General features: G+C 46.2%; 59 protein-coding genes (2 of these 59 only partly in view). 31 read left to right on the top strand and 28 right to left on the bottom strand.

What is annotated here, in order from left to right:
* Positions 1 to 421: the 5' portion of a ComF family protein gene (locus tag Q7A_RS13435; protein WP_014708163.1), read on the bottom strand. Its footprint begins 305 nt before the window's first position; only the first 421 of its 726 coding nucleotides appear in the window; its start codon is at positions 419 to 421; the stop codon falls past the left edge of the window.
* 33 nt (positions 422 to 454) lie between these two features.
* Between Q7A_RS13435 and bioB the strand changes: the two genes are divergently transcribed.
* The 5 genes from bioB to bioD all read left to right on the top strand — a co-directional run bounded on the left by bioB (position 455) and on the right by bioD (position 5046).
* Positions 455 to 1468: a biotin synthase BioB gene (bioB, locus tag Q7A_RS13430; protein WP_014708162.1), complete on the top strand. Its 1014-nt coding sequence runs from the start codon at positions 455 to 457 to the stop codon at positions 1466 to 1468.
* Between the two features lie 109 nt (positions 1469 to 1577).
* The gene (gene bioF / locus Q7A_RS13425; protein WP_014708161.1) at positions 1578 to 2750 is read left to right on the top strand and encodes an 8-amino-7-oxononanoate synthase; all 1173 of its coding nucleotides are present in this window, start codon (positions 1578 to 1580) and stop codon (positions 2748 to 2750) included.
* Positions 2740 to 3498, top strand: coding sequence for a pimeloyl-ACP methyl ester esterase BioH (bioH, locus tag Q7A_RS13420; protein ID WP_014708160.1), 759 nt, complete (start codon positions 2740 to 2742; stop codon positions 3496 to 3498). Before bioF ends, bioH begins: the two co-directional genes overlap by 11 nt.
* Positions 3491 to 4390 (top strand): malonyl-ACP O-methyltransferase BioC, encoded by a 900-nt coding sequence (gene bioC / locus Q7A_RS13415; RefSeq protein ID WP_014708159.1) that lies wholly within the window; start codon positions 3491 to 3493, stop codon positions 4388 to 4390. The genes bioH and bioC overlap by 8 nt, the downstream gene beginning before the upstream one ends.
* The gene (bioD, locus tag Q7A_RS13410; RefSeq protein WP_014708158.1) at positions 4390 to 5046 is read left to right on the top strand and encodes a dethiobiotin synthase; all 657 of its coding nucleotides are present in this window, start codon (positions 4390 to 4392) and stop codon (positions 5044 to 5046) included. Before bioC ends, bioD begins: the two co-directional genes overlap by 1 nt.
* Positions 5047 to 5049: 3 nt before the next feature.
* On the opposite strand, the gene Q7A_RS13405 is transcribed toward bioD, so the two are convergent.
* The 3 genes from Q7A_RS13405 to Q7A_RS13395 all read right to left on the bottom strand — a co-directional run bounded on the left by Q7A_RS13405 (position 5050) and on the right by Q7A_RS13395 (position 7940).
* Entirely contained in the window at positions 5050 to 5709 is a 660-nt protein-coding gene (locus Q7A_RS13405; protein WP_041354722.1) for a glutathione S-transferase, read from the bottom strand.
* 86 nt (positions 5710 to 5795) lie between these two features.
* Positions 5796 to 6395, bottom strand: a complete 600-nt coding sequence (locus tag Q7A_RS13400; RefSeq protein ID WP_041355334.1) for a PilZ domain-containing protein — start codon at positions 6393 to 6395, stop codon at positions 5796 to 5798.
* 135 nt (positions 6396 to 6530) lie between these two features.
* Positions 6531 to 7940 (bottom strand): PhoH family protein, encoded by a 1410-nt coding sequence (locus Q7A_RS13395; RefSeq protein ID WP_014708155.1) that lies wholly within the window; start codon positions 7938 to 7940, stop codon positions 6531 to 6533.
* A gap of 609 nt (positions 7941 to 8549) precedes the next feature.
* On the opposite strand from Q7A_RS13395, the gene Q7A_RS13390 reads away from it, so the two are divergent.
* Complete coding sequence (locus tag Q7A_RS13390; protein WP_014708154.1) at positions 8550 to 9437, top strand: mechanosensitive ion channel domain-containing protein; 888 nt, start codon at positions 8550 to 8552, stop codon at positions 9435 to 9437.
* Positions 9438 to 9471: 34 nt separating this feature from the next.
* Here Q7A_RS13390 and Q7A_RS13385 read toward each other — a convergent pair whose 3' ends face one another.
* On the bottom strand, positions 9472 to 9729 hold the full coding sequence (locus tag Q7A_RS13385) for a hypothetical protein (RefSeq protein WP_014708153.1): 258 nt from the start codon (positions 9727 to 9729) through the stop codon (positions 9472 to 9474).
* A 211-nt stretch (positions 9730 to 9940) separates the two neighbouring features.
* On the opposite strand from Q7A_RS13385, the gene Q7A_RS13380 reads away from it, so the two are divergent.
* Positions 9941 to 10894: an arsenic resistance protein gene (locus Q7A_RS13380; RefSeq protein ID WP_014708152.1), complete on the top strand. Its 954-nt coding sequence runs from the start codon at positions 9941 to 9943 to the stop codon at positions 10892 to 10894.
* 14 nt (positions 10895 to 10908) lie between these two features.
* The gene (locus tag Q7A_RS13375; RefSeq protein ID WP_014708151.1) at positions 10909 to 11508 is read left to right on the top strand and encodes an exopolysaccharide biosynthesis protein; all 600 of its coding nucleotides are present in this window, start codon (positions 10909 to 10911) and stop codon (positions 11506 to 11508) included.
* 80 nt (positions 11509 to 11588) lie between these two features.
* Here Q7A_RS13375 and Q7A_RS13370 read toward each other — a convergent pair whose 3' ends face one another.
* Complete coding sequence (locus Q7A_RS13370) at positions 11589 to 12653, bottom strand: Vgb family protein (RefSeq protein ID WP_104935012.1); 1065 nt, start codon at positions 12651 to 12653, stop codon at positions 11589 to 11591.
* 107 nt (positions 12654 to 12760) lie between these two features.
* Here Q7A_RS13370 and Q7A_RS13365 point away from each other — a divergent pair, with 107 nt between their 5' ends.
* The 5 genes from Q7A_RS13365 (at position 12761) to Q7A_RS13350 (ending at position 17212) form a co-directional block, all read left to right on the top strand.
* Positions 12761 to 13483, top strand: a complete 723-nt coding sequence (locus tag Q7A_RS13365) for a ZIP family metal transporter (protein ID WP_014708149.1) — start codon at positions 12761 to 12763, stop codon at positions 13481 to 13483.
* A gap of 441 nt (positions 13484 to 13924) precedes the next feature.
* Positions 13925 to 15061, top strand: a complete 1137-nt coding sequence (egtB, locus tag Q7A_RS13360) for an ergothioneine biosynthesis protein EgtB (RefSeq protein WP_014708148.1) — start codon at positions 13925 to 13927, stop codon at positions 15059 to 15061.
* A gap of 39 nt (positions 15062 to 15100) precedes the next feature.
* A complete protein-coding gene (locus Q7A_RS15655) occupies positions 15101 to 15235 on the top strand; it encodes a hypothetical protein (protein ID WP_014708147.1) in 135 nt (44 codons plus the stop codon).
* Positions 15235 to 16248 carry an L-histidine N(alpha)-methyltransferase gene (gene egtD, locus Q7A_RS13355; protein ID WP_014708146.1) on the top strand — a complete coding sequence of 338 codons (1014 nt, stop codon included), beginning with the start codon at positions 15235 to 15237 and terminating at the stop codon, positions 16246 to 16248. Before Q7A_RS15655 ends, egtD begins: the two co-directional genes overlap by 1 nt.
* An 88-nt stretch (positions 16249 to 16336) precedes the next feature.
* Positions 16337 to 17212: an ADP-polyphosphate phosphotransferase gene (locus Q7A_RS13350; RefSeq protein ID WP_202971537.1), complete on the top strand. Its 876-nt coding sequence runs from the start codon at positions 16337 to 16339 to the stop codon at positions 17210 to 17212.
* A 23-nt stretch (positions 17213 to 17235) separates the two neighbouring features.
* Here the strand turns inward: Q7A_RS13350 and Q7A_RS13345 are convergent, their stop codons facing one another.
* Positions 17236 to 17706, bottom strand: coding sequence for an Lrp/AsnC family transcriptional regulator (locus Q7A_RS13345; protein ID WP_014708144.1), 471 nt, complete (start codon positions 17704 to 17706; stop codon positions 17236 to 17238).
* 332 nt (positions 17707 to 18038) lie between these two features.
* Here Q7A_RS13345 and leuA point away from each other — a divergent pair, with 332 nt between their 5' ends.
* The 4 genes from leuA (at position 18039) to Q7A_RS13325 (ending at position 23203) form a co-directional block, all read left to right on the top strand.
* The gene (leuA, locus tag Q7A_RS13340) at positions 18039 to 19715 is read left to right on the top strand and encodes a 2-isopropylmalate synthase (RefSeq protein WP_014708143.1); all 1677 of its coding nucleotides are present in this window, start codon (positions 18039 to 18041) and stop codon (positions 19713 to 19715) included.
* Between the two features lie 224 nt (positions 19716 to 19939).
* Positions 19940 to 20206 carry a hypothetical protein gene (locus Q7A_RS13335; protein WP_014708141.1) on the top strand — a complete coding sequence of 89 codons (267 nt, stop codon included), beginning with the start codon at positions 19940 to 19942 and terminating at the stop codon, positions 20204 to 20206.
* A gap of 142 nt (positions 20207 to 20348) precedes the next feature.
* A complete protein-coding gene (locus Q7A_RS13330) occupies positions 20349 to 20819 on the top strand; it encodes an LEA type 2 family protein (protein ID WP_014708140.1) in 471 nt (156 codons plus the stop codon).
* A 275-nt stretch (positions 20820 to 21094) separates the two neighbouring features.
* The gene (locus Q7A_RS13325) at positions 21095 to 23203 is read left to right on the top strand and encodes a methyl-accepting chemotaxis protein (protein WP_014708138.1); all 2109 of its coding nucleotides are present in this window, start codon (positions 21095 to 21097) and stop codon (positions 23201 to 23203) included.
* On the opposite strand, the gene Q7A_RS13320 is transcribed toward Q7A_RS13325, so the two are convergent.
* Positions 23194 to 24090, bottom strand: coding sequence for an SDR family oxidoreductase (locus Q7A_RS13320; RefSeq protein WP_014708137.1), 897 nt, complete (start codon positions 24088 to 24090; stop codon positions 23194 to 23196). The two genes, Q7A_RS13325 and Q7A_RS13320, sit on opposite strands and share 10 nt — an antisense overlap.
* Before the next feature lie 374 nt (positions 24091 to 24464).
* Between Q7A_RS13320 and Q7A_RS13315 the strand changes: the two genes are divergently transcribed.
* The 5 genes from Q7A_RS13315 (at position 24465) to Q7A_RS13295 (ending at position 27066) form a co-directional block, all read left to right on the top strand.
* On the top strand, positions 24465 to 24890 hold the full coding sequence (locus Q7A_RS13315; RefSeq protein ID WP_014708135.1) for a CBS domain-containing protein: 426 nt from the start codon (positions 24465 to 24467) through the stop codon (positions 24888 to 24890).
* A gap of 23 nt (positions 24891 to 24913) precedes the next feature.
* Complete coding sequence (locus Q7A_RS13310) at positions 24914 to 25189, top strand: four-helix bundle copper-binding protein (RefSeq protein WP_014708134.1); 276 nt, start codon at positions 24914 to 24916, stop codon at positions 25187 to 25189.
* Positions 25190 to 25308: 119 nt separating this feature from the next.
* Positions 25309 to 25776, top strand: coding sequence for a DUF2383 domain-containing protein (locus Q7A_RS13305; RefSeq protein WP_169712033.1), 468 nt, complete (start codon positions 25309 to 25311; stop codon positions 25774 to 25776).
* An 84-nt stretch (positions 25777 to 25860) separates the two neighbouring features.
* Positions 25861 to 26265: a hypothetical protein gene (locus tag Q7A_RS13300; RefSeq protein ID WP_041354720.1), complete on the top strand. Its 405-nt coding sequence runs from the start codon at positions 25861 to 25863 to the stop codon at positions 26263 to 26265.
* Between the two features lie 90 nt (positions 26266 to 26355).
* Entirely contained in the window at positions 26356 to 27066 is a 711-nt protein-coding gene (locus Q7A_RS13295) for a hypothetical protein (protein ID WP_048481002.1), read from the top strand.
* Between the two features lie 4 nt (positions 27067 to 27070).
* Here the strand turns inward: Q7A_RS13295 and Q7A_RS13290 are convergent, their stop codons facing one another.
* Positions 27071 to 28078 carry a cytochrome P450 gene (locus Q7A_RS13290; RefSeq protein ID WP_014708130.1) on the bottom strand — a complete coding sequence of 336 codons (1008 nt, stop codon included), beginning with the start codon at positions 28076 to 28078 and terminating at the stop codon, positions 27071 to 27073.
* A 99-nt stretch (positions 28079 to 28177) separates the two neighbouring features.
* Complete coding sequence (locus tag Q7A_RS15400) at positions 28178 to 28393, bottom strand: hypothetical protein (protein WP_202971536.1); 216 nt, start codon at positions 28391 to 28393, stop codon at positions 28178 to 28180.
* Between the two features lie 185 nt (positions 28394 to 28578).
* Between Q7A_RS15400 and Q7A_RS13285 the strand changes: the two genes are divergently transcribed.
* The 5 genes from Q7A_RS13285 to Q7A_RS13265 all read left to right on the top strand — a co-directional run bounded on the left by Q7A_RS13285 (position 28579) and on the right by Q7A_RS13265 (position 36902).
* Positions 28579 to 29919 (top strand): NfeD family protein, encoded by a 1341-nt coding sequence (locus tag Q7A_RS13285; protein WP_014708128.1) that lies wholly within the window; start codon positions 28579 to 28581, stop codon positions 29917 to 29919.
* A 2-nt stretch (positions 29920 to 29921) separates the two neighbouring features.
* Positions 29922 to 30671, top strand: coding sequence for a slipin family protein (locus tag Q7A_RS13280; RefSeq protein WP_014708127.1), 750 nt, complete (start codon positions 29922 to 29924; stop codon positions 30669 to 30671).
* A 210-nt stretch (positions 30672 to 30881) separates the two neighbouring features.
* The gene (metH, locus tag Q7A_RS13275) at positions 30882 to 34580 is read left to right on the top strand and encodes a methionine synthase (RefSeq protein ID WP_014708126.1); all 3699 of its coding nucleotides are present in this window, start codon (positions 30882 to 30884) and stop codon (positions 34578 to 34580) included.
* Positions 34581 to 34652: 72 nt separating this feature from the next.
* Positions 34653 to 34856 carry a SlyX family protein gene (locus Q7A_RS13270; protein ID WP_014708125.1) on the top strand — a complete coding sequence of 68 codons (204 nt, stop codon included), beginning with the start codon at positions 34653 to 34655 and terminating at the stop codon, positions 34854 to 34856.
* A 45-nt stretch (positions 34857 to 34901) separates the two neighbouring features.
* Positions 34902 to 36902, top strand: a complete 2001-nt coding sequence (locus tag Q7A_RS13265; protein WP_014708124.1) for a tRNA(Met) cytidine acetyltransferase TmcA — start codon at positions 34902 to 34904, stop codon at positions 36900 to 36902.
* On the opposite strand, the gene Q7A_RS13260 is transcribed toward Q7A_RS13265, so the two are convergent.
* The 8 genes from Q7A_RS13260 to rluC are packed head-to-tail and all read right to left on the bottom strand — an operon-like array spanning position 36891 to position 42433.
* The gene (locus Q7A_RS13260) at positions 36891 to 37238 is read right to left on the bottom strand and encodes a Rieske (2Fe-2S) protein (protein WP_014708123.1); all 348 of its coding nucleotides are present in this window, start codon (positions 37236 to 37238) and stop codon (positions 36891 to 36893) included. The genes Q7A_RS13265 and Q7A_RS13260 overlap by 12 nt on opposite strands.
* Before the next feature lie 2 nt (positions 37239 to 37240).
* A complete protein-coding gene (locus Q7A_RS13255; protein WP_014708122.1) occupies positions 37241 to 38095 on the bottom strand; it encodes a PfkB family carbohydrate kinase in 855 nt (284 codons plus the stop codon).
* A gap of 12 nt (positions 38096 to 38107) precedes the next feature.
* Positions 38108 to 38755, bottom strand: a complete 648-nt coding sequence (locus Q7A_RS13250; RefSeq protein ID WP_014708121.1) for an adenylate kinase — start codon at positions 38753 to 38755, stop codon at positions 38108 to 38110.
* Between the two features lie 41 nt (positions 38756 to 38796).
* Positions 38797 to 39636, bottom strand: coding sequence for an HDOD domain-containing protein (locus Q7A_RS13245; RefSeq protein ID WP_014708120.1), 840 nt, complete (start codon positions 39634 to 39636; stop codon positions 38797 to 38799).
* On the bottom strand, positions 39627 to 39788 hold the full coding sequence (locus tag Q7A_RS15305; RefSeq protein ID WP_014708119.1) for a hypothetical protein: 162 nt from the start codon (positions 39786 to 39788) through the stop codon (positions 39627 to 39629). The genes Q7A_RS13245 and Q7A_RS15305 overlap by 10 nt, the downstream gene beginning before the upstream one ends.
* Positions 39788 to 40771, bottom strand: a complete 984-nt coding sequence (locus tag Q7A_RS13240; protein WP_014708118.1) for a S49 family peptidase — start codon at positions 40769 to 40771, stop codon at positions 39788 to 39790. Before Q7A_RS13240 ends, Q7A_RS15305 begins: the two co-directional genes overlap by 1 nt.
* 43 nt (positions 40772 to 40814) lie before the next feature.
* Positions 40815 to 41477, bottom strand: coding sequence for an HAD-IA family hydrolase (locus Q7A_RS13235; protein ID WP_014708117.1), 663 nt, complete (start codon positions 41475 to 41477; stop codon positions 40815 to 40817).
* The gene (gene rluC, locus Q7A_RS13230; RefSeq protein ID WP_014708116.1) at positions 41477 to 42433 is read right to left on the bottom strand and encodes a 23S rRNA pseudouridine(955/2504/2580) synthase RluC; all 957 of its coding nucleotides are present in this window, start codon (positions 42431 to 42433) and stop codon (positions 41477 to 41479) included. The genes Q7A_RS13235 and rluC overlap by 1 nt, the downstream gene beginning before the upstream one ends.
* A gap of 543 nt (positions 42434 to 42976) precedes the next feature.
* Between rluC and Q7A_RS13225 the strand changes: the two genes are divergently transcribed.
* On the top strand, positions 42977 to 45394 hold the full coding sequence (locus tag Q7A_RS13225; protein ID WP_014708115.1) for an Rne/Rng family ribonuclease: 2418 nt from the start codon (positions 42977 to 42979) through the stop codon (positions 45392 to 45394).
* A 16-nt stretch (positions 45395 to 45410) separates the two neighbouring features.
* Positions 45411 to 45671: a hypothetical protein gene (locus Q7A_RS13220; RefSeq protein WP_014708114.1), complete on the top strand. Its 261-nt coding sequence runs from the start codon at positions 45411 to 45413 to the stop codon at positions 45669 to 45671.
* Here the strand turns inward: Q7A_RS13220 and kdsB are convergent.
* Genes kdsB through Q7A_RS13185 form a run of 7 tightly spaced genes read right to left on the bottom strand, consistent with a single transcriptional unit; the run spans position 45639 to position 52690 of the window.
* Positions 45639 to 46403, bottom strand: a complete 765-nt coding sequence (kdsB, locus tag Q7A_RS13215) for a 3-deoxy-manno-octulosonate cytidylyltransferase (protein ID WP_014708113.1) — start codon at positions 46401 to 46403, stop codon at positions 45639 to 45641. The two genes, Q7A_RS13220 and kdsB, sit on opposite strands and share 33 nt — an antisense overlap.
* Positions 46403 to 46582, bottom strand: a complete 180-nt coding sequence (locus Q7A_RS13210) for a Trm112 family protein (RefSeq protein WP_014708112.1) — start codon at positions 46580 to 46582, stop codon at positions 46403 to 46405. The genes kdsB and Q7A_RS13210 overlap by 1 nt, the downstream gene beginning before the upstream one ends.
* Positions 46583 to 47563: a tetraacyldisaccharide 4'-kinase gene (gene lpxK, locus Q7A_RS13205; RefSeq protein ID WP_014708111.1), complete on the bottom strand. Its 981-nt coding sequence runs from the start codon at positions 47561 to 47563 to the stop codon at positions 46583 to 46585.
* Positions 47563 to 49317 carry a lipid A export permease/ATP-binding protein MsbA gene (msbA, locus tag Q7A_RS13200; RefSeq protein WP_014708110.1) on the bottom strand — a complete coding sequence of 585 codons (1755 nt, stop codon included), beginning with the start codon at positions 49315 to 49317 and terminating at the stop codon, positions 47563 to 47565. The genes lpxK and msbA overlap by 1 nt, the downstream gene beginning before the upstream one ends.
* On the bottom strand, positions 49314 to 49739 hold the full coding sequence (locus Q7A_RS13195) for an ExbD/TolR family protein (RefSeq protein WP_014708109.1): 426 nt from the start codon (positions 49737 to 49739) through the stop codon (positions 49314 to 49316). Before Q7A_RS13195 ends, msbA begins: the two co-directional genes overlap by 4 nt.
* Positions 49736 to 50371, bottom strand: a complete 636-nt coding sequence (locus Q7A_RS13190) for a MotA/TolQ/ExbB proton channel family protein (RefSeq protein WP_014708108.1) — start codon at positions 50369 to 50371, stop codon at positions 49736 to 49738. Before Q7A_RS13190 ends, Q7A_RS13195 begins: the two co-directional genes overlap by 4 nt.
* A gap of 51 nt (positions 50372 to 50422) precedes the next feature.
* Positions 50423 to 52690 (bottom strand): DNA internalization-related competence protein ComEC/Rec2, encoded by a 2268-nt coding sequence (locus Q7A_RS13185; protein WP_014708107.1) that lies wholly within the window; start codon positions 52688 to 52690, stop codon positions 50423 to 50425.
* A 44-nt stretch (positions 52691 to 52734) separates the two neighbouring features.
* Here Q7A_RS13185 and Q7A_RS13180 point away from each other — a divergent pair, with 44 nt between their 5' ends.
* Positions 52735 to 53271, top strand: coding sequence for a DUF2062 domain-containing protein (locus Q7A_RS13180; protein WP_041354716.1), 537 nt, complete (start codon positions 52735 to 52737; stop codon positions 53269 to 53271).
* A 1-nt stretch (position 53272) separates the two neighbouring features.
* On the opposite strand, the gene lolD is transcribed toward Q7A_RS13180, so the two are convergent.
* Genes lolD through rpiA form a run of 3 tightly spaced genes read right to left on the bottom strand, consistent with a single transcriptional unit; the run spans position 53273 to position 55903 of the window.
* Positions 53273 to 53953 (bottom strand): lipoprotein-releasing ABC transporter ATP-binding protein LolD, encoded by a 681-nt coding sequence (gene lolD, locus Q7A_RS13175; protein WP_014708105.1) that lies wholly within the window; start codon positions 53951 to 53953, stop codon positions 53273 to 53275.
* Complete coding sequence (locus Q7A_RS13170; protein WP_041354714.1) at positions 53946 to 55193, bottom strand: lipoprotein-releasing ABC transporter permease subunit; 1248 nt, start codon at positions 55191 to 55193, stop codon at positions 53946 to 53948. Before Q7A_RS13170 ends, lolD begins: the two co-directional genes overlap by 8 nt.
* Positions 55194 to 55240: 47 nt before the next feature.
* Positions 55241 to 55903 carry a ribose-5-phosphate isomerase RpiA gene (rpiA, locus tag Q7A_RS13165; protein WP_014708103.1) on the bottom strand — a complete coding sequence of 221 codons (663 nt, stop codon included), beginning with the start codon at positions 55901 to 55903 and terminating at the stop codon, positions 55241 to 55243.
* A gap of 116 nt (positions 55904 to 56019) precedes the next feature.
* Here rpiA and ilvA point away from each other — a divergent pair, with 116 nt between their 5' ends.
* Positions 56020 to 57432: the 5' portion of a threonine ammonia-lyase, biosynthetic gene (ilvA, locus tag Q7A_RS13160; RefSeq protein ID WP_014708102.1), read on the top strand. Its footprint extends 102 nt past the window's final position; only the first 1413 of its 1515 coding nucleotides appear in the window; its start codon is at positions 56020 to 56022; its stop codon lies beyond the right edge, outside the window.

The raw sequence follows: 57432 nt of genomic DNA, 5'->3' as shown, positions 1-57432 counted from the left end.
CGCGCCTGCGCAAACGACTTGGATGTAATGGAACAGGAATCAGTACCTCGGGTAACGCATTATCTTGTTGCTGAAGTTTTTCCGCCATTAGCCTGGCAAAGAGTTGGGTAAATACCAATTGCTGATGAAATTTAAAAGCGGCAATACAATGATTGATAGGAGTTTCATAACGAAATAAGGCCAAACTGGCGTGTTGTGGCGGTGGTTGTATCAGACACTGGCCGCAAATTCCGTTTTCATTAAGTGGCAAAGCACACCGCTGACAACATTGTTCAAGCCAGGGCAAGTCCTCAATACACGCTTTGCAAAGAGCTTCCTGCTGACTAAACTCCCCACAGAGGAAGCAGGGAATCGGCAACAGTTTGCTGTATAATTCTGCCAAACGATGCGTCACTACGGCACTAAAGTTTCTGGCCATCATGTTATTAATCCATTAAATCTGATGAAGAAGCCCATGACTGAAAATATAGCAGAAAAGACCGCGCCGCTTCGCCATGACTGGCAGCAGGCGGAAATTGAAGCCTTGTTTGATTTGCCATTTGCGGATCTGATGTACAAAGCTCAAACTATTCACCGGCAGAATTTTGATGCCAATGCGGTGCAAATCAGTACGCTGTTAAGCATCAAAACCGGTGGTTGTGCCGAGGATTGTGGTTACTGTCCACAAAGTGCGCATCACGAATCTGCAGTAAAAGCTGAACCGATATTGCCTCTGGATAAAGTTCTGGAATCCGCTGCACAGGCAAAATCCACCGGCGCCAGTCGTTTTTGTATGGGCGCTGCCTGGCGTAACCTCAAAGACCGTGATGTGGATCGGGTTGTGGCGATGATTGAAGGCGTTAAGGACATGGGGCTGGAAACCTGTGTCACGCTGGGCATGCTGGAAAATCATCAGGCCAAACGTCTGAAAGAAGCCGGTCTGGATTATTACAACCATAACCTCGATACCTCGCCGGAATTTTACGGGGAAATTATTTCCACCCGCACGTATCAGGATCGTCTTGATACTTTAAGCTATGTTCGTGAAGCGGGAATTAATGTCTGTAGTGGCGGGATTGTTGGTATGGGCGAAAGCCGTAAGGACCGGGCCGGTTTGTTAATCAGTCTGGCTAATCTGCCAAGTCATCCTGAGAGTGTACCTATCAATTTACTGGTGCAAGTCGAGGGTACACCCCTTGATGGCATTAACAATCTGGATCCATTTGAATTTGTTCGTACCATTGCGGTTGCACGCATCATGATGCCGCAATCGTTCGTCAGGCTCTCTGCCGGCCGGGAAAATATGACCGATGAATTACAGGCAATGAGCTTCCTGGCCGGTGCCAACTCGATTTTCTATGGTGAAAAACTGCTGACAACAGACAATCCGGATACTGATCACGATCAGCATCTTTTCAATCGTCTGGGTATTACACCGTTACAAGTCGGACAGCAGCAATCGGAAGATAAACACTGTTCAGCGGCCTGAACGTTGAATTAAAGATAATGCTCTGTGTGATGCTATCGCACAGAGCATTTCTGTTCATGAAGTCTGTCGGTTGCATCACTCAAGATAACTGATTTCTCGAGGCGCTTTAGTGTCACAACTTCCCTGGCATTCACAACTCCAACAAACATTAACCGAGCGTAAAGCCGCCGGCTTGTATCGTCGTACGCGGTTGCGTGATGGTGAACAGGGTGTTGAGGTAGTGTTGGATGGTCGTAAAATGCTGTCTTTCAGCAGCAATGATTACCTGGGATTTGCCGCACATCCAGCATTAAAAAAGGCCTTTATCGAGTCGCTGGATCAGGAAGGCGTCGGCAGTGGCGCAGCGCATTTACTAACTGGTCACAGCCGTTATCATCATCAGCTTGAAGAGGCCCTGGCAGAATTTACCGGCCAACAGCGCGTTCTATTGTTTTCCACCGGCTATATGGCCAATATCGGTGTAATTGATGGGCTATTGGGTAAAACTGATGTGGTGGTACAGGATAAATTGAATCACGCCTCATTACTGGATGGCGGCCGCCTCAGCGAAGCGCAGCAATTACGTTATCCTCATGCCGCTATGGCTTTACTGCATCAACGACTGCACACTGCCGCCAACTCCCGAAACAAGCTGATTGTCAGTGATGGTGTGTTCAGCATGGACGGGGATATTGCACCCTTACCTGAAATCATGGACTTGGCTGAACAGCACAAAGCTGGCGTATTGATAGATGATGCCCACGGTCTTGGGGTGCTTGGCCAAAATGGCGGCGGTGTTATTGAGCATTTTGGCCTAACCCAGCAAAAGCCGATATTAGTTGGCACCTTTGGCAAAGCGTTTGGCACGGCAGGGGCTTTTGTTGCTGCTGACGAGGTGGTGATTGAAACTCTGGTGCAACAGGCTCGCAGTTTTATCTACACCACCGCCCAGCCGCCGGCAATTGCAGCAGCAACGCTGGCAAGTTTAAAACTGGTGCAACAGGAAACCTGGCGGCGAGATAAATTACAGCAACTGATCAAACAATTTCGTGATGGGGCGGATCAACTGGGATTACCGCTAATGCCATCGCAAACGGCGATTCAACCGCTGTTGATTGGTGATGATAAAAAAGCCTTTAAATTGGGACAGGATCTGGAGCAGCATGGCATTCTGGTCGGCATTATTCGGCCACCGACTGTGCCGAAAAATACCGCAAGATTACGTATTACGCTTTCTGCAGCTCATGATGCCGAACATATAGATAAATTGCTTGGTGCTCTGGAGGCCAGTTATGGACATTAAACAAATGGGCCATGGACCAGATTTGGTTTTACTGCATGGCTGGAGCATGCATAGTGGTGTCTGGCAGCCGCTGGCTGAATTACTGGCAGAACAATTCACCTTACACCTTGTTGATCTACCCGGACATGGTACTTCTGAATGGCATTCCGAGGCACTGCAGATCGACAATATCCTCGATGAATTAGAGCGCAATGTTCCAGAAACGGCTTTTTGGCTGGGCTGGTCATTGGGCGGCCAATTAAGTCTGGCATTTGCCGCACGGTTTCCCCAGCGGGTCAGCAAACTTATCCTGATGGCGGCAAATCCGAAATTTGTGACGGCGGATGATTGGTCAGAGGCGATGGATGAAGCCGTGTTTTCGGTATTTTCTGGTCAGCTTGATCAAAATCAGCGGGAAACCCTGAAACGCTTTGTGATGTTACAGGCCCGTGGGGCGGAAGGCAGTCGGGAAACTATCCAGCTACTGGCCGAACAGACTGCGGATAATGTGGCACATCCCGAGGCCTTAAAGGCCGGGCTGGAATTACTGGAAAGCCTTGATTTACGTCTGGCGCTCAGTCAATTGAGCCAACCGGTACAGTGCATTCTTGGGGAGCGTGATCAACTGGTCCCCATTTCACTGGCTGAACGTTTGTCAGATTTAAATTCCAATATCGTAATTGAGCGTATTGCCGGTGCAGGTCATGCGCCTTTTATCTCGCAACCACAACTTTGTGCGAACCAGATATACGGATTTCTGCATGACTGACCAGGCATCAGGGCCAGAAAAAATGCGTGTAGCACGCAGCTTTGGTAAAGCCGCTGTCAGTTATGATGATGTGGCGATTTTGCAGCGCGATACCGCAGATGAAATGCTGGATCGTCTGGAGCTGGTCAAAATCAATCCACAGCATATTCTGGACTTGGGAACCGGCACAGGACGCAATCTGCATTTGCTGCAGCAGCGTTATCCGGCTGCCCGGCAACTGGCAGTTGATATTGCTCCGGCGATGCTTAATCAGGCAAAACAGCGCTACCGTACAGATCAAGGTTTACGTCGCTGGTTACCGGGGCAAAAATCACCTTTATTTATTGCCGGTGATGCCGAGCAGTTACCCTTGGCCGATAATAGCGTGGATTTAGTGTATGCCAACCTTGCTTTGCAGTGGTGTGATCTGACAACAGCATTCGCAGAAATACAGCGCATATTGCGCCCCGGTGGTTTACTGATGTTCAGTACGCTGGGACCGGATACCTTACACGAGCTTCGTCAAAGTTGGGCGGCAGTAGATAATTATCCGCATATCAATGTGTTTCTGGATATGCATGATGTGGCGGAAGCCATGTTTGCCGCTGGGCTTGCTGATCCGGTTTTGGATGGTGATCGGCATACATTGCAATATCCGGATCTGGTCAGCATGATGCGCGATCTGCAGCAATTGGGAGCGCGCAATGTCAATCAGGGACGGCGCCGTGGTTTAACGGGTAAAAACACCTTGAAAAAAGTAACCCAGGCCAGTGAACAATTCCGGATCAATGGCCAACTTCCAGCCACTTATGAAGTGATTTACGGACATGCCTGGGCGGGGGAGAACTCTCTACCGATGACTAATGATGGCTGTGTGGCAGTCAGTCTCGACCAGTTGAGAAGCAAGCTCTGATGACTCAGCATATATTTGTTACCGGCACCGATACCGAAGTCGGCAAAACCCGTATCAGTGTCGGACTCATCAAAGTATTGCAACAGCAGGGCCTAAGAGTTGCGGCAATGAAACCGGTGGCCAGCGGCTGTGAGTGGCAGGATGGGCAATTACAAAATGAGGATGCATTGGCCTTAAGCCAGCAGGCAGATATCAAATTACCTTATTCGCAGGTCAATCCTTATGCCTTTGAACCGGCGATTGCGCCACATCTGGCAGCGGAACAGGTAGGCGAAACCATTTCACTGACTGTTATTGAAAGCCACTTTGCTGCGATGCAGTTACAGGCAGATACCGTCGTGGTCGAAGGGGCTGGTGGTTGGCTGGTGCCATTAAATGATCAGCAAACCATTGCCGATTTAGCGAAAGCATTGAATTTAACCGTAGTACTGGTGGTGGCGATAAAGCTGGGCTGCATTAACCATGCTCTGCTAACGGTTCAGGGGATTACCGACTCCGGTCTGACTCTGGTGGGGTGGGTAGCTAATGATTTTCTTGATGATTCACAGTCAACTGCGATTATCCAAAGTCTGAAGCAACGTATTGCGGCGCCCTGTCTGGGTATTGTGCCCAGGCTGGCTGAAGATGAAGATGCCAGCGCATATCTGACTTTATAACGATTATTGTTGCTGTGTTATAGGGAAAACAGTGATTTCATCTCCTGCCTGCCATTGCGGATATTTATGCATCACTTGTTTGAAGAGGTCGGACTGGAGAAAGCCATTCAGCCAATTCTGCAGTTTTGGATAATCTGCATTGCTAAACCACTCCCAGTCCACCAGAGCAAATTGTCTGATAAAAGGCAACAGTGCAAAATCTACTAAAGTAAGAGAATCAGTCATTAAGCCGGTTTGCTGGTGGAGACGATTTTCCAGTTTGGCTAAAAACTGTTCGCCCTGTTCGCGGTAGTAACGCTCGCTATGTTCTGGAAAACGATCGGCGTATTTGTAGCGATCCAGCATCTGTTTGAAACTGACATCATTTTCTTCAATTAAAATTAACGCTTCCTTGCGTTGCTGTTCATCCAAAGATTGCCATATTGCATGATGTGAAGCAGCCCAAAGCATAATGTCGAGACTTTCTTCTATGACATTATTATTGCTGTCCAATAGCACCGGAACCGTGGCTTTTGGTGAGATTTCCAGCAATTCAGCCGGTTTGTCTTTTAATACGACTTCGCGTATTTCTACTTCACAACCGGCAATGGCAATGGCCAGACGAGCACGCATTGCGTAAGGGCAACGGCGAAAACTATAAAGAATTGGACGTTTAACTGACATATCACGCTCTTGCTTAATTGGGCTGCCTGGTTGGCAGGAATCAGGCAGGCGGTGTGTTGGACAAGATATTTGCGTGAACAGTAACGCTAAGCCTGTTTACTGTTCCGCAGTTCTTCTGCCTGACGGTTTAAAGTATGTTTCACCAGAATATTGCGATCGGTTTCACTCATATGGGTAAAGGCTACTCGCAGATAGAAACTTTTCCCTTCAGTACTTTCAATCAGTTGATCACAGCCAATGACTTTGGCAATTGCCCGGATATGCAACCCGCCAGGTAATAGTTGCATTCTGATTTCCAGTGGTGAACGGGCTTGAAATACGGTATCGGTCATCAGAGCAAGTCCGCCTGCACTGAGATTCACTTCATTGGCCGTTTCCGGATTGAGCGGTGTGTGTAATAACTGGACATTCTGAGCCAGCAGATTCACCTTATCATCAAGCATACGCAGGGCTCGCGCAATATCTCTGTCAGTGTGGCCGATTTGATCGGTCAGGTGATTAAAGCTTTTCTGGATGGTCGACATCTGTTGTGCCAGTTGTCCGGCTTCAGGTGTGGCATCAATAATGGCTTGACCAATATTTTCAGCCTCGGTCTCTGTTAACGGATTGAGGGACATGATCAGGCGATCATTGATGCGGAAAAAAGCGCGGCGATCAGCGCCTGTAGCGGTTGTTTCGTTCATCATTTGCTTTCCTGTCAGCCCATGATCCATCAAGTGAATCCATTTCGTTTTCGAGTTAAATGGTTAATCAGTTTAAAACATGAACGGCACAGAGAGAATAATTTCTCTGTGCCGTTCATGTCACTTTTGTTAAACAGATTACAAGTTTTCTGAAGCAAAGTCAGCCAGACGTGAACGTTCACCTCTCAACAGAGTGATATGCCCGCTATGTGGCCAGTTTTTAAAATGATCAACCACATAAGTCAGGCCGGAAGTGGTTTCACTCAGGTATGGCGTATCGATCTGCGAAATATTACCAAGGCAGACAATCTTGGTGCCTGGACCGGCACGGGTAATCAGGGTTTTCATTTGTTTGGAGGTCAGATTTTGCGCTTCATCAATAATAATAAAACGATTAAGAAAGGTACGACCGCGCATAAAGTTTAACGAGCGGATTTTAATCCAGCGTTGTAGCAGATCGTTGGTCGCCTGACGGCCCCAGTCTCCACCATCAGTTTTGTTGAGCACCTCCAGGTTATCCATTAATGCGCCCATCCATGGTGTCATTTTTTCTTCTTCAGTACCGGGCAGAAAGCCGATATCCTCACCCACCGGCACAGTGACCCGGGTCATGATGATTTCACCATAACGTTTGTGTTCAATACATTGGGTTAACGCAGCGGCCAGCGTCAGAAGGGTTTTACCGGTACCGGCCTGACCCAGCAGGGTGACAAAATCAATTTCCGGATCCATTAATAAGTTCAGGGCAAAATTCTGTTCGCGGTTGCGAGCGGTAATGCCCCAGACGGAATGGTTTTCTCGGCGATAATCATGAATTAATTCGATATCGGCGGTGGTTTCATTGTTATTGCGCACCACAGCTTCAATCGCCTGTTCCTCGCCGGGTGAATAAATCAGCTGGTTGGGGTACCAGTCTTTGACGACTTCGCCTTCCACCTGATAGAAAGTACGGCCATCTGCAGTCCATGATTCGAGACGGTTCAGGTCTTCCCAGAAATCGGCTTTGAGTTCGCTGGAGCCGCGATATAACAGATCCACATCGTCCAGCACTTTATCGTTGTAATAATCCTCGGCGCAGATACCTAAGACGGTGGCTTTGATACGCAGATTAATATCTTTGGAAACCAGAATAACGTTGGTATCGACCTGTGCCTGCTGCAGATTGATAGCAACAGCGAGAATGGCATTATCAGCGAGCTGGCCGGGTAACTCTTTGGGTAACTCGCCGGCCATTTGTCGGGTCTGGAAAAATAAACGACCACTGGCCTGAGGCACATCACTATTGGTTACACTGGGTAATGGAATGCCCAGATTTATGGCATCGTTATCCGCGGCCTGTTCCAGTAAATCATCCAGAAAACGACTGACCTGGCGGACATTGCGAGATACCTCGGAGAGACCCTTTTTACCTCTGTCGAGCTCTTCGAGCACCACCATTGGCAGAAAAATGTCATGTTCATCAAAACGGAAGAGAGCAGTGGGGTCGTGCATCAACACATTGGTATCAAGAACAAATAGACGTTTTGCTGCGTCGGGTCGTTTAATCATTCGGAAGAGATCCTCTTGTTATAGTGACGTACCTGCATTTGATTATGATCGAAGAATACGCATCTGCAAAGAGGCTCCAGAGTGTTTTCTACGGTGAAACCAAATAGGTTATTGAAACCACTGTAAATAATGCTTTGCAATAGATGAATTGCGAGTGATTTTGCTATAAGTGATTAAGCTTAAGTAAGGGATGAACAATTTGTCTGGCGACAATACTTGTCGACCACATGTAAACCCATTATCGTGATGGATAGGGCTTGTTTATCTTTCATCTCAGCCTCTGTTGTGAGCTGAAAAAGCGTCAATCAAGGCACGAGGAGCCCCTTCGGGGTGAGATACATCCATGTATCTCACCCCGAAGGGGCTTGCGCTCAAAAACGTTTATCTCCATGGATGGAGTGTATGCAAAAGCAATGTCCGGAACATTGCTTGTCCTGACGTTTTTGTAGTTATTCTAAATAAGTGACGAGCAACGCAGAGTGACGCTTTTTCAGTCACAACCCGAAGGGCTGGGGCTATGAAAGATCAACAAGCCCTAATTTTTATCGTTAATTTTGAGTACAGCATCAACGTTGTAACGCATCCCGCCATCTGAAACAGGCTATTTGAATGAACGAAAAACTTGGAATTTCACAGGAAACCTTTGCGTTTTTTCTGCCCATCATCAGCTTATTTGGCAGCACTTTTATCTTGCTGGTGGTGGTTCTGGTACTGAATTCGTTAGCTTCACGATTTATTCGCCGGACAGTTAATTCATCTGAATTACGCCGCAAATGGCTGGTGCAGACCCGCAATGGCATTATTCTCATCTTCATTCTGGGATTGATCTTAATCTGGGGAGAAGAACTCAGAACCCTGGCGTTATCCGTTGTAGCGATTGCTGTGGCCTTTGTGGTGGCGACCAAAGAATTGATCCTTTGTGTGACGGGATCACTACTGAAAACAGGTGCCGGCTCTTTTGATATCGGTGATAGGATTCAAATCAAAGATTTTCGTGGTGATGTTATCGATCAAACCTTGCTGGCAACGACCATACTGGAAGTTGGCCCCGGTAAATTGACCCATCAACGCACCGGACGTATGGCGGTAATACCGAATGCTTTATTTGTCTCAGAACCCGTTATCAATGAAAGCTATACCCGACAATACGTTTTGCATGTATTCACGGTGCCTTTTAAACGTACGGATAAGTGGCAGGCTGCGCAGCAAGCTTTATTGGTTGCCGCTTCCAAGCATTGTCAGCCATACCTGGAAAATGCTCGCCTCTATATGCAGAGACTCAGTGATGAAAGGGGACTGGATGCAAGTTCAGTGGATCCCCGCGTCACCATTCAAGTGCCTACCGCGGCTGAGATTCATCTGGTGGTACGTTTTCCGGTGAGAGCGTCGCAACGCAGTTATATCGAACAGTTGATTCTTTCAGAGGTATTTACGGAAGATTATTCCGGTAAAGGTAAAAGCACTGACGAAGAGGAAGAAGAGAAAGAGGAAAATTAATTTTCCTCCAGTGTGCAGCTAATAGCTGCCAAACCTACTCTTCATATTTTGGTTTATCCGTGTTGTCTTCTTCGTCGTTTCTTCTCTCGTCATCGACAGGATCATCGGTGATAGCTGACCCCGCCCCGGATTGATCGCCGGTTTGAGATTCTTCAATAGTGACGGATTCTTTACCGTTTTCACTGTCGATGATGACTTGTTTTCCTTCACCATCATCCTCAGCAAATGCCATGGTCATAAAACCTGACGAAAGTACGATGGCAATAATGATTTTGTTAAAAAGGTTTTGCATAACGTTGATCCTTGTTCGATGGAAAAGATCTTATTTGCGAGGGCTTGTTGATCTTTCATAGCCGCCTTGTATGACGAAAAAATAGCCTCCAGCAGTGGTGGCTCTGAAAGATCAACAAGCCCTAGCTTGATATTCTATTATCACTATTAATAAATGATAATGCTTCAGGATACGTTAACTTCAGTTAATCAACTTTGGGAAAATCTCAGCTTTGACTCGTCTACAGTTAGAAAAAAATCAGCTGTTCATTTATCTGGTAGCGATATCCCTGGGTTTAATATCAGGTGTGCTGTATCCCAATATTGGTAGCTATTTGGAAGCTGCTGTCTGGCCATTATTAGGGCTGCTGTTATTTTCCACCTTTACCCAGGTATCGTTAACGCATTTGCGAGAGACTTCCTTTAGCCCCCGGTTTTTGCTAGCAGCCATAGTGGGTAATTTTGTGTTCATACCAATTGTTGTGGCGGGTTTGTTAATGCTGGCTCCAGATGATCCAGCCATACGCATCGGCATATTACTGGTGTTATTAGTGCCCTGTACCGACTGGTTTATTACCTTTACTGAGCTTGCTGGCGGCGATACCCAGCAGGCTATCACTTTCGCGCCGATTAGCCTGTTGTTGCAAGTTATATTATTACCATTTTATCTGTATGTTTTTCTGGGCAATGAATTCACTGTCAGTCTGGCGCACAGTGGAATGCTATGGGCTTTTATCGGCTTAATTGTCGTGCCATTGATATTGGCCTGGGCAACACAGAAATTCGCTGAACAGCATCCCTCAGGCAAAAAGTTCATAAATTATCTGGCATGGTTCCCGGTAATCGTCCTGGCATTGGTTATGTTTATTATCGCCAGCTCACAAGTGGCTATTGTCCTGGATTCGTTAGCGCTGCTGCCCAGTTTGTCGCTGGTGTTTATATTATTTCTGCTGATTGTCGCGTTGATGGCCAAAGTTTTATCGAGGTTATTACATCTGTCATCTGCACAGGGTAGAGTGTTGGCATTCAGTTTTGGAACCCGCAATTCATTTGTCATGCTGCCATTGGCATTGGCTTTACCAGCTAATTACGAGCTAGCAGTGGTGGTGATTGTGTTTCAGTCACTGGTCGAGTTGATTGGCATGATGGTGTTTTTATGGTGGGTACCGAAGCAGCTTTTTCCTTAGACAGGTAAATATCAATGGCTAAGCATCAACAACTAACCAATCTTGAGCAATTGTTTGATTGCATTGGGAAAGCTGCTGAGCAAAAGCGCAATGAAAAGGTCTCGATTGACAGCATTATGGAAATGATTGGTCGCCGTTCATTTGGACCGTTATTGCTGTTGGCAGGTCTTATTATATTGGCACCGGTAATAGGGGATATTCCGGGTGTTCCCACGATTATGGGAGTGTTTATTTTATTAGTTGCTGTTCAGTTACTTATTGGTCAGGAACACTTCTGGTTGCCCAAGTGGTTATTACAACGCGCTGTGCCCAGTGAAAAATTACTTAAGGCGGTTGAGTGGTTACGTAAACCTGCACACTTTATCGATAAACTGATTCGCCCAAGATTACTGATCTTCGTCAATGGAACAGCCAAATATGTCATTGCCATTGTCTGTATTTTCATTGCACTGACGTTACCGTTTATGGAAGTGGTACCTTTCAGTGCCAATGCAGGAGGTCTTGCAATAGTGGCATTTGGTCTGGCGTTAATTGCCAGAGATGGTCTGTTATCATTATTTTCCTTTGTTCTGACGGGACTCACGGCCTGGATGATTATTGCCAATCTGTTTTAATTCAGCAATGAAAAAGCTGGCTTGCAATATTTCAATCGATCACGCTGAGAGGAAAACACAATGCAAGCCAGTACTTGCTTTTAGTCCGGGACTATTGCACGGCCAATCGTGTTTGCATCAGTGCCAAACCAAAGTGCATTGGTGTCTTTATCAAACACCATGTTTCTTACTGACTGTCCACCAGAGGGGACTTCATCAATTGCGATAAATTTTTCGGTTTTGCTATCAAAACCGATAAAACGATTTGGCTGAAACCCCGTTTCGACATACCAGATACGATCCTGACTATCGACCGCCATGGCATATAACCCGGCGGCTTCACCACCTGGCGTCTTCCATTGCTGCATGGATTTATCCTGCGGATTATAAACACCGAGATATCCCATATCTGCATCTACCCACCAGACTCGGTTATCCGATGTCAGTCCGATCCTGCGGATAATGCTTTCTTCGTGTGGAGTAGGGATGATTTTCAATTGCATTGAATCTGGATCAATTTTGCCAATCGCGTTGCTACCCATAAAGGCAATCCAGGGACGATCCTGATTATCAACAATCAGTCCATAAGGCCGCATGTAGTTACCTGGTACCTCAATGATTTGCACTTCACCCGTATCAGTGGCCAATTTTCCAATAAAACCGGCTTTGCCCGAACGCTGTACGGTGAACCAGATATTTCCATCAGATGTCCAGGCCATTGTATGAGGATCATTGACACCCTCGGGCATCTCAAAACGAGTCACCTTGCCAGTTTCAGGATCAAGGCGGCCAATATGTTTGTCCTTATTGCCAGCATACCAGGGATACCCCTTGTCATCGACAATGACGGTGTGTGGGCCGGCTTGTGGAATATCATAACGTTGCATATCGCCTGACTGGGGATCCAGCCTCGCAATATAGTCTCCTATCTGACCTACAAACCAGACCTGACCATCTGGACTGATATAGGGATCACGAGTCCGACTGTTTTGCCATTCGACCTTCCATTCTGTGAAATCCAGAGAGACCATTTTGTCAGGACTCATCATGTTTTCACCTTTCGATTCGTCGGCTTTAGCGTGGCTAATGAACAGCATGCAGCTGAAAACAATTAGGCAACTGGTCTGAATAAAATGTGTAGCAGAGAACGGTTTAAGGCTTGTCATATTTGCCCTCCATGATTGCTTTTGGGAAGCTGTAAGATGTTGACTATAGAGAAACCCAAAAGTGCTGATTAACTAAAATAAACAAGCCCTAGAAGGAAGATAAAAAAATGGATAGTGAATCCGTATTGAAGATTATTTTACTGACAACCGCTGCAGGAATTTGTATTCCGATAGGTGGCTGGGTTGCCTCATTTGAGCAGGTGCATTCTCAGTGGCTGGAAAGAGAATTAAGACATTTCATCATTGCTTTTGGTGGTGGGATTTTATTGGGCGCGGTAACGATAGTGCTGGTCCCGGAAGGTATCAATAATATGCATGACTCGCTCTGGAGTATTCCGGTTATTTTGTCAGGTGGCCTGGTTTTTTTCGGTGTGGAACGGTTAATGGGAAGTCATAATAACGAATCGCCTCAACTTATGGGCATGATATTGGACTACATTCCTGAGGCTATCGCGCTCGGCGGTTTGATGGCGTTAAATCCTGCATCCGGACCTTTGCTGGCATTATTGATCGGGTTACAAAATCTACCTGAAGGGTTTAATGCCTACCGGGAACTAAAACAGCACAACAAACACGATAATGTGTTGCTCAAAATGACAGCATTAGTTGTACTTGGTCCAATTGCTGGCTTGGTAGGATATTGGTTTTTAGCAGATCATCAATCGTTGCTGGGGGCCATCATGTTGTTTGCCTCAGGTGGGATCTTATATCTCATTTTTCAGGATATTGCCCCACAATCCAAATTGGAAAAGCACTGGGCTCCACCGTTAGGAGCAGTATTGGGTTTTTGCCTGGCCTTATTTGGTCATTTACTGATGGCAACTTACTGAGTGATTCATCTAGTCCTCAGGAGTATTAGAAACTATCAAAGTGAATATTTGATTGAACTTTAACCTATGTAATATCAGCCTTAAGATTAGCTTGCTACCTTAAACTCCGTAGTGCCGTTAACACGCTTTTCAACCTTGGCACTACGGTGCTTTTCTACATGTTAATACATGGTTTAGCTTTTTCAGTCATTTCACCTTGGCAGAATGAAGGCGTCACAATGGAAACCCTTGGTTAGTCGACCTAACCATCACACAAATCATGGCAGCAAGTTTAAGAGGCTATATCGCCGGACGATTCCGTTAATACTGCTAAATGAACAAGGTTTTCGCCGATGTAAGCCGCAGGTGTTTGCTATTGAGCATTAAGGCTCTTAAGTTAACCAGCTTATCGCGACTTTAAAAGGTCAGGTGATTGATAAAACCCACTATGGAGTTGAATCAATGACAAGAAAAAATAAAGCAATAGACCCAACAATAATTGGGCAAGCAAACGAAGAACCCAAACCTTCTTTGCAAGAAGCATTTATGGAAGTCCGCCGACAAACTGAACAGATTTGTGCCAATCTAGAAATTGAAGATATGGTCTTACAGCCAGCTACTTATGTTAGTCCTCCAAAATGGCATTTGGCCCATACTTCCTGGTTTTTTGACTGTTTTGTTTTAGCACCACTACAGCTAGCGCAAACCAGCAAATCACCTCAATATCATTTTTTATTCAACTCGTATTACAAAAGTCAGGGTGCCCATTGGCAGCAGTCCAGTCGTGGTCAGCTTTCTCGCCCGACAGTGAAAGAAATCATGCTTTATCGACAGCAGATTACCGAGGCGATTGTTGAGCTTTTTGAATCGAACGCTCTGTCTGAACAACAACTTGAAATAATAGCCACCGGAATACAACACGAACAACAGCATCAGGAATTGTTGTTAATGGATATCAAATTTATTCTGGGCAATCAGCCTTGGCCGGCTGCCTATGAAGAGAGTGCTGAGGGCGAAGATATCTTGTTGCCCGCCAGAGCTCTTGGATGGTTGGAATGGACAGAAAATATCTCTCTGTTTGGTGCACGTTTGGATGCGTTTTCCTATGACAATGAACGACCCCGTCACCGGCGCTGGATAAGTGGTTTTCAACTGGCTGACAGGTTGATTAACAATGGCGAATATATGGATTTTATGACCGATGGTGGCTATCGGCGTCCAGAGCTATGGTTAAGTGATGGCTGGGATTGGGTGCAGCAGAATCAAATGACCCATCCGCTTTACTGGCGTAAACAAAACCATCACTGGGAAGAGTATCACCTTCACGGACTGGAGCCTTTAAACCCGCATTTACCGGTGAGTCATATCAGCTTTTATGAGGCCGATGCCTATGCACGATGGATGGGTGCGCGACTGCCAACCGAGTTTGAACTGGAGTCATATTCTTCCCGAAACAGGGAGTTGTTTGAGTCAGAAAAAGCCTTCTGGGATCCTGAACAATCAGTTTATCCGTCGCCTGACAGAGCATGTGATGAGTTTGATACTGGGCTGCTCTGGCAATGGACCAATAGTGCCTATTCTCCCTATCCTGGGTACTAAACGACCAATACGGCACTCGGCGAATATAACGGTAAGTTCATGGCGAACCAGTATGTTTTGAAAGGTGGCTGTGTGGCAACACCTAAACATCATATGCGTGCCAGTTATCGAAATTTTTACCGGCCATATGATCGCTGGGCTTTTACCGGTATTCGATTGGCAAAGGATTTGTAATGACCTACCTGGTTCTGGATTCAATTCGAAATCAAACGCAGGATGCCCTCAAAGAGCAATTTGCCTTTGATGTGTTAATGGGCTTCTCAGCGCCGTCAAAATATCTGCCCAGTAAATATTTTTATGATGCCAAAGGCAGTAAGTTATTTGAACAGATAACCGGGTTGGAGGAATATTATCCGACTCGCTGCGAATTTGAAATTCTCAGTAAAGTTGGATCTGAACTGGCTGAATTTATCCAGGATAAGCCATTTGAAATTGTCGAGTTGGGCGCAGGGGATGGATGTAAGACCAAAGTTTTGCTTAGCAAACTATTAGAATCCACCGATGCGTTTTCCTACATACCCATCGATATTTCGGAATCGGCGATGGCGGATCTGATCGTTTCTTTAAAGCAATCCCATCCAACGCTGACCACACACGGTATTGTCGGTGATTATTTTGCCAGTATCCGCCATCTAGAAAACACATCTGACAATCGCAAGCTGGTGTTGTTGCTGGGCTCCAATATCGGCAACTTTGACTTTCCAAGTGCCAAACGGTTTTTGCACAGTATCTGGAAGTGTTTGAATCATAACGATTTATTATTAATTGGTTTTGATCTGAAAAAAGATATTGATGTATTAACCCGAGCTTATAACGACAAAAAAGGTGTTACCCGCGCTTTTAACTTGAATGTATTAACCCGCATTAATAATGAGCTGGACGGTGAGTTTGATTTAAACCGATTTTCACATCATGGTATGTATAATCCGCGGCATGGCGCGATGGAGAGTTATTTAGTCTCGCTGGAGCAACAGGAGGTGCATATCGGGGCACTGGAAAAAACCTTTGAATTTAATCCCTATGAAGCCATCCATCTGGAGCTTTCACATAAATACCTGCTATCTGATATGCAAAAAATGGCTAATGAAACCGGCTTTAATGTGTTGAAAAACTGGCAAGATTCGCAAGGTTATTTTGCTGATGGGCTTTGGCAGGTTAATAAGGATTTCCCAGAATCAGCATATTAGCTTCTGTTGTCCTTTAGTGTTTTCAGGCGTTTAATAAGTGTAATTAACGAAAATAACAATAACGCCAAAGCAAACCTTAAAGGCAATAATGATGAAGCTGAATATAAGTGATTTTCGGGCACTGCCAGACAGCAAGATTACTCTGAAGAAATGGCCTACTCTGATTGATCCTTTATATACCTCAAAAAAACACTACCAAAAAATACTGAAACAAAATGTTGAGGCACTAAGTGAGTTGCAGCATAAGCTGTATGCCGATAATCATTATTCAATACTGCTGATTTTCCAGGGCATGGATGCCGCGGGAAAGGATGGGGCTATACGACATGTAATGTCGGGTATTAATCCACAGGGGTTTCAGGTGTTCAGCTTTAAACAGCCCAGTGCAAGCGAATTGGAACATGACTTTCTCTGGCGAACGGCACGTTGCCTGCCGGAACGGGGACGGATCGGTATTTTTAATCGCTCCTATTATGAAGAGGTGCTGATTGTTAAAGTGCATCCGGAGTTTCTGGTGTCACAGCGCTTACCCGATAAATTGCCATCCAATAAAAGCTTCTGGCAGAACCGTTATCGTTCGATTGTGGAGCATGAAGCACATTTGCATCGTAGTGGCACCCGGATTATCAAGTTTTTTTTACATCAATCCAAAGATGAACAGGCCAGACGGTTTATGAAGAGAATTGATGACCCCGATAAAAACTGGAAACTCACTACCGCAGATATTGAACAACGTGAATTCTGGGATGACTATACCAAAGCGTACGAAGAGTGCATCAATGCTTCAACAACTAAAGATGCTCCGTGGTACATCATCCCTGCTGACGATAAAAAGAATGCCCGGTTAATTATTTCGGAAATCTTTTTAAACACATTGAGTGCGTTGCCATTGGCCTATCCTCAGGCAACTGATGCCCATCGACTTGAATTACAGACTATTCGTGAGCATTTAGAAAAATCCTGACGATAAATCACCTGAACGAGGCATTAATCTAATGGTAAAGCCGTCGATTTGATCGGGGATTTCATCACAAATGACGTATGCACACCGGTCACACCTTCAATCCGTGTCAGTTTCTGCAAGAGAAACTGCTGATAGGCGTCCATGTCCTTGACGATCACCTTGAGCAAGTAATCTGCTGATTGACCGGTAATCAAGTGACATTCCAGCACCTCAGGGTAACTGGCGAGCTTTTTCTCCAAGCCACTGAACCGTTCTGGAGTATGTTTATCCATACTGATGCCGATAAAGGCCATCAGCGTCAGCCCCAGTTTACGTGCATTTAATAACGCCACATAACCATCGATCAAACCGTTTTCTTCCATCTGTTTGACACGTCGCAGCGTTGGGGAGGGCGATAGGTTAATCGCTTCGGCCAGTTCCTGATTGGAAATGCGTCCCTGTTTTTGCAGAATATCGAGAATCATATGATCATATCGATCCAGTTTTTCAGTCATGATTTACTCCAATAAATTACATTAAAAGCATTTTATGCTTAAAAATATACTTTATAAGCAATTATATATGTATTGTCGATGTTTTAATGAAACTTTAGCAATTTAATTCTGCCGCTGTCTCTTTATACTATTCCACATGCCTGAACCGGTAGTGTTATGAGCCACAAGCTTTGTTTAACGCAGTTCTCTCAAGTTCATCACAAGTGAATGGCGGAAACTGAAAAAGATTGGTTACCCTCCAATCCTTGTTAAATAAACCTGCCGGAAGCGTCCCTAAAAAAACTACGCTCTCAGGCTCTCTATTTTGCTTATCCAGACTCAGGAGTCAGAAGATGATTGCCAATCCCGCTCAAAAATATCGTCGCTTTGAGCCAATCCAATTGCCGGATCGGCAATGGCCGAATCAGGTGATTGAAAAGCCACCTATCTGGATGAGCACCGATCTGCGTGATGGCAATCAGGCATTGATTGATCCGATGTCGATCGAGACCAAAATGCGTTATTTCAAGGCCCTGGTGGAAATGGGGTTTAAGGAAATTGAAGTGGGATTTCCGTCTGCCTCGGAAACGGACTTTAATCTGGTACGTCGTTTGATCGAAGAGAATGTAATTCCCGAGGATGTCACCATTGAAGTATTAACCCAGGCCCGCCAGGATTTGATTGAACGAACTGTTGAGTCACTTAACGGGGCTCGTCGGGCCATTTTGCATATGTATAATCCGATTGCTCCGGCGTTTCGCAAAATCGTCTACAACACCGATAAAGCCGGCGTGAAAGAGATTGCCGAACGCGGTACGCGCTGGGTCAAGGCGTTCACTGAACAGCATCCGGAAACCGAATGGGTTTACCAGTATTCACCTGAAGTGTTTTCCAGCACGGAGGTGGATTTTGCCAAAGAAGTTTGTGATGCCGTGTCAGCCATCTGGCAGCCAACGCCAGAGAAAAAGATGATATTCAATTTGCCGGCAACTGTTGAAATGTCGACACCCAACACCTATGCCGACCAGATTGAATGGATGCATCGCAATTTAAACAATCGAGACAGCATTATTCTGAGCGTGCACCCACATAATGATCGCGGTACGGCTGTTGCAGCCGCGGAAATGGCAGTGATGGCAGGTGCTGATCGGGTGGAAGGCTGTTTGTTTGGTAATGGTGAACGTACCGGCAATGTCGATTTAGTGACCCTGGCGTTGAATTTATATTCTCAAGGTATTCATCCCGGGTTGGATTTCAGCCAGATTGATCAGATCCGCCAATTGGCAGAAGAATGCACACAGTTACCGGTACATCCGCGTCATCCCTATGCCGGTGAATTGGTGTTTACCGCGTTTTCGGGATCCCATCAGGATGCCATTAAAAAAGGTTTGGCCAAACAGGATCCTGAGGGTTTCTGGGAAGTACCGTATTTGCCGATTGATCCGGCAGATTTGCATCGCAGTTACGATGCGGTGGTCAGGGTGAATAGCCAATCCGGTAAGGGCGGGGTGAGCTTTTTGTTGCAGCAGCATGCCGGGTTTGAGTTACCGCGTCGCTTGCAGATTGAATTCAGTAAAATTGTGCAACAGCAAAGTGACCGTAGCGGCAAGGAAATTAATGCTGCAACGATAGCGCAATTATTTGATGAAGCTTATCTCGCTGTAAATACGCCTTACCGTTTCAGAAGCAGTAGTGTAGTGGATGATTCGCAAGAGATTGCCAGCACTGAGGTTCAATTGGATCACGGGACAACATCCTTTACGCTTCAGGCCAAAGGTACCGGACCAGTCGATGCGGTGGCCAAGGGCTTATCTGCACATATTCAGCAGGATATTTCTGTCGTTGATTACCATGAACACGGCATTGGAAGCGGTTCAGAAGCCATAGCGGTGAGTTATGTTGAAATGAAAGTGGGTAATGCTCAACCGGTATTTGGTGTCGGACAGGATAAAAATATCAGCCGGGCCGCCGTCAAAGCGCTAATCAATGGGGTAAACCGCTTTCTCTCTATTCAGCGTGAAGCGGCTTAACATGTTGAAAAAAAGAAAAAATCTGAAAAGCATAGATAAGGAAGTTTTTCATTTTATGAATGGGAATCATGCCTAAACTTAAAGTTAACTTTTTGATTTAAAAGAGTTATATTATTCTCCCGGTGATTTGATGTGGCTGGAGATATTCGATAGGGTAGGGCAACACTAAATGGTTAACAGCCATTTTATTCAAGCTGTTTTTAACATCAAAGAAGGAGGTCACCATGGTAAAACAATGTTTTTACACAGTAGCCCTAACAATGTTGTTTGCGATTTCTCCGGTGTTTTCTGCCACAGGGGCTGAGCAATATTCATCAAAATCAGAGGGTAACCATCCGGCTCATCAGATGGGCGAATCTGCTGAACGCATTAACAAAAAATCTAAAGAGAATTATCAGGAAAATCGTTTAAAAGCAGAGAAGTCAGGTAATGCAATGCATCCCGCTCATGAAATGGATGAAGTCGAGCCAATTCAAAAACGCGGGCAATAAAAGCTCATTCGTTTCACTTTATTAATTGCGGTAGTTCTGTGGAATAAGCAGCTGAGCTTTATTCCATGTTCTGCCGCTTTTTCTTTGAACCCATTCCAACCGTATGGTTTAAACTAAACCTACAACATTTGGCTGGAATAACATGCGCTTTTTACTATTTTGTCTGATTATTGCAATGGTCTCTGTGTCAGGATGTGCCAGTTGGTCGACTGACTATGAAACACCACAAGTGAATATCACCTCATTTTCACTTGCCCCTGAAACCAAAGGAATCACACCACGATTTATTATTGGTTTACAGGTCATCAACCCTAATCGCACGGCATTGGCCTTACAAGGCATGAGTTATTCCATCGAGGTTGAAAACCATCGAATATTAAGCGGTGCCACAGCCGATTTACCACGAGTGCCGGGATATGGCATGGCGGATTTCACCATTGAAGCCAGCCCTGATTTACTGGGCAGTGTTCGATTAATCAATCGTCTGCTAACCAACCAAACCCAGAGTCTCAATTACACCTTTAAGGCAAAACTGGATGTGGGAAGGCTGTTACCTTATTTGAACATAGAAGAGAATGGCCGTTTCAGTTTGATGAAGCCTGCAAAAAAATAGAATTTAACCGTAGCAATATCACCATTGCGCATCCGCAAGAAATCTGGCAAAGTCATCGCGGTTTTGCCGTTTTGGCAAGTCCTTCAGGCACATCTCAGGCCTGCAGCTAAGCTGCTTAATTGTGATGTTATCACCGGACAGGGGTAAAGCCGGAATCACTTGCCACATAAAGGGCAAATTCGGGCTGTTCAGTGAATACGATTGTTGTAGCCTGAAATCAGACTGCAATCTCAATGGTATGCCGGTAATGCCGGTCCCTGATAACGGAGATAAAGATGCATCTTTCCATTCAACAGCGTTTTAGCGTTTGGGCCGGCCTTAGTCTATTGACTGTGGTCCTGGTCACGGCGCTGATTGGTGTTTGGCAATTCAGTTCGATTAAGCAGACGCTTGCTGAGCATAGTCGGGAAGTCAGCCAGCAACAGGCACAAGAGTATTTACAAATATTAGCCCGGGACACAGCGGCCCAATTGCGTATTCCACTTGAAACGGCATTACATACTGCTCAGGCGAATGCTGCGGTAATTCAGGCGGTTGTAGCCGATTCGACCATCACAGACAGGCGCGGTCTTGCCATCAGAATGCTGGAACAGACTTTGACGCTGAATGATGATTTCCTGGGAGCCTACGTCGCTTTTGAGCCAAATGCTGTGGATAGCAGCGATTATGTCCATCGTGATAGCTTGGGGAGTGATAGTCGTGGTCGTTTCCTGCCCTATGTGGTGCGTTCATCCAGTGACAACTTTGTGGTGGAAAATCTGGAAGGACTTGAAGATGCTACTCTTGATGAAAATGGTGTAAGAGCAGGGGAATATTATCTTTGTTCCAAAGATAGCCTCAGCAGTTGCGTCATTGATCCCTATCTGTATCCAATTGACGGTGAGCAACTGCTATTAACCAGTTTGGTGGCACCGGTAATAGAAAATGGACGCTTTATTGGCATTAGCGGGATCGATATCTCTGCTGCTTTTTTACAATCGGTGATTACCGAAGTAGCGGCAGAACTTTATCAGGGAAAAGGGCAGACATTGTTGGTCAGTCCGCGGGGTGTAATCGTTGGACACAGTCAGCAACCTGAGCTTATTGGTCAGAATCTCAATGCTCTGGACAACGAGCTCAGAGAAGCATTAATTGTTGTCAGCGAAGCAGGCCAAAGTCGGATTTTGCAGCAGCAAGAGCAGTTTATCGTGCTTAGTCCGTTTAACATGCCCGGAAATGAGCAGAGCTGGGTGACTTATCTGGCGGTGCCGGAAGCAGATGTTTTGGCGGCAGTTGCGGAACAGGAACAATTTCTTGATCGTGCCCAAACAACCTTTATTAGCAGCACCAGTTTGCTGGGGTTGCTGTTGGCATTGATTGGAGTAGGCGTTGTTTGGCTGGTGGCCCGTAGCAGTATCCAACCCTTGGCAGAAATGACCTCTTTGGTGGCATCCATAGCGGAAGGTGAGGGCGATCTGACACAGCAGCTTAATATCAAGCGTCAGGATGAGACTGGCAAACTGTCCGGCTTTCTTAATATTTTTATTGGCAAATTACGCAAGCTGATCCAGCAATTAATTCCGCTTGGCGAAGATGTCAGCAAGCTGTCTGTCGAAGGTCGTCAAATTAGTGAACAGACTCGCTCACAGATGCTTCAGCAACAGCAGTTGCTTGAAGAAATGGTCTCTGCGGTAATGGAAATGGCCGCCTCAGCGCAGCAGATTGCCGGCAATGCAGACCGCACCTCACAATTCGTCAGCAAAGCCAATGAGTCTTCTCAGTCTGGAGCAGGATTGGTGCAACGCACTTCTGAGTCGATTCACGCCGTCAGTAATAGTGTGCAGGAATCTGAATCAGCCATGTTGGAGCTGGAAAAGAACAGTGAGGCGATTGTCAGCATTTTGTCAGTGATTCAGGGCATTGCTGAACAGACCAATCTGTTAGCCCTCAATGCAGCAATTGAAGCTGCGCGGGCTGGGGACAAAGGGCGTGGTTTTGCTGTGGTTGCAGATGAAGTGCGGGCCTTGGCCAGCCGAACTCAAGAGGCTACTGTGGATATTCACGAAAAGCTGAGTGTACTGCAACAAGGTAGCCGGCAGGCGTCAGCCGTTATGCACCAAAGTGGGCAGCAGGTGACTGAAACCGTCGATCTGGCTCTTGCAGCGGAATCTGCCTTACTGGATATTCAACAAGCTATCCGGGAAGTGACGGAAATGACCTTCCAGATTGCTTCGGCCACGGAGGAGCAAAGTGCAGTATGTGAAGATGTCAGTAAAAATCTCAGCAAGATTTCACAACTGGTCGATCACACTACCGAGGGAGCCCATCAGCTGAGCCGGGTGGGTAACGAACTGGACGAAGCGGCCAACAGCCTGAAAAAACAGTTGGCCTCGTTTCACATCTGAATACGGCCACCGGTGACACCATAAATTTCACCGGTCACATAGCTTGCTTCTGCAGAAGCCAGAAATACGTATACCGGTGCCAGTTCAGCAGGCTGAGCTGGACGACCGAATAATGTATTGGCACCAAAGTTTTTCACTTTTTTATCGGGCATAGTGGTCGGGATTAACGGTGTCCAGACAGGACCGGGGGCCACCCCGTTTGCTCTGACGCCCTGATTAATGGCTTCAGATGCCAGAGACAAAGTGAAATTGGCTATCGCAGCTTTGGTCGCGGCATACGGTGCCAGATTGCTGCTGGGTTCAAATGCCTGGTTGGAGGTGGTGTTAATAATGGATCCACCCGGCGGGATATGTTTTAACGCGGCACGGGAAAAGTGGAAAAACGCCTCAATATTGGTTTGAAATGCATAACTGATTTCGTCGTCGGGAATATCCTGCAATGATTCATAAGTCTGCTGAAAAGCGGCGTTATTCACCAGAATATCCAGTCTGCCAAATTCTTCAATGCAAACTTCAACCGCTCTATCACAGGCAGCGCGATTATTGGATTGCTCCATTTTTATCGAAATAACTTCTCTACCAGCTTCCCGTACAAGACGTTCAGTCTCATGTGCATCCTCTGCTTCGCTGAGATAGGTAAATACAATATTTGCCCCCTCACGCGCATAGGCCAAAGCCACTGCCATCCCGATACCGCTGTCCCCGCCGGTAATCAACGCTACTTTCCCAGCTAATCGATCATGCCCCTGATAACTGCTTTCGCCATGATCGGGTGTCGGCGTCATTTTACTTTCCTGACCAGGCAGTTTTTGGGGCTGAATATCGAACTCGGGACGTGGATAGCGATTTCTCGGATCGGTAAAACTATTTGCTGATGATTGCGTCATTACTGGACTCCTTAAGAGTTAAGAACAAAGGGCGGAGTGAACATTCGGTTAATATTTTTACCAATGCAAAAGCTATTCCGTACGGCAGGTTTTACCAACAATGTGATTTATCGTGATTAATCCAAATTTTGGATGAGTAAAAGCCACATTTGCCGGGTAAAAATTACCGATGATAGGAATTTTTTATACAGCCAGCAGAGCAATCGTTTGAGAGCGACTAATGAAATCCCGTGTAAATCCCTGATGTAGCAACGATGCGGCCTATAACTTATCTCTGGCATAGAGATTGCGAAAGGCTCTTCAGATTTGGTCACTGTCTGATGGCATTTTTGTATGACTCAAATAACGACAGAAACATATTTCAGGAGAAAATTATGAATATCAGCGAAATAATGAATCCGGAAATTGAAATGATAAGTGCTGATACAACCTTAAAAGAAGCTGCTGCCAAAATGGAACGAGAAAATATCGGATTTCTGGTGGTTGGATCAGAAAAAGAGCTGAACGGCACTTTGACTGACAGAGATATTGTTTTAAGAGCTGTCAGTAAAGGCAAGGATATGCAAACCACTACAGTGGGCGATATTTTGAGTAAGCAGGTTTTGTGTTGTGAAAATTCACAAAGTGTTGAAGAAGTCGCAAGACATATGTGTGATGAGCAAGTACGGCGGATGCCGGTGATTAATAGCGATAAACAGTTATTGGGGGTGGTGAGTATCGGTGATTTGGCTCAACACCTGAAACCGGAGCTGGTCGGCGAAGTGTTAAAAGGTGTCACCGAAGAAAGACACGCAGCTTAGTTCACAAAGCAATAGGAATAGCTATGCTAAATGCTAAGTTCAGAGATTGCATTGAAGCGTGCAAGCGTTGTGCTGATGCTTGCAATACATGTTCGGTCGCCTGCCTGCAGGAAGAAAATGTTGCTGAGATGTCACGTTGTGTCCGGCTGGATCTGGACTGTGCAGCAATCTGTCGTCTGGCAGTAAGTGCCATGGTGCGTGACAGTGAGTTTTCCAAAGCAATATGTCAATTATGTGCTGATCTATGTGAAGCCTGCGCTGAAGAATGTAATAAACATGACCATGAGCATTGCCAGTAATGTGCACAAGCCTGCGAGGCCTGTGCAAATGAATGCCGGAAAATGGCTACCTGAAATGACGGCAAACAAATTTATCGGATAGGTAAAAAATTAACAGTTCCTTAATGAATGATGAGCATATGATGAATGTAATTGATGAAAGTGATGTATTGGGTTCTACAGCGGTAATTACCAAGCTTAGTGATCTGGTTGCTTTGGAGTTCAATGCGATTGAAACCTATGAAGCGGCGATTGAACGGCTGGAGAATCTGGATTACCGGGCGAAACTCACCGAGTTTTTAGGGGAACATGAACGTCATCTATTAGAGTTATGTGATGCCATTATTCAAGAGGGAGGCACACCTCCAGATGGGGGGTATTATAAACAGCTTCTTATCAAAGGGCCGGTGGTGATGGCTGGCATCGGTGGGGACAAAGCCATCTTGCAGGCAATGTTGCTGAACGAGAACCTGACAAACAAACTTTATCAGAATGCCAATGATGAAATATTTCCCGGCTATATTCAACTCAAGCTGAAACAGGCGTTGGGAGAGGTTCGCCACCATCGAGTTTGGATTGAATCGGCGGTCGAAAATTTAAATGATTAAAACAAGCAAATTTCACGGAGGAATTGAAACAAAGATTTATATCGTGCTGTCTTTCTAATAGCTATTTTTAATAAGGATAAAGAAATGCCTAATAAATTATTTCTTTCAGTAACGGTATCAATGCTATTCGCCGCAACAACGGCAATAGCCGAAGATTTAAACCAGCCTCAAGACCATCGTTCCACCATTAATCAGCAACAAAACAATCAGGTGGGCCAACCAATAGATAGTCGGATAGACAGCGAAATAAAACAAAACCGATCTGCTACGCCCATTATTCCACCGACAACCCAACCTTTGCCAGTTACGCCACCGTCACGAACGATCATGACACCAGAACCACCCTCACCCCCGACCCGGGTTAATCCACAAACGCCACAAACGACTGATCGGGACGCTTCGGACAGCTTATCACCATCAACCACGTCGCCTTCGTATCCAGGTACAACCTATCCTGAACCCACTTACCCGGATCCGACGAGGCCTTAGGCTGAACCGAGGTGTAACAATGAATTTTTTATGACAATGCTTCAATAGACGGAACTTCTACCAAGGTTAAACAGATAAAAGGACACTGCCATGCCACATGCTAGAAAATTAGATAACAATCCTGCTGAGACTCAATCTCACCGGTTTTCAAAAACTGCCCGGGATGTTGAACTTCCGACTCCTTCCAATACGTCTGAAAAGACCAGCGCGAAAATCATGCTTCATCCTGAATTTACGATGGATGAAATGGATTTTGAAACGCTGAGCAAATCAGTTCCTGATGGAACGGTTGGCGATATTAAAAAAGTTCATCAGCATAATACCGAATTGCTATTACATAAATTAGGGCAACGTATGGCATTTGAACGCGCCAGTGTCAGACTTTATGAGGCGCTGATTTTTAAATGTCTGGCGGCACGGAACGGCAAAAAAACAGTTGTTTCGATTGACCAGTTACGGCAATTCCGTGATGAAGAAGTTGAACACAGCTTTCTGCTCAAGACAGCCATTGAAACATTGGGATTCGATCCGGATGAATGGATACCAGATGCTGATTCCAGTTTAATTTCAAGTTTGCAGACCCCGAAAGTCTTCACCAAAAAAAATAGTAGTGTTTTGAGTTGCCTAGAGGCGGTTTTGATCTTTGCAACCAATGACAATGCCGAGTGGCACACCTTGCATGAACTGTTCACCAACATGGGGTTGCAAGATTTGGCAGCTGAATTTAATCAAGCACTTGAAGAAGACAGCAGACAGCTTGAAACAATTTCTCACTGGATATATCAGCTATCCCACGCTTAACTCCTTATGGGGAGGAATGTACTTTCCTCCCCATAATTGTTGATTCGACTCGAGTGGCTACAGAATAAGGGGCCACTTTACAGATAATAAATCCGCTTTCTGGCAGGGTAGGCATTCTGTTATGTGGTAAAAACAGATTCTGGCCCGGCACTTCATATTGCATTTCCTGAGTCAGCACTTTTAATGCCAGCTCCATCATTGCCAGCGTCAGCCATTCTCCAGCGCAGCGATGATGTTGCCAATAATCGCCTCCACCCTGAGGGATCAGGCTGAATTTATCCGTATCATTATACAGAAAACGATCAGGCCAGAATTGTTCGGGGTTCTGCCATAACCGTTCATCATGATTTGTTCCATACAGATCGAGCATCACTCTGCTGCCTTGTGGAAAGGTATAGCCCTGCCATTCAAATGTTTTCCTTACCTCGGCGACAGTCGCTGGGAAAAATGGATAAAACCGTCTGACTTCCTGAACAAACCGATGCCTTGCTTCATCGCTATCCAGCCTTTTGGCTTCATGAGGGTAGTGATGCAAAGCCAGAGCTGTCAGCACGATGTAATAAGTAATCGCTACCGTTGGACGCAGAATATTGAGTAACTCGACGGCGGCTACTTGTTCCGAGAGAAGATTGTCATCCAGTTGCTGATGCATGGCAATTTTATAAAGTGATTTGTCCGGCTCGACCCGTAACTGCTTTGTGCGGGTTTGATGAATCAGTTTACGACACCACCTTTCCATTAACCGTCTGGCTTGGCGACCCTGCCAATGACGAAAACCTATTTTGCTGGCGCTTTCAATCATATGGATAAACTGTTGGGTACGATGTTTGACTTCGTTAGGTTCCAACGGTACGCCAGTCCACTGGCATATTGACTGGGTGAGTACTTCAGCCGCCGCTTGTTTCAGCACAATCGGTGAATCACGTAATTGCCAGTCATTTATTGCGGTCAGCCAATAAGCATGAGTAATTTGCACCAGTTCATCCAGTGATAGTTTTGTCATCAAGGCCATAAACATAGCCTTGCGATGCCGATGCGCTTCACCATCCAGCCCCTGAACACCCTGCTGCCCAAACAGCGTTTTTTTCAGACGCGAAGGAGCCGCACCACTTCATTTGAATTTTGTTTCATCGTAAAAAATTTCCGAGGCTTCACGGCCTACCATGCATATGGTGGGTTTCAGCAGTAGGCGGGTTTCAAACATATCAGTGTCCATTTGCTGACTACGATTACGGATAAAGTCATAACCTTTCTGTTGCAAAGCCAGAGTGCTGTCAAAACCCGGAGCACAAGGGAGAGGAGAGGCAGAAGATTGGGTATCAGACATAGATGCTCCTTTCATAAGGCCAGGATTAAATCCTGGACCGATATCAATTCAGAAAATTCATCTTAATTCGTGATTTGAAACCGCGTTGTTTGTATCGAAAAAACGTTGATTTAATAATGACTTAGCTTGACATTGATAATAAATTTACTTCACCATGAGCTTATCAAAATTCACCGGGAAAAACGATGCAAAGTGCCATGACTGCCCGTTATTTTGCCACAGCAATGCTGCTGTTAAGTTGTCTGCTGTTTGGGCAAATCCAGGCTCAGGCTGCAGATGATGTATGGACGCTGAAGATTGAGGGAGCTATCACGCCTGCTTCAGCCGATTTTTTTATCAGCACGCTGGCGAAAGCCGAAAAAGCAAATATTCATTTGCTGGTATTGCAGCTTGATACGCCGGGCGGGTTGGACCCTTCCATGCGTGACATGATTAAAGCCATTCTGTCTGCTGAAATCCCAGTGACTACCTATGTTTCACCTTCAGGTTCACGTGCTGCCAGCGCTGGTACTTATATTCTTTATGCCAGTCATATTGCGGCTATGGCACCCGCTACCAATGTGGGGTCTTCCACACCGGTCAAAATGCAACCGGGCGGCTTCAATCCAGATTTTGAAAAAGATAAGGATGATTCGCAGAGCACCATGGATAAAAAAATGGTCAATGATGCTGTTGCCTACCTCCGTGGATTGGCAGAACTGCGTGGTCGTAATGTTGAATGGGCAGAGGAAACCGTTCGTGAAGCTGCCAATCTGAGTGCCAGTGAAGCCCTTGAAAAAGGGGTGATAGATATTGTGGCGGAAGATCTGCATCAGCTTCTGCAAAGTTTGAATGGCCAGCAGGTCAGTCTTGAAAGTGGCAGCTTAACGTTGCAATTGAACAATATCGAACTGACCGAGATCGAAGCGGGCTGGCGTTATGAGTTATTAAGTCTGATCACCAATCCAAATATTGCCTACATTTTACTCATGATTGGTATCTATGGTTTGATCCTAGAGTTTTACAACCCCGGTATGGGCATTTCCGGTGTTATCGGAGTGATTTGTTTGCTATTGGCCGCATTTGCAATGCACATGTTGCCCATTAATTATGCAGGTCTGGCGTTATTGATTGTAGGTATCGGATTGATGATGGGCGAAGCATTCAGTCCTTCTTTCGGAATACTGGGAATAGGCGGCATGGTAGCGTTTGTGCTTGGCTCTGTGATGTTGATGGATAGTGAACTACCGGCCTATCAGATCTCCATGCCATTGATTGCCGCATTGGCAGCGACCTCATTTGGTATTTTTGTCTTTGTTATCGGCGCTGCTTTACGTGCCCGTCAAACGATGGTCGTCAGTGGAGCGGAGGCTATTATTGGTGAACAGGCAGAAGCACGTGAAGATTTTACCGGTCATGGAAAAGTGCATGCAATGGGCGAGCAATGGCAGGCTTTCAGTTCAGAACCTGTATCCAAAGGACAGATTCTGCGGATAGTTGCACGAGATGGACTTGTTTTACATGTGGAAGTCATTAAGGAGCGATAAACATGCAAACATTTATTATTGTCATTTTGTTAATGATCGTCGCGTTGGTGATCAGTACCTTCAGGGTTCTGAGGGAATATGAGCGCGGCGTAATTTTTTTACTGGGTCGGTTTTATAAGGTCAAAGGGCCTGGATTGATTGTTGTTATTCCGTTTATTCAGCAGATAGTCCGGGTGGATTTACGGACGCTGGTGCTGGATGTGCCATCTCAGGATCTGATAACCCGGGATAATGTTTCAGTTAATGTGAATGCCGTATTGTACTTCCGAGTAGTCGATCCCCAAAAAGCCATTATCAATGTAGAAAACTATATGGATGCCACTGGTCAGCTGGCCCAAACAACCTTACGTTCAGTTCTGGGGCAACATGAACTGGATGAATTGCTGGCGGAGCGGGATCGCCTCAATGATGATATCCAGGATATTCTGGATCGACAGAGCGACCAGTGGGGAATTAAGGTATCCAATGTTGAAATAAAACATGTGGATATTGATGAAAGCATGATTCGGGCAATCGCTAAACAAGCTGAGGCTGAACGCGAACGACGGGCCAAAGTGATTCATGCTGATGGTGAGTTTCAGGCTTCAGGAAAATTGGTAGAAGCGGCCGAACAGCTTGCCCGTCAGCCCACGGCAATCCAACTGCGTTATCTGCAGACTTTGACCGAGATTGCCGGTGACAAGAGCTCGACTATTGTTTTCCCAGTTCCTTCTCAGCTATTGGATAGCTTACATAAAATGATGAGTAAGTAATAAATCCTTAGGTTCATTATTCTGATCGCTGTAGAGTCATTTTTATTACTTTTCTGCCATGTTCAATAGAAAAACTGAACATGGCAGAAGGTCCAGGATGATCTGTTATAATTAGACGTTTTTTCAAACCTAGGGTCTGTTTATTTTTCATCTCAGCAGTGGTGGCGATGAAAGATAAACAAACCCTTACTGCCTGACAGGAAAACCGTTTTGACCACAGCTTCTCATCAAATCCGCAGTCTGCTCGAACAAAAGATCCTGATCCTTGATGGTGGCATGGGCACCATGCTGCAAAGTTATAAATTGAGTGAAACAGATTTTCGCGGTGAACGTTTTGCCAATCATCCCTGTGATGTGAAAGGTAACAACGATTTACTGTCGCTGACTCAGCCGCAGATTATTCGGGATATTCATCGGGCCTATTTTGAAGCCGGTGCTGATATTGTCGAAACCAATACCTTTAATGGCACGTCGATTGCGATGGCCGACTACCAGATGGAAGATCTGGTGTATGAGCTGAACAAAGTTTCGGCACAACTGGCCCGTGAAATCGCCGATGAATTTACTGCCAGCAATCCGGACAAACCTCGTTTTGTCACCGGCGTATTAGGTCCTACCAATCGTACTGCCAGTATTTCTCCTGATGTAAATAATCCCGGTTTTCGCAATGTTAGTTTTGACCAATTAGTCGAAGCCTATCTGGAAGCGATTCGTGGTCTGGTCGATGGTGGCAGTGATCTGCTGTTGGTTGAAACGGTATTTGATACCTTGAATGCCAAGGCTGCTGTATTTGCCATCGAGCAGTATTTTGAACAGCATGATGTGCATTTGCCAGTGATGATTTCCGGCACCATTACTGATGCCAGTGGCCGCACGCTTTCCGGACAGACTGCCGAAGCGTTCTGGAATTCACTGTCACATGTGCAACCAATATCGATCGGCTTGAACTGTGCATTAGGTGCTGAACAATTACGTCAGTATGTTGAAGAACTGTCGAATATTTCCACCAGTTATGTCAGTGCTCACCCTAATGCCGGCTTGCCCAATGAATTTGGTGAATATGATGAATCACCTGAAGCGATGGCGATTCATATAAAAGAATGGGCTGAAGCCGGTTTCCTGAATATTATCGGTGGTTGCTGTGGCACCACACCGGCACATATCAAAGCCATTGCCGAAGCTGTCGAAGGTGTTAAACCACGCCAGCGTGTTGAAAACAAACATTATTGCCGTCTCAGTGGTCTGGAACCTCTTACCATCACACCGGAAAGTCTGTTTGTGAATATCGGTGAGCGCACCAATGTGACCGGTTCAATCCGCTTCGCCAAACTGATCAAGGAAGGTGATTACGATACAGCTTTAGAGGTCGCCAGACAGCAGGTCGAAAATGGCGCGCAAATCATCGATATCAATATGGATGAAGGCATGCTCGACTCGCAGGATGCGATGGTGACTTTCCTCAATCTGGTTGCTGCAGAGCCTGATATCAGTCGTGTGCCGATTATGATTGACTCCTCCAAATGGGAAATCATTGAAGCTGGCCTCAAATGTATTCAGGGCAAAGGCATTGTTAACTCAATAAGTTTGAAAGAGGGCGAAGCCAAATTTATTGAACAGGCCAAACTGGTACGGTGTTATGGAGCAGCCGTTATCGTCATGGCATTTGATGAAGATGGTCAGGCTGACACCCGTGAACGTAAACGCGAAATCTGTACCCGCAGTTATGAGATCCTCACCGAAAAAGTGCATTTTCCGGCCGAAGATATCATTTTTGATCCGAATATTTTTGCCGTAGCCACCGGCATTGATGAGCATAATAATTATGCCGTCGATTTTATTGAAGCCACCCGTGATATCAAGCAAAGCCTGCCACATGCGATGATCAGTGGCGGCGTATCCAATGTGTCGTTTTCGTTCCGGGGTAACAATCCGGTGCGTGAAGCCATCCATGCGGTGTTTCTGTATCACACCATCAAAGCCGGTATGGATATGGGTATCGTCAATGCCGGCCAGCTGGCGATTTATGACGATTTACCCGAAGAATTACGTGAGCGGGTTGAAGACGTTATCTTAAACCGCCGTAAAGATGCCACCGACCGTTTGCTGGAAATCGCCGATAAGTATAAAGGCGATGGCAGCGTTGAGAAAAAAGAAGATTTGGAATGGCGTAGTCTGCCGGTGGTCAAACGGCTGGAATATGCTTTGGTCAAAGGTATTGCAGATTTTGTCGAAGAAGATACCGAGCTGGCCCGCCATGAATATGCCAAACCACTCGAGGTCATCGAAGGGCCGTTAATGGACGGCATGAATGTGGTCGGCGATTTATTCGGTGAAGGCAAAATGTTTTTACCGCAGGTGGTCAAGTCCGCCCGGGTAATGAAAAAAGCCGTTGCCTATCTGATGCCGTTCATCGAACTGGAAAAAGACGATAGCACGGTCAGTAGCAGTAACGGTAAGATCCTGATGGCGACGGTGAAAGGCGATGTTCACGACATCGGCAAGAATATTGTCGGCGTGGTATTGCAATGTAATAACTTTGAAATCATTGATCTGGGCGTGATGGTACCGGCACAGAAGATTTTGGATGCCGCACGTGAGCACAATGTCGATATTATCGGCTTGTCTGGATTGATTACGCCTTCTCTGGAAGAAATGGCACACATGGCCAAGGAAATGGAGCGTCTGGGCTTTGAAATTCCGTTAATGATTGGCGGTGCAACGACTTCGCTGATTCATACCGCAGTCAAAATTGATCCGAATTATCATGGCCCGGTGATTTACGTAAAAGATGCATCACGCGCAGTTGGCGTGGCACAGAATCTGGTCAGTAAAATCACCCGTGAAGATTTTGTCGGCAAAATCAAAACCGATTATCAAACCAAACGGGATCAGCATAAAGGCCGTAAATCCACCCGACGTTTGCTGACACTGAAACAGGCACGTGCGAATAAAACCAAAATTGACTGGTCGGCTTATCAGCCTGTCAAACCAGCTCAACCGGGCATTCAGTTATTTGATGATTACCCCTTGCAGGAGTTGGTAGATTGTATTGACTGGACACCATTTTTCCAATCGTGGGAGTTAGCGGGTAAATATCCCCGTATTTTGACCGATGAAATTGTCGGTGAGCATGCTACGCATCTATTTGAAGATGCGAAAAAAATGCTCAAACAGATTGTCGATGAAAAATGGCTTAAAGCACGCGCCGTGATTGGTCTGTTTCCAGCCAACAGTATCGAAGATGATGATATTGAAATTTACACCGATGACAGTCGTCAGCAGGTTTTAATGAAATTGCACTCCCTGCGTCAACAAGCCGAGAAACCCCCAGGCCGACCTAATGCAGCATTAGCAGATTTTCTGGCGCCCAAAGACAGTGGTGTGAAGGACTTTCTTGGTGCCTTTGCTGTGACTGCTGGAATTGGCATTGATGAACATATTGAACGTTTTGAAGCGGACCATGATGATTATCACAGTATCATGGTTAAATCGCTGGCTGATCGGCTGGCAGAAGCCTTAGCTGAGCGTATGCACGAAAGGGTACGCAAAGAGTTCTGGGGCTATAAACAAGATGAACAATTAGCCAATGAAGATTTGATAGACGAAAAATATCAGGGTATTCGCCCGGCACCGGGGTATCCTGCCTGTCCTGACCATACCGAAAAAGGTCTGTTATGGGATTTGCTTGATGTAGAAACACACATTGGCATGACCTTAACCGAAAGTTTTGCGATGTTGCCAACAGCGGCAGTTAGTGGTTTCTATTTTGCGCATCCTGAATCACGTTATTTTGGTCTGGGGAAAATCAGTGAAGATCAGGTTAAGGATTATGCAAAACGCAAAAACTGGACGCTTGATTATGCTGAACGTTGGTTGGCTCCGGCATTATCCTATGATGGCGATGATTGATGACAGAGCAAAATAGCCCATTCTTAAAAATGTGTTTAAACCAATTAACTATAAGAAAGGGGAGGTTTAGCTATGCATGAAGATATCGTAGATTTACAAACCCGCATGGCGTTTCAGGATGGTGTGGTTGAACAACTGAATCAGGTGGTCACCGATCAGCAACAGCAGATAGATCGGCTGGAACGTCGAATGGAAAAATTGCTGGGTCAGGTGGAAGCACTTCAGGCAGATCAGTTGGTTCAGCAGGCGAATGAACCGCCGCCACCGCATTATTAATTCTGTCCAGCGTCGATGAAGTTGAATATGCCGTCCAGGCGATGTTTGCTGATCAAAGAAGAAATTGAGCTTGGTTACCAAACAGCAGAAGCTTTGTTGGCATTCTGGCAGCCTGATTCTCATATTTGGCTCACCGACGCTTCGCAAGCTTCAGCAGATAAAAAAATTCAAAAACAGGCACGCCAATTTCTCGGGCAAGAATTTGATGTAGTGGTTTTTGACGCCACTCTGGAATTTAATGCTGATAGCTTTGCAGCCATTATTGGCACAATCCGCGCAGGTGGTATGTTGCTGATGCTGCTGCCTGAAAAAAGCCCGTATTCCAATTGGTATCAACGGTTTGAGCAGGTTATGGCACATTACCAGGTTGACTTTGCTGAATTTCATCAATGGTTGCCAGGCAACATACTGCCAGGTGATTTTCGTCCGGAACAAACCCCGGATAAAGCGTTTCAACTGACGCCTGATCAGCAAAATGCACTAAGTCTTATCCACAAAACAGCCTTCGGTCATCGGCGCCGACCCTTATTGATTAATTCTGATAGAGGCCGTGGCAAAACAGCTTTGCTGGGAATCGCGGCAGCGGAATTGATTCGACAGGGAAAACAAAAGATTTTGGTCACAGCGCCCAGCTATGCCAGTGTCGAAACCTTGTTTAAACATGCTGCCAGCGAATTAAAAAACGCCCAACTTGGTCATGGACAGTTATTCAGTGATGGCTGCGAGATTCAGTTTGTGGCACCGGATGCCCTGCTGGAGAATGAGCTGGAAGCTGATGTATTGCTGGTCGATGAAGCTGCTGCCTTAACCTTGCCCATGCTCAAGCTGATGTTGCAGCGCTATCCCAGGATTATTTTTGCGACGACATTGCATGGTTATGAGGGCAGTGGTCGTGGTTTTAAACTGCAGTTCCAGCAAGTGCTTGATCAGCAAACACCAGATTGGCGGCAGGTTGAGTTAACCCAACCTGTACGTTGGAATTTAGGGGATGTGTTGGAGCAATTCAGCTTTGAACTGTGTCTGCTGGATGCCGAACCGGTCGCTGAACAATTGATTGTGGATCTGGGTATCGAAAAGCTTCAGGTTAAAAAACTGACTGCAGCAGAACTATTAAAGGACGAAGCGTTATTAAGACAATGCTTCGGGCTGATGGTGACGGCGCATTACCGCACTCGGCCATCTGATCTGCAAATGTTGCTGGATCGTGATGATATGTGGTTACTGGGGGTATTTAATCAGCAGCAACTGGTTGCCAGTGTCTGGTTAGTAGCTGAAGGCCCGATTAATCCGCGATTGGCCGCCGCCGTATTTGCTGGTGAACGGCGGTTAAATGGTCATCTGTTACCGCAGACATTGTTAGCCCATTCAGGCATCAGTATTGCCGGTGAATATCATTATCAGAGAATCGTGAGGATTGCTGTACATCCCGCTCTGCAAAATCGTGGCATCGGACAGTATTTAGTAAATGCTTTGGTTTCTCATTTACCCGAAAACACCGATATATTAGGTTGTAGTTTTGCTGCCAGCAAAGCACTGGTGTGCTTCTGGCAAAACAGTGATTATCGATTAATGCGAGTGGGCGCTCATAGTGATCACATCAGTGGTCGTCATGCGGTCATTCTGGCAAAACCCATCAGTTCGGCTGGCCAGCAGCTGGTTGAGCAAACCCAGCAACGACTGATTCAACAGTGGCCGGATTTGCTCAATAGCCAGTTATCTCATCTGGAAGCCGGTTTAATTCCATTATTGACGCAGCTGTTACCGGAAGCGGAGTTGCCAATAACAGCTGCTGATGAAGAGGAAATCACTGCGTTTGCCTTTCAAAAACGACATTATGATGCCTGCCAGATAGCCATCAGAAAATTTGTGTTGAACTGTGTAGCACAGCAGCGGTTTTTATCGCTACCTTCGTTACTGCAATCTATCTGCTTAATTTTTGTATTACAGCAACAGCCAATTGCGATTGTCTGCAGACAGTTAAATCTAAAGGGTAAACAGGACCTGCTGGGACAGTTACGTGAGGCAATACGGATTTTATTGCTCTGAGACCAGGTAAAGATCGCCCTGTTCATCAATTTCGGTTTGCAGGGCTGTCAGACTCTGCCCACGACAGGGACCGGAAATACAATAACCTTCTTCAAGCGTAAACAACGCGCCGTGTGTTGAGCATTGAATATGTGTTTCTTCCAGCGATAGAAATTTGTCAGGCTGCCAGTTCAAGGGGATGCCCAGATGTGGACAGTGATTAAGATAGGCGCGGATCAGCTTACCCTGACGAAGCACGACAATATCGAGCTCATTGTCTTCTGCTAAAGGGATCTGAAATCCATAGCTTTGATGGTTTTTCAGGTCTTTGGTATGGCAAACAAAATTTTTCATCATAATTAAACGAGATTTTCAAAACCATATTGTTGGCATTTTTCAGCAGCGAGCTGGCTGGCAAATTGCAAACTATTCTGTAGCGAATTTTCCGCTACCAGGCTGTGGATCATTCCGGCATTAAAGGTATCACCAGCACCCAGGCTATCAACAACATGATTGTTCTTGGTTGCTGGAACAAACATAACTTTTCCATTGTGCCAGCCATAAGCTCCTTCTGCACCCCAGGTAAGCGTTGCCTGATAGTTAACGGGCAGCGAAGCCAGCATATCCTCTGCAGATTGAAAACCTCTCGCTTTGGCATAATGGCTGGAGAAAAACAGCCAGTCAGCCCAGTAAAATAAGCTTTCAATATCTTCGCGAGGTTTCTCAATTTCCAGTGAAATAGGCAAATTTGGTGCCTTTTGCCGACAATGTTTCAGTATTTTCTGTAATTCAGCAATATTACGGCCTTCAAAATGCAGCCAGTCAAATAGTGATAAGTCGATGTGCTGGAATGCGGCATAACTCAATTCGGGACAATCGCGATGATGCACAATGGTCCGACTGCCATTTTGCCGGTTTAACGTGATATAGGATGTCGGCATTTTGCCCTCATTCAATCGAGGGCAAAACTGTATATTGATTTGATAGCGATTTAGATCGGTTTCGATAACCTGACCATCGGCTTCATTAATCAGTGTTGAAGCCAAATAACTTTGATGGCCCAGCTGACTTAACACACAAAGGGTGTTACTGGCATTACCACCGCGGCGAATGCGTTGTGATAATGCCCGAACTTCTGCATCTTCTTCGGGATAGCTGGCAACTTCATTGATAATATCCAGCGTCACAATGCCGGTGGCCAGAATGCATGCCATCAGTAAAACAAATCAGATGTCGTCGAAAATGGCACCGACTGCATCAGTAATGGCATCAATATCGCCGGTACCTTTAATCGTGTGAAGTTTATTCTGTTGCTGATAGAACCCAACCAATGGAGCCGTTTGTTCTTCATAGACTTTCAGGCGATTTTCAATAGTCGCTTCATTATCATCCTGACGTTGAAATAATTCACCACCGCAATTATCACAAACGCCTTGCTGTTTGGGTGGGGAAAGATGCACATTAAAAATAGCACCGCAATCTTTACAAGTACGACGTCCTGTTAATCGTTGCATCAGCTCCGCAAAGGGCACATCAAGCAACACAACGCCTTGTAATGGTTGTCCCAGATCAGCGAGCATTTGATCAAGGGCTTCAGCCTGAGCAATATTACGCGGGAAGCCATCAAGAATATAACCATTTTGGGCGTCATCATTGGTCAGACGTTCGCGGATAAGCCCGATCACGATTTCATCAGAAACCAGGGCACCGGCATCCATCGCGGATTTAGCCTGTTTACCTAATTCAGAACCTGCGGTGACTGCAGCACGCAACAGATCGCCAGTGGATATTTGTGGGATATTGAATTTTTTCGATAAAAAAACACCCTGAGTACCTTTACCGGAACCCGGCGCGCCAAGTAATACTGTTCTCATGTTTGCCTCTTGCTAGTTTGCTGTTCGTTTAAGTTAGAGTTTTATAATAAGTTTGCTGTCAGATGTTCCAACTGGATGGCCACTCTCCGTAAAAGTTGTGGGATGACTTCGGGCTGTAATCCCAATTTTTCCCAGGCTACCGGGTCCAATGGGGGCACATGCTGATCACCACTATGACCAAATGGCACAGAGCTGACCATAACGTCAGCGACGTGGACAATGCAGACTTCCGGCGCATAGCCTGAAGCAACCGGAGTGTGATGATGTCTGGCAACAAAACCAAGCGATTCCGGTAACCGCCAGGCTTGAATTAAGGCTTCTCCAGCCTCTGTGTGGTCAAAACCGATCACCCGCTGTTCAGCCAGATAAATGACTTCATGCCCGAATCTGGCGCTTTTTATTGCTTCGCCAGACAGCTCAGGCACTGATTGATACAGCACCAAACTGCCGATGTTATGTAACAAACCGGCAATAAGATATTGCTCACTTTGCTTATGGCCTGCCGCTTCAGCGAGTAATTTGGCGCAGATGGCACAGGCCAGACTGTGTCGCCAGAAAGTGTTCATCTCCATCAATGTTTTTGGAATGCCGGTAAAGGCATTGACTACCGATGTTGCCAGAACCAGATTGGTCAGTTCACGTGTACCAATAACGGTAATCGCACGAGAAATCGTATTTATCTGTGAGGGAAAACCATAGAACGGACTGTTAACGATCTTCAATAATCGTGTGACCAGTGCCGGGTCGGTATTGATAACTTTACTGATGTCATCCATGGCACTGTTGGGATCTTGAATTAATTCATCAAGCCGGGCATAGGTACTGGGTGGTGAAACCAGTTCCAGCGATTTATTAACCAGAGATAGAGGTGTTAAAGCCATGATTGATCCGACTCATCAGAGTAAAGCTTTTCCAGTGACGCTTCAGTAAATAACAAGGCTACCAAAGGATGTTTTAAATCGGCATAGCGGAATAATTCTTCGCGTTCAGCCAAAGCCCTGGCTTTCTGTTCGTTATGATAATTGGTTTCCATTAGCGAACATTCCAATATTGACTGTTTAGAAGAGTTTCACTGATTTTTACCCCCAGACTACCAGCAAAGCGATCCAGGTAACTGGGACGGGGAGTGTAGTCGACAATTTCCTCTGCACCCACGACCTCTCTGGCAACGGTACTGCTATTGGCTAGCCCATCAATCAGGCCTAATGCTAAGGCTTGTTCGCCGGACCAGAATAATCCAGAGAAAATTTCAGCATTATCTTTTAGACGATCGCCACGACCCGTTTTGACAACATCGATAAATTGTTGATGGATGTTGTTGAGCATTTCATGAGCATGTTCAACATCTTTTTCTTTCATGGGCATAAATGGATCAAGGAAGGCTTTATTGTCACCAGCGGTTAATGAACGTCTTTCCACACCCAGTTTGTCCATCGCTTCAGTAAAGCCAAAGCTGTCCATACGAACGCCAATGGAACCTACAATACTGGCTTTATCGGCATAAATTTCATTCGCTGCCACGGCGATGTAATACCCACCGGAAGCACAGACATCCTGAATAACGGCGTAAACCGGAAAATCAGGTCGCGTCGCCCGTAAACGCGTAATTTCATCATTGATTACACCAGATTGAACCGGGCTGCCGCCAGGTGTGTTCATCCGAAGGATTAGTGCTTTAGCTTGAGGGCTTTCGAAAGCTTCACGTATGCCGGTGACAACACGATCAGCACTGGCCTCCATATCCGGTGCAATCACACCACTCACATCAACTAATGCCGTATGAGGACCTGAAGGCAAATCGCTTTCGCCAAAAGGTCGAGTCATCAGGAAAATAGCCACGAAATAGAGTAATACCAGAAATTTAAACAGGTATCCCCAACGTCGGGTTGCGCGCTGCTCCTTTATGGCAGCAAACGCGAGATCCTGCAGAATTTTGCGTTCCCACTGGTCATTTTGCAGTGAAGTATTCTGTGGATCTTGTTTGTGTTCTGGTGGAAAGTCGCCAAAAGTCGCCATTATGTTTCATCCTGAACTATAAAGTTAGTGGGTCACATCATAATCAAAAGCGCACGTCGTTGCCATGCAACCAGTCATCCAACGCAAACAAGTCATCCACAATATGCAGTGGCTCACATGCCTGCAATCTCTCGAGAGCATGTGCCCCATGTGTTACCGCAACGCTTTTCGCTTTGGCATTATGGGCCATCAGCAAATCAAACTCGGTATCACCAATCATCATAGTGGCATCTGCTTCAATGCCACAGAAGCTTATTAATTCTTCAAGCATTTGCGGATGCGGTTTGGAATGACATTCATCAGCGCAACGCGTTGCGGTAAATAAATCTGCTAAACCAGTGGCAGCGAGGACTTTGTCCAAACCGCGACGTCCTTTACCGGTAGCCACACCGAGGAAAATATTCTGATTTGCCAGTTTGTGCAATAACTCGACAGCATTATCAAACATCGGTGACTCATGAGGATGATCCAGCCATATTTCCCGATAAGCCATTGCCAGCCGCTGAATATCTGCATCGGTGCTGTGCGGATAGAGGGTGTGGACGGCTTCTGGTAAACCCAAACCAATAATCTGACTGATTGTATTATCGGTTAATGGTGAGAGTTGCAGTTTATGAATGGCTTCGCGCATACAGAAAACGATATGACTGGTGGAATCCATCAGGGTGCCATCCCAGTCAAAAACGATCATTTGATATGGACTCATTACTGCTTTTCCAATTGTTTTAAAACGTCTTTAAGCGCATCTGGCAGTTCTGCGTTAAATGTTAATGGCTCATCAGATATCGGATGTTTCAGCGAAAGCTGCCACGCATGCAGAAACATGCGTTTTAAACCATATTGTCTGAGATGTTTGTTAAATTCGCGATCGCCGTACTTTTCATCACCAGCTACTGGATGTGACTGGCTGGCGCTATGCACCCGGATCTGATGTGTACGTCCGGTGTAGAGTTTTGCAGTAACCAGCTGGCAGCCGGAAAACTCCTGCTTTACCTCAAATAAGGTTTTGGATTTTTTACCATTAATATCCGGTACAACCATTCGCTCGCCAGAACTTAACGAATTTTTTTGCAATGCCAAATCAACAATGTTTTCCTGAGCAGGCCATTTGCCCCTGGTTAACGTAAGATAACGCTTATCGGTTTCAGAGGCTTTCATTTGCTGCTGCAGATTCAAAAGCGCGGCACGGCTTTTTGCCAGTACCAGACAACCTGAAGTGTCACGATCCAGGCGGTGTACCAATTCAACAAAGCGATTTTCAGGACGGATAATGCGCATGGCTTCAATGACGCCCAATTGGATCTGACTACCCGCGTGAACTGCCAGACCTGCAGGTTTGTTTATCACCAGTATGTCATCATCTTCCATAAGGATTGCGCTTTCAAGCGCATCGGTAAGCGACTCGGATAACTCGGTAATAACAACTTTCTCACTGACCCTGAGCGGGGGAACCCTTACCTGATCACCAGCTTGTAGTCGATAGGTCTGTTTAATGCGACCTTTATTGACTCGAACTTCACCTTTGCGCAAGGCACGATAAATCCGGCTTTTCGGAACACCTTTTTCCAATGTAATCAAAAAATTATCAATACGTTGGCCTGCCTGATCGGCCCGAATATCGATAAATTGAACGCTTGGTGCTGCTGGTGGAGAATTCGCCATAAAATATTGTAAGGTTATTTCTTGCTGATGTGGTTGCAGACTGATATATTTTGCCGTTGGTCTGTACGTAAAATGAGGTCAGTATACCGGCTTTCTGGCGATGAGACCTAAGCAAACGTCGCTCCCCCTAGAAATGGGGTTGATGCGGCTAAGGACACGAAACGAATTTGAATACGCTGAACAGGGGTTCAGTGATGCAGGGCTCCGCAAAACGAGCTTGTTTTTAAGAATAAATGGTTCCCACGTCTGGCTACAGCAAAACAAATAGCAAAAAATGTACAAGACAGGGCGACGAAGTAAATAATCAAACGTACTGTGACTAAAGAGAGTCACACGACGTTATGTAGCGTTGCAGAACCCTATTGCAGCCACAATGTGATGACATTGTATAAATGGACCAGTGATCTGTTGATTCGATACTGGCAGTGCCCAACTAGTTGATTATATTGCTGATAAAACGCCGTTCTGGATGTCCTGGGCAGGCTGATGCCGCCCGGCTTACTGACTGTAACTGACGCGTGAACCTCTAACTGAGGTTTATGAATGAAACGAATTTTAATTAACGCAACACACGAAGAAGAGTTGCGTGTTGCGATGGTCGATGGCCAGCGCTTGTTCGATCTAGATATCGATACTCCTTCCAGAGAACAGAAAAAAGGTAATATTTACAAAGGTAAAATCACTCGTGTAGAACCGAGTCTTGAAGCGGTTTTTGTTGAATACGGTTCTGAACGTCAAGGCTTTCTGCCACTCAAAGAAATCAGTAAAAGCTATTTCCGACAAAATAAAGATGACGGCGACAACAACGGCCGAATCAATGTTCAGGATGTACTTTCAGTTGGCCAGGAACTGGTCATTCAAATCGAAAAAGAAGAACGTGGTAACAAAGGCGCAGCCCTCACCACATTTATCAGCCTGGCCGGTCGTTATCTTGTTTTAATGCCGAATAGCCCGCGTGCTGGTGGAATTTCACGCCGGATTGAAGGCGATGAACGTGCGGAACTGCAAGAAGCCTTGCGCGATCTGGAAGTTCCTGATGGCATGGGCATGATTGTTCGCACCGCCGGCGTTGGAAAACAAACCGAAGAACTGCAGTGGGATCTGGAATATCTTGTCCAGCTCTGGACAGCTATTGATGTCGCCACCAAAGATCGGAATGCACCATTTCTGGTGTATCAGGAAAGCAACATCATTATTCGTGCGTTACGTGACTATTTGCGTAAAGACATTGGTGAAATTCTGGTAGATTCTCCTGAAGTTTATCAAACCGGTTATGATTTCATGCGCATGGTTATGCCGCATGAACTCAGCAAATTCAAGCTGTACCAGGACAAAGTTCCGTTGTTTACTCGTTACCAGCTGGAAAGCCAGATTGAAAGCGCTTTTCGTCATGAAGTGCGACTGCCTTCCGGTGGCGCTCTGGTAATCGACCCCACTGAAGCATTGATCTCAATTGACGTGAACTCGGCGCGTGCCAATAAAGGCGGCGATATTGAGGAAACGGCCCTGAATACCAATCTGGAAGCGGCTGAAGAAATTGCCCGTCAATTACGGTTACGTGATTTGGGTGGACTGGTGGTTATCGACTTTATTGATATGGGACCTACCCGTAATCAGCGTGAGGTGGAAAACCGTCTGCGTGACCATCTCAAATCAGATCGTGCTCGCGTACAGATTGGCCGCATTTCACGGTTTGGTTTGCTGGAAATGTCACGTCAGCGTTTACGCCCGGCGTTGGGAGATGCGCATCAGGAAGTCTGTCCACGTTGTGCCGGTTTAGGCCATGTGCGTGGCGTAGAATCTTTAGGTTTAGCCGTATTACGGCTGGTTGAAGAAGAAGCGACTAAAGACAGCGTCAGCCAGCTGGTGATTCAATTACCAGTCTCTGTAGCGACTTTTATGCTCAATGAAAAGCGTGCTCAGATTGATGCTATTGAAAAACGTCATGGTGTACGTTTGGTGCTGATTCCCAACCCGCATTTGGAAACGCCACACTATGATATCGAACGCATCAAAGAGAGTAACGAGAAAAAGACAAGCAGCCATCAGTTAATAACCACGCCGGAAATTGAAGCAGCGGTAGTACTAAAAGAAAAACCGGTTATGGAGCAGCCCGCTGTCACCGGGATTGCACCTATTGCGCCAGCACCTATTATTAAACCGGCAGCAGCTGAACGTAAGCCGAGCCTGTTAAAACGTCTGTTGAGCGTATTGACCGGTGCACCGGTAGAAGATCCAGAAGTGGGCAAACCTGCTTCTGTCGCTAAAGAAACTGATGAGGAAAAAGAAACCCGTAATCAAAATCGTCGTAGCCGGGGACGAAACAATACTAATCGACGCAATAATAACCGTCCTCGTCGGCCAGAAAATGCTGCTAGCGAAGAGGGGCAAAATACCAAAGCAACGGAAGCACCCGCCAAAGTTGCCGCTGCAGATGAGAAACCTGCAGCTGAGGCTGCGGGAGATGAAAAAACGCGTAACCCTAATGCCAAACGTTCACGCCGGGGTGGACGTCGTCGTCGCGGGCGTGGTGAAGGTGATGCAGCAGCGGCTGGAACAGTCGCGACTGAGACCCCTGAAACCTCTGAAAAAGTGGAACGTCCGGAAAAGGGCAATGCCATTCCGGCACCTCCACCAGAAGTGAATGGTAATGCTATTCCTGAACCTGAACCGGAAATCAATGGCAATGCTATCCCAGTATCCACAGAGCCGGAAGTAGACGGCAACAAAATTCCGGCTAAATCTGCGCCACGTCGTTCGCGTACCAGCACCGGGGCCTCGACTAATAACCGTCGTCGTCGCGGAGCCCCCGCCAAAGATAAAGAAAATCGTGATGCAAAAGAAGTAGAAAAAAATCCTGCTTCGACTGATAATGAGACTCAGAAGGTTGAAAAACCAAAACCAGTTGAAAAACCAAAACCAACTGAAGAGAGTCCTAAAGCAGATGCCAAGGAATCATAAATTTAGCTGTGACGACTTGCTGAACCTTATTGGTCAGCAAGTCGTATACCATCATCAACGTTGTGAAATTATTGAGTTGTTGGATGGCTGTGAGCTGGTATTACAGGAGCTCAATCAGGACAGTAATATCCAGCCAACACAATATGGAGAAGGCCATCGTCCGGTTCCTGTGACCCATGTTTTACCGGTTTTTGATGGTGAAGGTGAGTTACATGCCGAGTTAGTCTCAGCTGGCCTGGATCAGTTACTGAGAGAACAAGGCCTCTACGGCCAGTAAATCCTGTTCTGTATCTACCCCGTGTCCAGGATCAACCTGGGCTTCGGTTAAATGTATCCGATTGCCATGATAAAGTGCCCGAAGCTGTTCCAGTGATTCAAACTGTTCCGGTGGTGCGGGTGGTAATTCATGATAACGATGCAAAAAATCCGCCCGATAGGCATACATACCAACATGTTTTAGATGTGGCATGGTGATGTTGTCTATGTCTGATGCCTGTTTGTTACTGAAATGTTCACGTAACCAGGGTATTGGAGCGCGACTGAAATACATCGCATAGCCTTTGGCATCAACAATCACTTTCACAATGTTAGGATCAAATACCTGTTCAGCATCTTTTAAAGGGCTGTAAAGCGTGGTGATTGCTGCTTCCCGATGATGGGCCAGATCAGCCGCCACCTGATTAATCAACACCGCAGGCAAGCAGGGCTCATCTCCCTGTACATTGACCACTAAATCATCCCCGTGAAATGCTCTTAGCTGAGCAACTTCTGCTAAACGATCCGTACCGGAAACGTGATCGTTACGGGTCAGGCAGACATCCGCCCCAAAACTTTTCGCCACCTCGGCGATGCGTTGATCATCGGTTGCGATAATAACTTCACTGGCATCACTGGCTAATGCACGTTCATAGACATGCTGAATCATTGGTTTACCGGCAATTTGCCGCAAAGGTTTCCCTGGCAGCCGGCTTGAAGCAAAGCGGGCAGGAATAATGATTTTAAATTGCATCAGTAAGTTTCTTCGGCTGCCAGCTCTCGTGCTTCATCAATTAACATCACCGGGATTTCATCACGAATAGGATAGGCCACACGACAGGCTTTACATATTAATTCCTGTGACTGTTTCTGATATAGAACACTGCTTTTACAAACTGGGCAGGCAAGTATTTCCAATAAGGTTTTATCCATTCAAAGCTCTCTTAGTTTTTTGTCGATTTCTGGCCCAAGGCTTGGACTCAGTTCAGCCTCTGCTGGTACATACCACATATTTTGGGTGGCAAACGCATGACATTTTACCGCATCTTTTTCAGTCATCAGTATGGGATAGGCCTCAGCAAACTGGAAATCTGCTTCAGTATAGGCATGATGATCAGTAAATGCATGGGGAATGATGGTTAAACCGTGCTGTTGCAACTGGTCAAAAAAACGTTGCGGGTGACCGATTCCGGCGACAGCATGGATTGGAGTGTCGGCAAATTCAGTTAATGGTTTGTGGATGATGTTACTTGCTAGCGGGATCGCCTGCTGGATATGCAAATGCATAGGCATTAGCCCGGATTCGGATGCGCCATGGTAAATAGTAAAATCAACGGTTTCAAGACGGGACATTGGCTCACGTAAGGGGCCCGCTGGTAAGCATAATTTATTGCCCAGCCCACGTTTGGCATCAATAATGACAATTTCCATATCACGCTGTAGTCGATAATGTTGCAAACCATCGTCGGAGATAATCACATTACAGTTGTTTTCTGCCAATAATTGCTGGCCCGCGGCCACTCGATCCGGTGCCACCACTACGGGACATTGTGTACGCTGATGAATTAATAAGGGCTCGTCACCAACCTCTGCAGCCAGGCTATCTAGGTGAACACTGCAGGGATAATGATCGGCTTTGCCACCATAACCACGACTAATAATCCCCGGATGCCAGCCCTGCTTTTGTAAATATTGGGTCAGCCAGATCACAAAAGGGGTTTTACCGCTGCCGCCAACACTGATATTGCCCACTACAATGACTGGCACTTGAAGTGATAGCTGTTCGAACAAGCCGTTTCGATATGCCTGACGTCTTAGACTGATAATGAGTCGATATAACCAGCTGACTGGACGTAAGAACAGTGAGACCAGGGATGGTCGGTACCAGCTATTAATTAGCCAATCAGTCTTCATTATTGTTGTTGGAACTGCAACCGGTGAAGTTCTGCGTAATGATCACCCTTACTGATCAATTGCTGATGGGTTCCGGTTTCAACAATTCGCCCATCATGCATCACCACAATAAGATCGGCTTTTTCGATAGTGGATAGTCGATGGGCGATCACCAATGTGGTTCGGCTTTGCATCAGATTCTCCAAGGCTGACTGAATATGTCGTTCGGCTTCCGAATCCAGTGAGGCGGTGGCTTCATCGAGAATCAGAATGGGCGTGTCACGCAATAGTGCCCGGGCAATAGCCAGTCGTTGTCGCTGTCCACCAGACAATAAAACGCCATTCTGGCCGACCTCAGTCTGCAGGCCTTCCGGTAGTTTCTGTATAAACTCCCAGGCATGTGCTGCTTTGGCTGCCGCAATAATACGTTCTTCAGCAACGACTTCTTTTTGACCATAAGTAATATTATTGGCAATCGTATCGTTAAACAGAATAACCTGTTGATTGACCAAGGAAATCTGTTTACGTAAATCCAGCAATTGGAGATCGCTGATATCCATTTCATCAATGAATATCTGACCCTCTGTAGGCGAATAAAACCGCGGTAACAGACTGACCAATGTGGTTTTGCCGCTTCCGGAATGCCCTACAAACGCAATGGTTTGACCGGCTTTTACCTCAAAACTGATATCGTCCAGAACCTTTCGAGAGTTAGCGTTGTACTGAAAACCAACCTGTTGAAAGCGTATGTCGCCTCTGGCACGTTCCAGTTGCTGTTTACCCGTATCTGCTTCCGGTTGTTGATCCAGCATAGTAAATACACTATCGGCGGCTGCGATACCGGCCTGCAGTTTGGAGTTGAGTTTGGTCAGGCGTTTCAACGGTGTCAGGATCATAAACATCGCCGTTATAAACGAGATAAAGGTGCCCACGGTGATCTGATCAAGCATCTGCGGCAGGGTGGCCAGATAAATCACCACAGCCAGTCCAAGTACAGCTATTAATTCGATAATTGGCTGACTGGTCGCTTCAGTGGCGATCTTTTTCATTCGCTGACGACGGTTGAGCTGATTGACCTTATCAAACCGTTTGGCTTCATATTGTTGGCTACCAAAGGTTTTCACCTCACGGTGGCCTTCAATCACTTCACTGGAGGTATGGCTGACATCGCCCATTGAATCCTGAATGGTTTTACTGATGCGTCGGAAACGTGAACTGATTTTGTAGACCAGCAGGCCGATAAACGGCACCGTTAGTAAAATAATTAACGAAAGCAAGCCATTCAGATAAATCATCCAGGCCAGCAAGCCAACAATGGTCAAGGTGTCCCGAACCAATACCAGGATGGCATCTGTGGCTGCATCAGCTACCTGCTCAACGTCATACAGTAGTTTGGACATCAACTGCCCGGAAGTGCTTTTATCATAAAAGCTGGCAGGTAATGTCAGCAAACGGTCAAACATTTCGGATCGCAGGGTCATGATCACATTACGGGCGATCCAGCCTAAACCATAGGTGGTCAGAAAGTTTGCAATGCCACGCACAATAAAAATAGCGATTAAGGCAATGGGGATCCATTTAATAATAAATGGGTCTTTCTCAACAAAACTGCCGTCCATTAACGGTTTCATCAAAGCAGCCATCGCGGTTTCACTGCCAGCATAAACCAGCATGGACAAAATGACGGCTGCAAATACCATCCAATAGGGTTTTACATAAGTAAGCAGGCGCTTATACAGTTGTACAGCGCTCATCTCATTGACTATTTGTTTCATGGAGTCTCAGCAGTTTTTTGTCTTGTTGCCAGTGTCAAACGGGTAAAGCCAAGTAATTGCGCGGCATCCATCGCTGTAACAATGTGTTGATATTCGGCATTGGCATCGGCGCTGATAATGATATGCGGATCAGCATTAACGCCTGCGGTGGTTTTCAGTAAATCCCTTAAGGCATCGCGGGTCGCAACGGCTATTGGGGTGTCATTAACCAACACTTCTCCATTTGCCCGGATAATAATATCAATCGGTGTTTCATGTTCTGCCAGTGCCTGACCGCTGGCTTCAGGTAAATCCACTTTTAAAGAACTTTCCCGAATAAAGCTGGTGGAGACCATAAAAAACAGTAATAGCAGAAACACCACATCAATCATTGGCGTCAGATTGACGTCGGGTTCTTCAGAGTGACGAGGCAGCAGTTTCATTGCGAACGTGCCTCATCAGGATCAAACTCACGTTCGCCATGTAACATTTCAATTAACTGCATGGCTTGTTCTTCCATACTGACCACCAGTTGATTGATTTTCCCCCGGAAATAACGATAAAAAATCACACTGGGAATGGCGACGACCAAACCCGCTGCAGTGGTCAGTAATGCCTCAGAAATACCGCCGGCCAGTGTTTCCGGATTTCCGACACCTTCCAGCGTAATCACCGCAAAGACTTTAATCATGCCAATAACGGTACCCAACAAACCGATTAGGGGGGAGATCGCGGCAATAGTGCCTAAGGTATTCAGGTTGCGTTCCAGTAGCTGAGTTACATGGCGACCGGTGTCTTCAATACTTTCTTTGGTGATTTCGCGGGAACTGTTTCGATTGATGAGACCCGCAGCGAGGATTTGACCAAGAGGCGAGTTTTTTTGCAGTGAGTTAATGCGATATTGATCAATTTGTTTGAATTGTAACCATTGCCAGATCTGGGTGATTAATTCGGGTGGTGCGATACGACGTTGTTGTAAACTCCAAAACCGCTCCGCAATAATTGCAATGGCAATTATCGAACAGCCAAGTAGCGGTAACATCAGCCAGCCACCTGCTTTAAATAGTTCCAGCATGCTCGATCCGTCCCAGTTAATGAAATGTTGCCATGATACGTGAAAATGCATTTATTCAGTAGCGTTACGCATCCATATTCTACGGTGTTGCTCTCGCCATCCAGTGGGCATTAAATCCATCTGTTGATCGAGTTTGATAAACAACGCGCCTTGTGTTCCTGTTTGAAAGGTTTTGCTGCCAATTTTATGGTAACGGGCAACCACATCAGCAGCTGGAAAATTAAACCGATTTTGATAACCACTGGCAAATAAAACATAGCGTGGAGAAACCTGCCGGATAAACGTCGAAGAGGATGAACTGCGGCTGCCATGGTGAGGTGCGATCAGGATATCGGCTTTAATCCGCTGCTTATATTGTTTTATAAGTTTTATCTCAGCCTGCCGCTCAATATCTCCCGTTAATAAAACCGTACCATATGGACCGCTGATTTTGAGTACGCAGGATAAATCATTACGGCTACCGGTTTGATCTTTATCAGGGTGTAAAACGTCAAACCGGACCTGATCCCACTGCCATGACTGGCCATCTCTGCAGAATTCACTGCCAGCTAATTTATCAGGATCACTGCTTAGAATCTGTTTAGTGGGATAGCTTGATAAAACGGCACTTGCTCCGCCAATATGATCGTTATCTGCATGACTTATCATCAACATATCGAGTTGCTTGATACCCTGATATCGAAGATAAGGCACAACCACTGCAGCACCTGTATCAAAGTCACCAAAAGCCGGGCCGGTGTCAAAAACCAATGTACGATTTTCAGTTTGCACTACGGCCGACAAGCCTTGTCCCACATCCAGTAACGTAAACCAGATTTCACCGCTGTCTGGTTTATTTGGCAGATAATAAAAAAGTGGCAACAACATAACACCCCCCAGCCAGCGTAAAGGCCAACCCCGTGGGGCAAGTATTATCAGCGTGCCAATGATTGCTATGCCGAGTAGCTCAACGGGAAACTCCGGTGTTTGCCAGACAGAAAATGGTGATTGTGCAAGCCACTCCAGATACCACCACAATTTGGATAACAACCATTCTGTAAGTTGCAGCAGCCATTCAGCCAATCGCAGATCAAAACTTAATAACAGCATGGAAATTAACAACAGCGGAACAACCAGGAAACTGATCACCGGCACGGCAAGCAGATTAGCCAATGGTGCAATCAACGAGGTTTCCTGAAAAAACAGTAAAAGTAATGGCGTCAGACCTACCGCAATCCATAGATGAATATGCAGCCAAAGCCATTTTCTGGCCGGTTGTCGATATTGTGCTACATACAAAATGCAGGCAACAGCAGCAAATGAAAGCCAGAAACCTGCTGCCAGCACCGCAAATGGATCCAGCATCAGAATCAGTATCAAGCTCAGACTCAGCACGTGCACCGGATCAGTACGACGTTTTATAAAGATACTGAGCATTACCACGCTGACCATTAACAATGCACGCTGAGTCGGGATGGATAATCCGGCCAGTAATGCGTAAAACAAAGCCAGTAAAAACCCGCCAACAGCACCGGCCTGTCTGTCGCTTAATGTTAATAAATGACGACTGCGTATTCGCCAGAGCAGTTTGACAGTAAAAAATCCCAGTGCTGCAGCAAGTCCTATATGCAATCCGGAGATTGCCAATAAATGGCTGGTGCCGGTAGCGCGCAAAGTATCCCACTGGTTTGATTGCATATTGTCACGGTTACCAACGGCCAGACCGTGAATTAAAGCCAAGTAAGGACTTTCATTTAATAAGTCGGACATTTTATCTATTAATTGTGCGCGCCAATGATTAACCGATAGCAAATTTGCGGAGTGTAATTTTTGATTATGATCAGATTCCCGGATATAGCCGGTGGCCCCAATCTGCTGCTGAAACAACCATGCTTCGTAATCAAACCCACCCGGGTTGGACATGCCATGTGGTGCTTTCAAGCGAACAGAGAACTGCCATTTTTCACCGGATTGGGGGAGGTTGGGGGGAGGGAAATACCAACTCAAGCGAATCTTAGCGGGTAGCTTCAAATCATCATTTTCCGGTTTGAATTCAAAACGGATTCGTTGATCGTTATGATGTGGCAACGAGGTGATGAAACCTGATACCACAATATCCTGTCTCTCAAGTTTAGGATCAAGCTGATCATCTATTCTGAGCTGAGCCTGGAAGCTCGACCATACCACCGCCATAACAAACCACATAATGGTCCATTGAGACCGCCGCCAGACAATAATCAGTAAGGGGATTAAAGTGAGCAGCCAATATGGAGAGAGCAGCTGGGGCAACCATGCCACCAGTAAACAGCCCAACAAAAATGCAATGGCAGGTTTAATCATATGTCCCTATAATGACCGCCGTTTATCAGCAATACTGAGACGTAATGCCTCGTAAGTTCCTAAAACGAATCATGCCAGATCATGTCACCATGCGCGAGCACAAGCATATGCGTCGTTTTGGCGAAAAGATCATGGCGCCGGAATTGTGGCATCTTAATCGCAGATCAGTATCTGCGGCGGTGGCGATAGGGGTTTTCTTTGCTTTTATACCGATGCCGGGCCAAATGCTGGTGGCGGGTCTGCTGGCTATCTGGTTACGGGTAAACCTGCCTATTGCCGTGATGTGCGTGTGGATAACCAATCCACTGACCATGGCGCCAATTTACTTTTTCACTTATAAAGTCGGCGCTATCCTGTTGGATGTGCCACTTCGCACTCATGAATTTGCTTTCAGCCTGGAATGGTTGTGGCAGGAGATAGGATTTGTCTGGCAACCTTTATTACTCGGTTCGGTAATCTGTGGCGCGCTGGCTGCGTTGGCGGGGGTCATTATTGTTCGATTAATCTGGCGTCTGGTTGTAATCAACAGTTGGTTGAAACGCTACCAGCGCCAAAATTCAGTTAAACGAAAAGATAAATAAATCAGTTTTGTAATTTGCCATCAATCAACGTTAATTGCTGATCCATTCTGGCGGCAAGTTGCCTGTCATGTGTCACAATGACCAGCGCTGTTCCCAGCTCCGTATTCAATTTCATAATCAAATCAAAAATACCTTCAGCAGTCTGGTGATCCAGATTTCCGGTAGGTTCATCCGCCAACAGGCAGGCAGGTTTGGTAATTAATGCCCGAGCCAGCGCCGCACGCTGACGTTCACCGCCCGATAATTCGCTGGGTTTATGATGTGCCCGGTGCCCCAGTCCGACCTGTTGTAACAGTTCATTGGCCTGCTGTTTGGCAGCCTTGGGATGCATGCCGCCAATAACCAGTGGCATGGCAACGTTTTCTTCGGCAGTGAACTCAGGCAATAAATGATGAAACTGGTAAACAAAACCTAATGATTGATTGCGTAATTTACTCAGGGCATTGACTGAAAGCTTGCTGATATCCTGACCCAATACCTCAATTTTTCCATCAGTGGGACCATCCAGCCCGCCAAGCAGATGCAGAAGCGTACTTTTACCGGAACCTGAACTGCCGACTATCGCAATACGGTCACCAGCATGCACCTGTAGATTAATATCCTGTAATACCGGGGTTTCAAGGTTGCCATCTTTATAGCGCTTTACCAGTTTTTCGCAGCGAATTACCGTGTTATCAGTCATAACGTAAAGCCTCAGCCGGTTTAACCTGAGCGGCACGCCAGGAAGGATAGATAGTCGATAGAATGGATAAAACAAAGGCAGTAATACCAATCACCGTGACATCGTTCCAATGCAAATCGGATGGCAGGTCACTGATGTAATACACCTCTGCTGGCAGGAACTGGTAACCTAAAATGGTTTCTATCCAGGCGATAATGTTAGAGACGTTCAGCGCCAGAATGACGCCACCTATCACACCCAGAATCGTACCAATGAGACCGATAACAATACCTTGCACCATGAAAATCCCCATGATGCCACGTGGTGACATGCCCAACGTCCTCAAAATGGCGATATCTGCATACTTGTCGGTCACCATCATGACCAGCGTTGAAACGATGTTAAATGCAGCAACGGCCACAATCAGCATCAAAATAACGAACATGACGGTTTTCTCGGTTTTTAAGGCCCGGAAAAAATTAGCATGCTGATAAGTCCAGTCTGCTGCGCGATATTCTGCAGGCAGAGTTTGTAACAGCTCTCTGGTAATTCTTGGTGCCTGATATACATCGTCCAGTTGCAATCTCAGCCCAGTCACTTTGCCTGGAATGCGGAATAAATTAGCGGCATCCTCAATATTCATGATGGCTAACGCACTGTCATATTCATACATACCGATTTCAAATACGCCTGATACGGTCAAACGTTTCAGTCTGGGAATAACTCCGGCAGGGGTTGGGGTAACGTGTGGAGTGATCACTGTGATCTTATCGCCGGTTCCCACGCCCATGGCAATGGCTAAATCCTTGCCCAGAATAATGCCGTAACTGCCCGGTTGCAGTGAGTCAAAGCGACCCTGAATGATTTTGTCACCAATACTGGAAACCTTAGGTTCCAAAGCAGGATCCACCCCACGGATTTGGGTGCCTCGAACCCGGCTGCCCTGGTTGAGCATTGCCTGGCCTTCAACAAAGGGAGCGGTATTCATAACCCTTGGAAAGCCTTCGATAAGTACCTCAGCCTTTTCCCAGTCAGCCAGAGTGCCATCCGAGCCGGTGACAAAAGCATGTGATGTCATACCGAGAATACGTTCGCGTAATTCCTTTTCAAACCCATTCATTACCGATAACACGGTAATCAATGCGGCCACCCCGAGCGCGACGCCCAGCATGGAGGTCATCGAGATGAATGAAATAAAATGATTACGCCGTTTAGCCCGGGTATAATGGGCGCCGATATAGACACTTAGAGGTCTGAACATATATTCACTCTAGCAAGAAGCCCGCTTTTACAGCGGGCAAGTGCATATTATTTTGGGTTGACGGTTTGGGTACCGTTTTCGGTGCCTAGTAACAACACGTCCGCAGGGCGCATTGCAAACAAGCCGTTAGTCACTACGCCAACGATATCGTTCAGTTTTTTTTCCAGTTTGATAGGTTCCATGATATCCAGACCATGCACATCCAGAATGACATTATGGTTATCGGTGATCACGCCTTCACGATAAACTGGTTGGCCACCCAATTTGACGATTTCGCGAGCGACATAGCTACGTGCCATTGGGATAACTTCAACCGGCAATGGAAATTTACCCAGTACATCCACCAGTTTGGTTGCATCGGCAATACAGACGAATTTATCGGCAACCGCAGCAATAATCTTTTCACGGGTTAATGCACCGCCACCACCTTTAACCAGTTGCAGATTGTGGTTTGATTCATCTGCACCATCCACATATACCGCGACTTCTTTAACTTCGTTTAAATCAAATACATGAATGCCGTAATCCTTGAGCCGCTGGGTGGAGGCATTTGAACTGGATACAGCACCTTCAATACGACCTTTAATGGTAGCTAACGCATCAATAAAGTGATTAACGGTAGAGCCGGTGCCCACACCTACGACACCGTCAGTGGTAATGTATTCCAAAGCCGACCACGCAGCTTGTTTCTTCATTTCATCAGCAGTCATTGCGATTCCTTGTTAATTTGAATGGCTTGATTTTATCCGGCTAATTATAGAGATAAATGATGGTCAATGGTAACGTAGTCATCTTTGTTAACCTAACAGACTGAATCTGGAACACCATGCTCACAGGCTATGTAGAAAAAATCCTTAAAGCGCGCGTCTACGATGTCGCTATCGAAACCCCTTTGGATTTGATGCCAAGATTATCCAAGCGAATGGATAATCAGATTCTGATTAAACGCGAAGACTTGCAGTCGGTATTTTCCTTTAAGTTACGTGGTGCCTATAACCGGATGAGTCACTTAACCGAGGCCGAGCGAAAGCAGGGTGTGGTCGCCGCTTCAGCAGGCAATCATGCGCAAGGTGTTGCGCTGGCCGCCAGCAAAATGGGTATTTCCGCCATCATTGTCATGCCGATAACCACGCCACCGATTAAAGTGGAAGCAGTACGTATGTTGGGCGCTGATATCACTTTGCATGGTAACAGTTACGATGAAGCGTTTGATTATGCCAAGCAAGTTTCTGCTGATGAGGGACGGGTGTTTATCCATCCTTATGATGATCCTCTAGTGATAGCCGGACAGGGCACCATTGCGATGGAAATCATGCGCCAGCATCCCGATCCGGTTTATGCAGTATTTATTCCGGTAGGTGGCGGCGGTTTGCTCGGCGGAATGGCGGCTTATATAAAAGCTATCTGGCCTGAAATTAAAATTATTGCAGTTGAACCTGCCGATGCTGCCAGTCTTAAGGCAGCTCTGGATGCCGGTGAAAGAGTAAAACTGGATCAGGTGGGGTTGTTTGCCGATGGTACTGCGGTAAGGCAGGTTGGTGAAGAGCCATTTCGGATTGCGCAAAAAACCGTTGATCATGTGGTGACGGTGGAAACCGATGAGATCTGTGCCGCGATAATGGATGTGTTTGATGATACCCGCTCGATTGCCGAGCCTTCAGGGGCATTATCGATTGCCGGTGCCAAAAAATATATTCAGCAAAATGGTTTGCATGACAAAACCATGGTGGTTATCAACAGCGGCGCAAATATGAATTTTGATCGGCTCCGGCATGTGGCGGAACGCGCTGAAATTGGTGAACGTCGTGAAGTATTGTTTGCTGCAACCATTGATGAGCAGCCGGGTAGTTTTCAACGCTTCTGCAAGACCCTGGCGGATCGCGGGATAACCGAGTTTAATTATCGTTATGCTGATAAACAGCAGGCACAGGTGTTTGTTGGGGTGCGGATGTCAGGTCGCGAAGAAGAACGACAGATCCTGTTTGAAAACCTGACTCATGCAGGGTATCAGTGGATTGATTTTACCGATAATGAAATGGCGAAATTACATGTTCGTTATATGGTCGGTGGCCATGCACCCCAAGCTGAAAATGAACGTCTGATTCGTTTTGAATTCCCGGAACGGCCGGGCGCTTTGTTACGTTTTCTGACGCATATCGGTCAGCGCTGGAATATCAGCCTGTTTCATTATCGTAATCATGGTGCAGCGTATGGCCGGGTGCTGGTCGGGATTCAGGTA

Source organism: Methylophaga nitratireducenticrescens (genome assembly GCF_000260985.4).
GTDB lineage: Bacteria > Pseudomonadota > Gammaproteobacteria > Nitrosococcales > Methylophagaceae > Methylophaga > Methylophaga nitratireducenticrescens.
This window is presented reverse-complemented; position numbering and strand designations above follow the sequence as displayed.

Coding starts and splice junctions, on each gene's coding strand:
- bioB (WP_014708162.1), top strand. CDS start 455: ATGACTGAAAATATAGCAGAAAAGACCGCGCCGCTTCGCCATGACTGG.
- bioH (WP_014708160.1), top strand. CDS start 2,740: ATGGACATTAAACAAATGGGCCATGGACCAGATTTGGTTTTACTGCAT.
- bioC (WP_014708159.1), top strand. CDS start 3,491: ATGACTGACCAGGCATCAGGGCCAGAAAAAATGCGTGTAGCACGCAGC.
- bioD (WP_014708158.1), top strand. CDS start 4,390: ATGACTCAGCATATATTTGTTACCGGCACCGATACCGAAGTCGGCAAA.
- Q7A_RS13405 (WP_041354722.1), bottom strand. CDS start 5,709: ATGTCAGTTAAACGTCCAATTCTTTATAGTTTTCGCCGTTGCCCTTAC.
- Q7A_RS13400 (WP_041355334.1), bottom strand. CDS start 6,395: ATGATGAACGAAACAACCGCTACAGGCGCTGATCGCCGCGCTTTTTTC.
- Q7A_RS13395 (WP_014708155.1), bottom strand. CDS start 7,940: ATGATTAAACGACCCGACGCAGCAAAACGTCTATTTGTTCTTGATACC.
- Q7A_RS13390 (WP_014708154.1), top strand. CDS start 8,550: ATGAACGAAAAACTTGGAATTTCACAGGAAACCTTTGCGTTTTTTCTG.
- Q7A_RS13385 (WP_014708153.1), bottom strand. CDS start 9,729: ATGCAAAACCTTTTTAACAAAATCATTATTGCCATCGTACTTTCGTCA.
- Q7A_RS13375 (WP_014708151.1), top strand. CDS start 10,909: ATGGCTAAGCATCAACAACTAACCAATCTTGAGCAATTGTTTGATTGC.
- Q7A_RS13370 (WP_104935012.1), bottom strand. CDS start 12,653: ATGACAAGCCTTAAACCGTTCTCTGCTACACATTTTATTCAGACCAGT.
- Q7A_RS13365 (WP_014708149.1), top strand. CDS start 12,761: ATGGATAGTGAATCCGTATTGAAGATTATTTTACTGACAACCGCTGCA.
- egtB (WP_014708148.1), top strand. CDS start 13,925: ATGACAAGAAAAAATAAAGCAATAGACCCAACAATAATTGGGCAAGCA.
- Q7A_RS15655 (WP_014708147.1), top strand. CDS start 15,101: ATGGCGAACCAGTATGTTTTGAAAGGTGGCTGTGTGGCAACACCTAAA.
- egtD (WP_014708146.1), top strand. CDS start 15,235: ATGACCTACCTGGTTCTGGATTCAATTCGAAATCAAACGCAGGATGCC.
- Q7A_RS13350 (WP_202971537.1), top strand. CDS start 16,337: ATGATGAAGCTGAATATAAGTGATTTTCGGGCACTGCCAGACAGCAAG.
- Q7A_RS13345 (WP_014708144.1), bottom strand. CDS start 17,706: ATGACTGAAAAACTGGATCGATATGATCATATGATTCTCGATATTCTG.
- leuA (WP_014708143.1), top strand. CDS start 18,039: ATGATTGCCAATCCCGCTCAAAAATATCGTCGCTTTGAGCCAATCCAA.
- Q7A_RS13335 (WP_014708141.1), top strand. CDS start 19,940: ATGGTAAAACAATGTTTTTACACAGTAGCCCTAACAATGTTGTTTGCG.
- Q7A_RS13330 (WP_014708140.1), top strand. CDS start 20,349: ATGCGCTTTTTACTATTTTGTCTGATTATTGCAATGGTCTCTGTGTCA.
- Q7A_RS13325 (WP_014708138.1), top strand. CDS start 21,095: ATGCATCTTTCCATTCAACAGCGTTTTAGCGTTTGGGCCGGCCTTAGT.
- Q7A_RS13320 (WP_014708137.1), bottom strand. CDS start 24,090: ATGACGCAATCATCAGCAAATAGTTTTACCGATCCGAGAAATCGCTAT.
- Q7A_RS13315 (WP_014708135.1), top strand. CDS start 24,465: ATGAATATCAGCGAAATAATGAATCCGGAAATTGAAATGATAAGTGCT.
- Q7A_RS13310 (WP_014708134.1), top strand. CDS start 24,914: ATGCTAAATGCTAAGTTCAGAGATTGCATTGAAGCGTGCAAGCGTTGT.
- Q7A_RS13305 (WP_169712033.1), top strand. CDS start 25,309: ATGATGAATGTAATTGATGAAAGTGATGTATTGGGTTCTACAGCGGTA.
- Q7A_RS13300 (WP_041354720.1), top strand. CDS start 25,861: ATGCCTAATAAATTATTTCTTTCAGTAACGGTATCAATGCTATTCGCC.
- Q7A_RS13295 (WP_048481002.1), top strand. CDS start 26,356: ATGCCACATGCTAGAAAATTAGATAACAATCCTGCTGAGACTCAATCT.
- Q7A_RS13290 (WP_014708130.1), bottom strand. CDS start 28,078: ATGGCCTTGATGACAAAACTATCACTGGATGAACTGGTGCAAATTACT.
- Q7A_RS15400 (WP_202971536.1), bottom strand. CDS start 28,393: ATGTCTGATACCCAATCTTCTGCCTCTCCTCTCCCTTGTGCTCCGGGT.
- Q7A_RS13285 (WP_014708128.1), top strand. CDS start 28,579: ATGCAAAGTGCCATGACTGCCCGTTATTTTGCCACAGCAATGCTGCTG.
- Q7A_RS13280 (WP_014708127.1), top strand. CDS start 29,922: ATGCAAACATTTATTATTGTCATTTTGTTAATGATCGTCGCGTTGGTG.
- Q7A_RS13270 (WP_014708125.1), top strand. CDS start 34,653: ATGCATGAAGATATCGTAGATTTACAAACCCGCATGGCGTTTCAGGAT.
- Q7A_RS13260 (WP_014708123.1), bottom strand. CDS start 37,238: ATGATGAAAAATTTTGTTTGCCATACCAAAGACCTGAAAAACCATCAA.
- Q7A_RS13255 (WP_014708122.1), bottom strand. CDS start 38,095: ATGGCATGCATTCTGGCCACCGGCATTGTGACGCTGGATATTATCAAT.
- Q7A_RS13250 (WP_014708121.1), bottom strand. CDS start 38,755: ATGAGAACAGTATTACTTGGCGCGCCGGGTTCCGGTAAAGGTACTCAG.
- Q7A_RS13245 (WP_014708120.1), bottom strand. CDS start 39,636: ATGGCTTTAACACCTCTATCTCTGGTTAATAAATCGCTGGAACTGGTT.
- Q7A_RS15305 (WP_014708119.1), bottom strand. CDS start 39,788: ATGGAAACCAATTATCATAACGAACAGAAAGCCAGGGCTTTGGCTGAA.
- Q7A_RS13240 (WP_014708118.1), bottom strand. CDS start 40,771: ATGGCGACTTTTGGCGACTTTCCACCAGAACACAAACAAGATCCACAG.
- Q7A_RS13235 (WP_014708117.1), bottom strand. CDS start 41,477: ATGAGTCCATATCAAATGATCGTTTTTGACTGGGATGGCACCCTGATG.
- rluC (WP_014708116.1), bottom strand. CDS start 42,433: ATGGCGAATTCTCCACCAGCAGCACCAAGCGTTCAATTTATCGATATT.
- Q7A_RS13225 (WP_014708115.1), top strand. CDS start 42,977: ATGAAACGAATTTTAATTAACGCAACACACGAAGAAGAGTTGCGTGTT.
- kdsB (WP_014708113.1), bottom strand. CDS start 46,403: ATGCAATTTAAAATCATTATTCCTGCCCGCTTTGCTTCAAGCCGGCTG.
- Q7A_RS13210 (WP_014708112.1), bottom strand. CDS start 46,582: ATGGATAAAACCTTATTGGAAATACTTGCCTGCCCAGTTTGTAAAAGC.
- lpxK (WP_014708111.1), bottom strand. CDS start 47,563: ATGAAGACTGATTGGCTAATTAATAGCTGGTACCGACCATCCCTGGTC.
- msbA (WP_014708110.1), bottom strand. CDS start 49,317: ATGAAACAAATAGTCAATGAGATGAGCGCTGTACAACTGTATAAGCGC.
- Q7A_RS13195 (WP_014708109.1), bottom strand. CDS start 49,739: ATGAAACTGCTGCCTCGTCACTCTGAAGAACCCGACGTCAATCTGACG.
- Q7A_RS13190 (WP_014708108.1), bottom strand. CDS start 50,371: ATGCTGGAACTATTTAAAGCAGGTGGCTGGCTGATGTTACCGCTACTT.
- Q7A_RS13185 (WP_014708107.1), bottom strand. CDS start 52,690: ATGATTAAACCTGCCATTGCATTTTTGTTGGGCTGTTTACTGGTGGCA.
- Q7A_RS13180 (WP_041354716.1), top strand. CDS start 52,735: ATGCCTCGTAAGTTCCTAAAACGAATCATGCCAGATCATGTCACCATG.
- lolD (WP_014708105.1), bottom strand. CDS start 53,953: ATGACTGATAACACGGTAATTCGCTGCGAAAAACTGGTAAAGCGCTAT.
- Q7A_RS13170 (WP_041354714.1), bottom strand. CDS start 55,193: ATGTTCAGACCTCTAAGTGTCTATATCGGCGCCCATTATACCCGGGCT.
- rpiA (WP_014708103.1), bottom strand. CDS start 55,903: ATGACTGCTGATGAAATGAAGAAACAAGCTGCGTGGTCGGCTTTGGAA.